A 57,671-nucleotide genomic window follows, 5' to 3' on the forward strand; every position below is an offset into this window, starting at 1 on the left:
GGGCATTATTGTAGCCGGTTGTCTGGCCGAATACAATGGTGTTTTCGATTGGTTAATTTTCTTACTTGCCATTTTGGTAACTTTAAGTTATCAAATTCTATCTAATTTAGCTAACGATTACGGCGATGGTGTAAAAGGAACAGATAACAACGACCGTATTGGTCCGCAACGGGTTATACAAAGTGGTGCAATCACTCCAAAAAGTATGCTTAATGCTATTAGACTGAATGTTTTTATAAGTATCATTTTAACTATACTTTTAATATTCATGGCTTTTGGCTCTGAAAATCTATTGTTGATTCTTTTATTTTTTGTGTTAGGTATTCTGTCTGTAATAGCCGCAATAAAATACACGGTTGGCGATAGTGCTTATGGTTACAAGGGTTTGGGTGATATTTTTGTATTTATATTTTTTGGGCTGGTTAGCGTTATTGGTGGTTACTTTTTATTTGCCAAACAAATAGATCACGTAACGTTTTTACCAGCGATTAGTATTGGTTTGTTAAGCGCAGGAGTTTTAAACCTCAATAATATGCGTGATATCGAGAGTGATATTAAATCTAATAAAATTACTAAAGCGGTTAAATTAGGAGTTAAGCGCTCTAAAAATTATCACTACTTTTTAGTGGTTGGAGCACTTATTAGTTCTTTTGTATTTGGTGTTTTATACTATACCTCGCCATTTAATTTGGTGTTTATTCTAGCTTACGTTCCCATAATTAAGCATATAATCACAGTTAAGAATAATACACGCCCCAGAGATCTAGATTCCGAATTAAAAAAATTAGCACTTTCTACCGTTTTGCTATCTCTTTTATTGGGTGTAGGGCATTTATTTTAATTGGTCTTTAAGCCATTCTTCTTTTAGATCTTGCGAAGATTTCCCCGTACCATTATGTTTCCATCCCGGCGGTTTTAAAAAATACAGTACTCGATGTTTCAGTGACTTTTTGCCGGTAAACATATCTGTAAACAAATGCGACCACTCTAAAAACGCGATTTTTAAAGGATTATAAGTGTTTATATTTGTTACTAAACCGTACACTACTTTTTCGGTGTTTAACTCCGGCTGAAAAGTGCCAAAGAACTTATCCCAAATAATCAATATCCCAGCGTGATTTTTGTCTAAATACAACGGATTGCTACCGTGATGTACTCGATGATGCGATGGGGTGTTAAACACAGCTTCAAACCATTTAGGTGTTTTATCGATAGCTTCGGTATGAATCCAAAACTGATAAATTAAACTCACGGAAATCTGTAAGGCTATTAACCCGGGATGAAATCCTAAGAACGGTAGCCAACACCAAAAGATGAAAGAGTAAAATCCGCCCGACCACGTTTGCCGTAATGCCGTACTTAAATTATAGTATTGCGACGAATGATGCACCACGTGCGAGGCCCAAAACAAGCGACATTTGTGCGAAACTCTATGAAACCAATAATAAGACAAATCATCCAAAAAAAACAGGATAACAAAACTCCACCACGTTATAGGAATGGTAAACAGTCTAAAATTTTCATAGATAAAGAACAACGCGGCAAAAATAATAAGTTTGCTAAAAAAGCCTAGAAATACATTTCCTAATCCCATAGCAATAGACGATGCGGCGTCTTTAGTATGGTATCCCTTTAATCCACGATTAGTAACAACGTAAATTTCCACGCCCATTGCGATTACAAAAAAGGGAATAGCGTATAAAATAGGATCAGGAAAATCTGCCATTTAAAGTTTGTGCTTATCTCACTAAAGTACAAAAAATATTAACTATTTTTGATAGACTTATGAAAGCAAATTATTACAAGCATATTTTAGAATTTAAACAGCCTAGCGGGACATCGCGAGGCGTTTTGAAAACGAAGGAAACGTGGTTCATTATTTTAAAAAAGGACAATCAAACGGGAGTAGGCGAATGTGGTATTTTAAGAGGATTGTCTATAGATGACCGTCCGGATTACGAAACACAATTAAAATACACCTGCGAAAATATTGGAGAGGGATTAGCTTCTCTATGGTCTAAAAACATGGAGTTCCCAAGTATTCAAATAGGTTTAGAAATGGCTTTTAAATCTTTAGAAGCGTCGCATCCTTTTCAATTATTTCCTTCAGAATTTACAAAAGGAAAAGCATCGATTCCTATAAACGGATTGATTTGGATGGGTACAAAAACGTTTATGAGTAAACAAATAAAAGCTAAAATTGACGCTGGATTTTCGTGTATTAAAATGAAAATTGGAGCCATCGATTTTGAAACAGAAATAGAATTATTGAAGTCTATTCGGCAAGAGTTTTTACCTAGCGATATTGAATTACGTGTGGATGCGAACGGTGCATTTACAGCAGAAAATGCGTTAGAGAAATTAAAACGCTTAGCAGAGTTACAATTACATTCTATCGAGCAGCCTATAAAACAACATCAAAAGGATGCTATGGCACATTTGTGTGCACACGCTCCTTTGCCGATTGCTTTAGACGAAGAATTAATTGGCGTGTTTTCAAAAGAAAAAAAGCAAGAGTTATTGCACTATATTAAGCCGCAATACATCATTTTAAAACCTAGTTTTGTCGGCGGTTTTAAAGGTACGGATGAATGGATTGAGTTAGCCAAAAACCAAAATATAGACTGGTGGATTACGAGTGCGTTAGAAAGTAATGTCGGTTTAAACGCTATTGCACAATACACGCATTTAAAACAGAATAATAAGCCTCAAGGTTTAGGGACAGGGAATTTATTTACTAATAATTTCGACTCGCCTCTGGAAGTGAAAAAAGGAGCTTTACATTATAGTACAACTAAGACATGGGATTTTAACTTAGATTAATATGAATTACATTCAACAAGCATATACGGGGAAATTAGGATATTGGAAATATTTTATTATTCCAGGGTTATTTTTAGGAATGATGGCACTTCAGTTTTTAATGATACAAGTGTTAGACTTAGATGTCGATGCTATTATTAGAAAAGAAGTGGCAAGTAAAGGCAAAAACCGATTTCTAATTGAAAGTTTAGTGCCTATGGCAATTGCTTTAGGAGCTTTGTTTTTCTGGGTAAAATACATTCACGGACAGACCATAACGTCGCTTACAACCTCTAGAAAAAAGATTGATTGGAAACGCATCTGGTTTTCCTTTTTCTTATGGGGTATTTTGTCCTCGGCATTAGTTTTAGTCGATTATATCGTATCTCCGGAGCATTATTTATTCAATTTCGAGTTGGTTCCCTTCTTATTCTTGGCGGCTATTGCTATTGTATTAGTACCAATTCAAACCAGTTTTGAAGAGTATTTATTTCGTGGTTATTTAATGCAAGGTATTGGTGTTATGGCAAAAAACCGATGGTTGCCATTGGTGATTACATCGGTAATTTTTGGCGTGATGCATATTGCTAACCCCGAAGTAGGGAAAATAGGCTACTTTATTATGGTGTATTATATTGGGACTGGTTTTTTCTTGGGAATAATAACGTTAATGGACGAAGGTTTGGAGCTCGCTTTGGGTTTTCACGCGGCGAATAACTTGTTTACGGCGTTATTAGTTACAGCCGATTGGACGGCGTTTCAAACACATTCTATTTTAAAAGATGTGTCAGACCCTTTAGAGTCTAGTGTTTTTCAAATTATTCTACCTGTTTTTGTAGTGTTCCCGATACTACTATTCATATTTAGTAAACGCTATAAATGGAATAATTGGCAGGATAAGCTTTTCGGAAAAATTGAAGAAGTACCAACGGAAGCGGTAAATAATGATATAGAGAATGCCCGATTATAAAACGATACATCCTCATTTTAAACTGAATGGAAGCGCATTCACGACTACAACTTTAAAAGAAAAGGCTCACTTTTTTATTGAAGAAGGCGCAGTTTTTGAAAAGGAAATAGGTGAATTTCTCTTGCAATGGTTAGAAGATAGTCCCGTTTTACACGCGAAAACATCGGGTTCTACGGGCGCGCCGAAAGCGATTGAGATACAAAAGCAAGCGATGGTTAATTCGGCTTTAGCAACGGGACTTTATTTCAATTTAAAACCGAAAAGCACAGCATTGTTGTGTTTACCTGCGACCTATATTGCAGGAAAAATGATGTTGGTTCGTGCTATGGTTTTAGGCTTGGAAATAGATGGCGTCTCGCCACAATCGGACGTTGATTTTAATAGAGATACGGTCTACGATTTCGTTGCAATGGTACCAATGCAGCTCTTAAAAACTAAGGATAGATTACAGAATATAAAACAACTTATTGTGGGTGGCGCACCAGTCTCTAACGCTTTATTAGATAAAATACAGCCGTTAAAAACCACTATTTACGAAACGTATGGAATGACAGAAACAGTCTCTCATATTGCCGTGAAACAGCTCAATAATTTATCGACTACAACCGAGGTTTCAACTGTAAACACCGCTCTTTTAAGTTTTGAAATTCTACCAAATATTATAATTTATCAAGACGATCGCGAATGTTTAGTTATTGAAGCTCCTCTATTATTAGATAGTAAAATTGTGACGAATGATATTGTCGAATTACAGTCCACAACCACATTTAAATGGTTGGGACGTTTTGATAATGTAATTAATTCTGGTGGTGTAAAAATGCATCCCGAACAAATTGAAGCGGCTTTAAAACGCCAAATTCATTCTCGGTTTTTTATAGCTTCAGAAGCAGATGATCGCTTAGGTGAAGCGTTAATTCTTGTTATTGAAGGTGATGAAATGATTATAACCCCTTCAGTATTTGCAGTATTGGAAAATTATAAAAAACCGAAAGCTATTTATTTTATAGACGCTTTTGCTGAAACGACGTCAGGAAAAATTCAACGTCAAAAAACGTTAGCCCTTTTAAAAAAGGCATAAAATTTATCAGTATTTTATTAAAAACAGTTTCATTTCTAGTGTATTTCTAAGATCTTTTTAAGGTAAAGCGATTCAATAGCTTTACGAAATCAAGTCGTACTTTTATTAATGATTTTGAGGCGATAGCAAAGCAGCTTTTTCTTCTAAATCCATCCGTGTGTCCGAAAGCGTAAGTCAATTCTTTGTTCTTGATTATAAACGTGAAACGGTATTGTATCTTTTATCAGACATTATTGAATAGTTAATAATTTAGCGTTCACTCATTCAAACACGCGTTTCACTCATTATCGGTTTTATTCTAGCGTCTTTGGTTATAGTTTTACTATAAACTTTAAAACCACAGATTATGAAAACTGGACTCTATACATTATTTATTTTTCTCATTTCGGTGCAATTATACGCACAAAATCAACAAACCGTTTCTGGAATTATTTCGGATGAAGGCGGACTCGCGTTGCCCGGTGTTACTATAGTGGCTAAAGGCACAACTTCTGGAACGCAAACTAATTTTGACGGGGAATATACTATTTCAGTGGAACGCGGTGTTGTTTTAGTGTTTTCGTTTGTTGGTTATAGTACCGAAGAACGAAAAATAAGAAGACAATCAACGTTAAGTTTTGCGATGCAACTTGATAAAGAGTCGTTAGATGAAGTTGTGATCACGGCCTTGGGGACAAAAATAAAAAAAGATAGAATTAGGTACAGCACGCAAGTAGTACGTACGGAGCAATTAACGCGAGCTAACCATCCTAATGTTGTTCAATCCCTATCGGGTAAAGTGTCTGGTGTAAAGATTAATAGTGGTACAAGAAAAATTGTACTTCGTGGAAACAGATCTATTAAAGGAGAGGGTACTAAGGCTTTGGTTGTTATAAATGGTGTGATTTCTACAGATGATACACTGAACTCTTTAAACCCAAATGAAATCAATAAAGTTGATGTAATTAAAGGTTCTGCAGGTAGCGCGTTGTATGGTAGTCAAGGGAAGAATGGGGTTATAGTTGTTACCACTAAAAACAGCCAATTTAAAGCGCCTAATTCACCTAATACCACTTTTCATACAGAAGCCTTAAGCAACGAAGAATACACTAAAATTCACGAAAATAAGTTTAAACGTACAAAACTATCTCCGTTATCTACGTTTTCTATAGATGTTGATAAAGCGTCGTATAGCAATGTAAGACGATTAATTAATAACGGACAAGATATTCCTGCAAATGCGGTAAAAATAGAGGAAATGGTGAACTATTTTAGTTATAACTATCCACAACCTCAAAATGAAGTTCCGTTTTCTATTAATACAGAGCAGATAAAAACACCTTGGAATGCAAACACACGATTAGTAAAAATTGGACTGCAGGGTAAAACGTATGAAAATGAGGCTATCCCGGCGTCAAATCTCACTTTTTTAATTGATGTTTCGGGATCAATGAATTCAGCAAATAAATTGCCGTTATTAAAATCGGCGTTTAGTTTGTTAGTTAATCAGCTAAGAGAAAAAGATAACGTATCTATTGTTGTTTATGCTGGAGCTGCAGGCGTTGTTTTAAAACCGACTTCTGGAAAACATAAAGATAAAATCTTAAAAGCTTTAAACGATTTAGCGGCCGGAGGGAGTACTGCTGGTGGCCAAGGCATAGAATTAGCCTATAAATTAGCTACTGATAACTTTAAGAAAAACGGAAACAATCGTGTTATTTTGGCTACCGATGGCGATTTTAATGTTGGCGCTTCAAGTAATTTGGCGATGGAAGAATTAATCACAGAAAAAAGAAAAACAGGTGTATTTTTATCGGTTTTAGGTTTCGGAATGGGGAACTATAAAGATGATAAGTTAGAATTACTAGCTAATAAAGGCAACGGAAATCACGCGTATATCGATACTATGCAAGAAGCCAAATTAATCTTTGGAAAGGAATTTGGCGGCACGCTATATACGATTGCTAAAGATGTAAAAATTCAAGTGGAATTCAACCCGAGTAAGGTACAAGCCTACCGATTAATAGGATATGAAAACCGATTATTGGAAGATGAAGATTTTGTAAACGACGCTATCGATGCTGGCGAATTGGGAAGCGGTCACTCGGTAACGGCATTGTACGAAGTGATGCCTGTAGGCGTGAAAAGTGAGTACTTAGAAGTATTTAACGATTTAAAATACACGAAAAATGAAACAAATACAGCGTTTTCTGATGAATTGCTAACGGTAAAATTTAGATACAAAAAACCCGACGGAGATAAAAGTATCGAGATGATTCACGTGGCTTCAGATACTACTGAATCACCTTCCGAAGATATGAGTTTTGCGGCTTCGGTAGTTTTATTCGGAATGCAATTAAGAGACTCTCAGTTTTATAATAGCACCACAGCAAAAGATGTTGTTGCTTTAGCAAAAGCAGGAAGAGGAGCAGATAAAGCAGGGTATAGGGCAGAATTTATACGATTAGTAGAAGCTATAAAATAAGAGTAGAGATTAATAGCAACAAAAAAAGGAACGCCAATGCGTTCCTTTTTTTTCTATAACTAATTGCGTCTTAAATGCTACTCAATATTAAACCTGAATAACACCTAAATTAAATTTCTTCTCTATAGGCGCGTGGTTTGCTGCTTCAATACCCATACTTATCCAAGTACGCGTGTCTAAAGGATCGATTACACCGTCGGTCCAAATACGAGATGCCGCATAATATGGCGAAACTTGCTCATCGTAACGTTTTTTAATTTTATTAAAAAGTTCTTCTTCTTTTTCTTTAGTAATGGTTTCGCCTTTCTTTTTTAGCGATGCCGTTTCAATTTGTAACAATACTTTGGCAGCACTTTTACCACTCATTACTGCTAACTCAGCACTTGGCCACGCCGCGATTAATCTTGGATCGTAAGCTTTACCGCACATTGCGTAATTTCCAGCTCCATAACTATTACCAATAATTATCGTAAATTTAGGGACCACACTATTACTAACAGCATTTACCATTTTGGCACCATCTTTAATAATTCCGCCGTGCTCACTTTTACTTCCTACCATAAAACCGGTAACATCTTGTAAAAACACTAAAGGAATTTTCTTTTGGTTGCAGTTAGCTATAAATCGTGTAGATTTGTCTGCGCTATCGTTATAAATAACACCTCCAAATTGCATTTCACCTCTTTTTGTTTTTACCAATTTACGTTGATTGGCAACAATACCAACAGCCCAACCGTCAATTCTAGCGTACGCTGTAATAATGGTTTTTCCGTAATCTGCTTTATATTCTTCAAATTCTGAGTTATCTACTAAGCGTTTAATCACTTCATACATATCGTACTGATCGGCACGCGATTTAGGTAAAATACCATAAATATCTTCAGGATTTTCAGTAGGTTTTTTAGCGTCAATTCTATTAAAACCAGCTTTGTCAAAATCACCGATTTTATCAATAATATTTTTAATTTTATCTAAAGCATCTTTATCATCTTTAGCTTTGTAATCGGTTACCCCAGAAATTTCGCAGTGCGTTGTTGCACCACCAAGTGTTTCATTATCTATAGATTCACCAATGGCCGCTTTTACTAAATAGCTTCCCGCAAGAAAAATACTTCCTGTTTTTTCTACAATTATAGCCTCGTCGCTCATAATTGGTAAATAGGCCCCACCAGCAACACAACTTCCCATAATTGCAGCAATCTGGGTAATTCCCATACTACTCATTATCGCATTATTTCTAAAAATTCGACCAAAATGCTCTTTATCAGGGAAAATTTCATCCTGCAGTGGTAAATAAACTCCCGCAGAATCCACTAGATATATAATAGGAAGTCTATTTTCTATAGCAATTTCTTGTGCTCTTAAATTCTTTTTTCCTGTAATTGGGAACCACGCACCGGCTTTAACCGTGGCATCGTTGGCAACAACAATACATTGTTTTCCTTTTACATAACCCATTTTAACAACTACACCACCAGATGGGCAACCCCCGTGCTCTTCGTACATACCGTCTCCGGCAAAAGCACCAATTTCAATAGATTGTTTCTTCGAATCTAATAAATAATTAATACGTTCTCTAGCCGTTAATTTGTTTTGAGCGTGTAATTTTTCGATGCGTTTCTTTCCGCCACCAAGTTTTACATGTACAAGACGTTTTTTTAAATCTGAAACTAGAAGCTTATTATGATCCTCGTTTTTATTGAAGTTGATATCCATTAGTGTGAAATTGTATATTTTGGCTAAAGTACGAAAGTTGAAACACCTACGAAAGTCCTAAAAGTGGATTTAGTATATTTAAAGAAACAAAGTATTTTGTTTACTTTTGCTATTAAAATTTCGAAATATTATGAAGAAAATTATTGCCTTTGCGGGAAGTACTAGTCAACAATCTATAAATAAGCAATTAGTAGAATACACTTGCTCTTTAATAGAAAAGGAAACGACCGAAGTTTTAGATTTAAACGATTATAAAATGCCTCTATTTGGAGTCGATAAAGAAGTGAAAGAGGGGTTTCCTGAAAATGCTAAGCGCTTATTAGAAAAAATAAAAACAGCCGATGGGTTGGTCATTTCTTTAGCAGAACATAATGGCGCGTATTCAGCAGCTTTTAAAAACGCCTTCGATTGGATGTCTCGTATCGAGTCAAAAACGTTTTTTAATAAACCAATGCTTCTTATGGCAACCTCGCCTGGTAGTCGTGGTGGCTCTTCAGTATTAGCAATGGCCAAAGAACGCTTTCCTTTACATAATGCAACAATAACAGAAACGTTTTCACTGCCATTTTTTAACGATAATTTTTCCGAAGATAAAATCATAAATGAAGCATTAAATACGGAGTTAAAAAAAGCTGTAGCGACCTTTAAGAGTGCACTATAATTGGTTATTACCCCTTGGTTATTAACTATAAATTTTAAAAATTAAGCCCTATAAAATGTGCGTATTATCACTAAAACAACGATATTTGTGGTTGCACTAATTTTAAAAGAAGACTGTAATGGCAATGAATAAAAATACGGTACTAGCTTGGGCTACTACAATAATGATAATAGTAGGACTAGGGCTTATCGCTTTAGGCGCTTTTAGATACGATGATGTGGCAGGATGGGGTTTTGCATCGGTAGGAATTGGTTTCTTTGCTATTGCATGGGTTTTTAATGCCTTGAAGGGAAGAGTATAGAGAATGTAAATTGAAGCGTTTGGAATAAAGCGGAGTAATGAATAATAAATTATAAATAAATATGTCTGACGATAAAAAAGTAATTTTTTCGATGTCTGGTTTAACCAAGACATTTCCTGGTGCGAATACGCCAGTTCTAAAAAATATATATTTAAGTTTTTTCTATGGGGCTAAAATTGGAATCTTAGGTCTTAATGGTTCGGGAAAATCTACATTATTAAAAATTATAGCAGGGGTTGATAATAATTTTCAAGGTGATGTTACGTTTTTGCAAGATTATACAGTAGGTTATTTAGAGCAAGAACCAAAACTAGACGAAGAGAAAACAGTTTTAGAAATTGTAAAAGAAGGAGCGGCAGAAACTGTTGCTATTCTTGACGAATATAATAAAATTAACGACCAGTTTGGCTTAGAAGAAGTGTATAGCGATGCCGATAAAATGGATAAGTTAATGGCTAGACAATCTGTGCTTCAAGATCAAATTGATGCGTCGAACGCTTGGGAATTAGATACCAAATTAGAAATTGCTATGGATGCGTTACGTACGCCAGATGGTGATAAAAAAATTAGTGTGCTTTCTGGTGGAGAGCGTCGTCGTGTCGCATTGTGTCGCTTATTATTACAAGAGCCAGATGTGTTATTGCTAGATGAGCCTACCAATCACTTAGATGCAGAATCTGTACATTGGCTAGAGCACCATTTAGCACAATATAAGGGAACTGTTATCGCTGTAACGCACGATAGATATTTCTTAGATAATGTGGCAGGTTGGATTTTAGAATTGGATAGAGGTGAAGGTATCCCGTGGAAAGGAAACTACTCGTCTTGGTTAGATCAAAAATCGAAACGTATGGCGCAAGAAAGCAAAACAGCTTCTAAACGTCAAAAAACATTAGAACGCGAGTTAGACTGGGTACGTCAGGGTGCAAAAGGAAGACAAACAAAGCAGAAGGCCAGACTTAATAACTACGATAAGTTAATGAGTCAAGACCAAAAACAACTGGACGAAAAGCTTGAGATTTACATTCCTAACGGACCGCGTTTAGGTACAAATGTAATTGAAGCTGTGGGCGTTAGTAAGGCTTACGATGACAAATTGCTATATGAAGATTTAAACTTTAATTTACCACAAGCAGGTATTGTTGGAGTTATCGGACCAAACGGTGCAGGTAAAACAACCATTTTCAGAATGATTATGGGTGAAGAAAAGGCAGATAAAGGAGAGTTTAAAGTGGGGGATACAGCAAAAATAGCTTACGTAGACCAGAAACACTCTAATATTGATCCAGAAAAAACAATTTGGCAAAACTTTAGCGACGAGCAAGAGTTGGTAATGATGGGCGGAAAAGAAGTGAATTCCCGCGCTTATTTAAGTCGTTTTAATTTCTCTGGAGGCGAACAAAATAAAAAAGTAAAATTATTGTCTGGTGGAGAGCGTAACCGTTTACACTTAGCAATGACTTTAAAAGAAGAAGGAAACGTATTGTTATTAGATGAGCCTACTAACGATTTAGATGTGAATACGCTTCGTGCGTTAGAGGAAGGATTAGAAAACTTTGCAGGATGTGCCGTAGTTATTTCTCACGACCGTTGGTTTTTAGACCGTATCTGTACGCATATCTTAGCATTTGAAGGCGATTCGCAAGTGTATTTCTTTGAAGGTGGATTTAGTGAATACGAAGAAAATAAAAAGAAGCGATTGGGTGGCGATTTAATGCCTAAACGTCTTAAGTATAAAAAGTTAGTACGCTAATTTTAAGAGCGCTAAATACTAATTGTATATAAAAAAAGACGGTCTGAAAAGACCGTCTTTTTGCATTTAAAAGCTAAAGTTATTTATTACAAACCTTAGGTATTTAGACTATTACTATTCTTTAGTTTTATACCAATCCCACTGGATTACTTCAATATTATTATTTCTTTGTAATACTAATTCTCTAAATAATTCAACATTGCTTAAACCCTCTGTACCTCTGTAATGGTAAGGGTATACCTCTCTTGGAGCAAAAGCAACAACAGCGTCTGCCGCACTTTTAACCGTCATAGTGTACGGTAAATTCATGCAAATAAATGCTTTGTCAATATTCTTTAACGCTCTCATTTCAGGAATATCTTCCGTATCACCAGAGATATAAATACGCTGTTCACCCAAGGTTAAAATATAACCGTTACCTCGTCCTTTCGGGTGGTATTTAAGCGCTTCTTCTCTTAGATTGTACATTGGTACCGCTTCAACCGAGAAATTTCGTGCTTCTTGTATTTCTCCATTATTTAATACAATGGTCTGTGCTGCCAAGTTTTTGCTCATTTTTTCTTTTACAGCCGCAGGTGCTATAATTTTAGTACCCTGTAAATTAAAAGATTCTAAGGTTTGTAAACTAAAATGATCTTCGTGAATATCAGTTATCAAGATATAACTTGGAGACATATTAAGGTTTTTAGCTTTAAAATCGCCAACAGGATCAACGTAAATAATATCGACACCGTACTCAATGCTCATCGTGGCGTGGTTTATTGGAATAATCTCTAAAGGTGTTTTTCTTGGTGCCTCTACTACTGTTTTTGTAGTGTCTTCCGTTTTAACGTCCGTTTTTTCGTCTGTTTTGCAGCTGCTAAAACTTAATAATGCCGCTAATACTATAATATTGGTGGTTCTCATTTAACTATTTTTTATTTGAGGATAAATATAATTTGTTTATTTCAGACTAAAAATTAGTAGCTTATAAATATATTGCACTTTACAACAAATTAAATCGTTCTGCTATGACACACAAAGTGAAAAATGTTGAAATTATCACATTATCTAATGAATGGGCTCTTTTAAATCGGATAAATTTCGATTTTCAGTTCAAAAATAAAGAATGGCGAACGGTATCTCGCGAAGTCTATAATCGCAGTGATGCCGCGTGTGTTTTATTATATAATTCAGAAAAGCGAACGGTTATTTTAACGGCACAATTTAGAATGCCTGCGTATTTGAATACTAAAAATGAAGGGACGTCGATTGAAGTTTGTGCAGGGCTTATAGATGGAAATGAAAAGCCGCTTGAGTGCGTACTTCGAGAAACGGAGGAAGAAGTGGGCTACCGACTACCAACCGCTATAAAAATAATGGAAGTTTATATGTCACCAGGTGCCATTACCGAAAAAATGCATTTATTTGTTGCCGAATATACACCAGAAATGAAAATAAATTCTGGCGGCGGATTGGAGGGTGAAAATGAAGAGATAGCCGTTTTGGAAATGCCATTCACTGAAGCGTTACAACTTTTAAAAGATAACAGCATTCGAGATGCTAAAACGGTTATTTTACTTCAATATGTGCAATTACAGAACCTTATTTAATTTGGCTTATATTCCATTTTAATATCACATCGCTCATAAACACAGTGGTCTTCAACAGGAATTTCTTTAAAACCATATTTTCTATACAAATGAATAGCATTTTCTAACTTACGGCTAGAATATAACAGTAATCGGAAATCGTTTTTTCGGGTCGCAAAATCGATACAAAATTCTAAAAGCTGCTGACCAATTTTTTGTCCGCGATAATCTGGTGAGACCGCCATTTTTGTGAGTTCGTAAGCGTCTTGATTAGGTAAAGGTATTAGTGCAAAAGTCCCTACAATGGTACCCTCAAGTTTAGCGAAAAAGATAAATCCGCCTTTATTAATTATATACGTTTCAGGATTCGAGAGCACTTTTTCATCGTAAGGCTCTACTTCAAATAATGCGCTAAGCCATTCTATATTTAAGTTATAAAAAGCTGCAGCGTTATCGGGCGTAAAAGGAACTATTGTTAAAGACATTTAGTCATTGGGAATTTAAAGTATAATGTGTTGTCATTGCGAAGCACAAAATGATAGGTGACAAATTTACAACTATTATTTTACTCGTTTTTTGTATTTGCGTTTATAAAATCGGTAATGAAATAGGTGATTAGTTTCCCTACGGTAGTGGCTTGTTTTTTCTTTGGTGCGGCTTCGCAAATGTGTAAATATGTTGCATTTTTATGTTTTCCGAAGAAATGAATCACCTGTCGTGCTTTTTCTACCGAAAAACCGCTGGGCGTTTTTGCACTGCTGGGTATGTTTTTTATAGCATCGCAATCTATTTCAATTCCGAAAGGCTTTTTGCCGATGTGTTCTAACGCCCGTTTCAACTCGTTTTTGAAACTTAAACTTTTTCGCACTTCCAGGTCTTCAAACGTATTATAATTTAAGGCCTTTTTTGAGTTTAAGGAGTCATAGATAGCATTTGATATGTAATTTTCGTGTAACCCGAACATAAAGTATTTATCTAAAAATCCTTCCGCGTAGGCGTAGCTAAAACCATTACCACTATGTCGGCCTTCGAGCGCTCTAAAATCGGTATGTGCATCAAGATTTAGGGCGTTAACAGATTGGTTGAGTGCGAGAGATGCGCCTTTAATATTACCATAGGCATTATTATGTCCGCCACCAATAATAATAGGCGTTTTGCCCGCTTTAACAATGGTATAAATGGCGTCGCTAACCTCTTTATCAATTTGATCAACCAATCGCCTTAACTTTTTTAATTCTTTCGGGTTTTCTCTATCAAAAGCAGGCATCGCCATTATTTCCTCTGAAAAGTCTAAATGACCCAAAACAAGAACTTTATCGGCGTGAGTAAAAGGGTTACTTTGTATATTTAACAAAACTTTAATTGTAGCTTCAAAAGCCTTCGAAGTTCCGGTGTTACCGAGATTGGCATAAACCCCGACATCTTCAGGTATACCTAATATAACATAATTAACGTCTAAATTTTTTATATTATCGTATATTTCGTTAGTTGAAGCTAATACTTTACAATGTTCGCCGAATTTAGTTTCTCCCGAACGTGTTTTTGTAAGCAATTCGAGTGTCGTGTTAGTTAATAAAACAAGTTTATCCATACAAATAATAACTGCGTTTAATGAAATTTAAAATTACAGTTTTATTTATTGAAAACCTTAAAAAGATAGCGTATTAATTCATTAAATTTATCACTAACTAAACTATATTAAATATTTCATTATGACAAATAATACAGCAAATACTGGCTTAAAAGTCGCTTTAGGAATTGCTATTGTACTTTTTATTGGCTTAAGTATCTTTTCATCTTCATTGTACAAAAACAGTAAAGAGACGGAAAAACAATTAACGGAAGAAAAAGCAACTGTACTTAAAGATTTAACCGCAATGTCTGCCCAATATGAGGTAGCAATGGGTGAAAGCAGGGTGGTAAATCAGAACTTAGTCGAAGCTAAAGCTAGAATTGATGGTTTAATCGACTCGCTAAAGGTGTCTGAAACCAATATTAAAAGCCTTTGGCGCTACAAAAGCAAGTATATTGCTTTACAAAAAGAAATGGATATTGTTCTAGCCGAAAATGATGAATTAAAGGTGCGTAATGTATTGTTATCTTCTTCTTTAGACAGTACTAAAGTACGTTTAGAAGAACGTACAATGTTTACCGATTCGTTATTAATGCAAAATACAGAACTAGCAAATGTCGTAGAGAATGCGTCCGTTTTAAACGCTTTAAATTTGAAAGGTTTTGGTGTTATCGAACGTTCATCGGGAAAGTTAATTCCTACTGAGCGTGCAAGACGTAGCGATAAACTAAGAATCTGTTTTACTGTGGCTAAAAATAAATTAGTAAAAGCAGGAGATAAAGAGTTGTATGTACAAGTTATAGATCCTAAAAACAATATTTTAGGTGCGAATGAACAAATTACTTTTGGTGAAGATATTTTGAACTATAGTGTAATTAGTAAATTTAATTATGAAGACGTTAACTTAGATATTTGCGAATTTATAATAAATAAAACAGATAACGATTTCGAGGAAGGACGTTATAGAGTAAACGTTTTTAATGGTGCCGATTTAGTTTCTAGTTCTCAATTTATATTAAAATAATTGTTTTAATTTAAAGAAATAGATAGTACAATACAACCATAAAGCATAAAATAAAAAGACCTGAAACGCGTTAGTTTTAGGTCTTTTTTTTATATGAATCTAGTGTTTAATATGTAAAGTGGGGCAGAAGCTATTCTAGTAATTTTCCATTTATAATAACGTTTTCAATCAAGTTTTCTCCAAACGAATAGGGCAAATAGTTATAACTAGGCACTTGTTTTGTAATAATTAAATTTGCTTTTTTACCTTTTGTAATACTGCCATAAGCGTTAGAAATCCCCATGGCATACGCACCATTAATTGTTGCCGCGTTAATAGCTTCTTCTGGTGTTAATCTCATTTTTATGCATGCGGTGCTAACTACAAAATTCATATTTCCTGACGGCGTTGACCCCGGATTATAATCGGAGGCTAAGGCAAGCGGTAAACCAGCGTCTATGATTTTTCGGCCAGGTGTGTATGGAATACTTAAAAAGTAAGAGCACGATGGCAAGGCCACTGGCATGGTATTACTTCCTTTTAGAGCAGCAATATCATCGTCATTTAACTCTTCTAAATGATCTACACTTAACGCGTTGTGTTTTACAGATAAAGCGATACCACCAAAAGCATTAAATTGATTCACGTGAATTTTAGAGACCAAATTGTATTTTTTTCCAGCTTCCATAATACGCTCGGTATCTTCTAAAGAGAAATAGCCTTTTTCGCAAAAAACATCGACATAATCTGCCAAATTTTCTTCAGCGATCTTTGGCAGCATTTCATCAATAATTAAATCAATATAACCGTCTTTATTCTCTTTATATTCTTTTGGTAAAGCGTGTGCGCCTAAAAAAGTCGCTTTTATTTTAATAGGGAAATCGTTTTTTATACGTTGTACAACACGTAGCATTTTTATTTCGGCCGCGGTTGTTAGTCCGTAACCCGATTTAATTTCCAATGCTCCAGTTCCTAATTTCATAACGCTTTTTACACGCCCTACAGACTGTTCGTAAAGAGCGTCTTCGGTAGTGTTTTGTAATTTTTCGGCAGAATTTACAATGCCGCCACCGCGATTAGCAATGTCCGCGTAACTTAATCCATTAATTCTATCTACAAAATCTTGCTCGCGATTTCCTGCGTAAACAATATGAGTATGAGAATCGCACCAGGTGGGCATAACGATTTTTCCTGACGCATCAATGGTGGTATCGGCTGTAATACCTTTACAATTATCCATTGTGCCAAAATCTATAATCGTATCTTTTTCGATTAACAAATAAGCGTTTTGTAATGTTGGAAGTGTTTTCATTTCTTCACCAGAAACCTTTAAAACATTAGGTTCTCTAACTTGAAGAAGTTCTTGTATGTTAATTATTAATATAGACATAGTGTATAACTGTTTTATAGCGTTTGTGAAAAATCGGTACCATAGATAGTGAGTGCCGCATATAACATTAGAATAATTCCTAAAATCGTAATAATCCAGTTCAGTTTCTTGATGAAAAGTCTAGAAACAAAATAAACAAAAAGGGTAGAAATACCGATTATTGCTGGTGTCCACTTAATAATCGTCGACATAATACTATGGTCGCTAAAATTTGCTGAAAACGAAATACTACACGTAATTATTTCGAAGATAATAATAGCAATAATGTTATATTTTGAATTGTTTAATGCGTTTTTCATACCTCAAATATAAGACAAATAGAAGAGTTTCTAGGGGTTTGAAGGTGGGTTTTTGGTGATCATTACAACAGTACAATAAAAATGGAATACAGATTTTTGAGTCAGAAGTCAAGAGTTAAAAAACAAGGTTATAGTTTCAATTTCTTATTAAAGAGAATAGAATATGTAAACAAGATATGTCGCTTTGTAACCTTCGTCTGCCTCTTAAAATAAACGAAACTTACTGAAACTAAAAAAGCCAAAATGCAGTGATGCATTTTGGCTTTTAATATAATAGTCTAGTCGATTATTTAAGTGACCCCACCATTTCTTCTGGTTTTACCCATTCGTCATATTCTTCAGCAGTAACGTAACCTAAGTTTACAGCTTCCGTTTTTAAGGTTGTACCATTTTTGTGTGCTGTGTTAGCTATTTCAGCTGCTTTATAATATCCTATTTTAGTATTTAAAGCGGTAACAAGCATTAAAGAGTTATTTAATAACTGCTTAATGACATCGTAGTTTGGCTCAATTCCGCTAGCACAATGCGCGTTAAAACTCGAACACGCATCACCTATTAATTGAGCAGATTGTAAAAGGTTTGCAGCCATCATAGGTTTAAAGACGTTAAGTTCGTAATGTCCTTGCATACCACCAACAGTTACAGCAACGTCGTTACCCATAACTTGTGCACAAACCATTGTTAAAGCCTCACATTGTGTAGGATTTACTTTTCCTGGCATAATAGAGCTACCTGGCTCGTTTGCTGGAATATTAATCTCACCAATACCACTTCTTGGGCCCGAAGCCATCATTCTAATATCGTTAGCAATTTTATTTAATGATACGGCTAATTGTTTTAATGCGCCGTGCGTTTCTACAATAGCATCGTGAGCCGCTAAAGCTTCAAATTTATTTGGCGCTGTAATAAAAGGTTTCCCTGTAAATTCCGAGATATATTTCGCTACCAAAACATCGTATCCTTTTGGCGTGTTTAATCCCGTACCAACAGCGGTTCCGCCTAAAGCAATTTCGCTTAAATGTGGTAATGTGTTTTCTAAAGCTTTTAAGCCGTAGTCTAATTGCGCCACATAACCAGAAAATTCCTGACCAAGTGTTAAAGGTGTCGCATCCATCAAGTGTGTTCTACCAATTTTTACAACCTCTTTAAAAGAAATTGCTTTTTCGTTGATGGTGTTTCTTAATTTAATAACCCCAGGAATCGTGTTTTCTACTACTTTTTTATAGGCAGCAATATGCATTCCTGTTGGAAAGGTATCGTTAGACGATTGCGATTTGTTAACATCGTCGTTTGGCTGAATCGTTTTTTCTCCTTCACCAACCACATGTCCTGCCAATTGGTGAGCTCTATTTGCAATCACCTCATTCACGTTCATATTACTTTGCGTACCAGAACCCGTTTGCCAAATGACTAATGGAAACTGGTCGTCGTGTTTACCTTCTAAAATCTCATCACACACAGTAGCAATTAAGTCTCTTTTTTCGCTAGATAAAACGCCAAGTTCACAGTTTGTATAAGCGGCCGCTTTTTTTAAGTAAGCAAATCCGTGAACAATCTCTAAGGGCATTGAGGCTGCTGGACCAATTTTAAAGTTGTTTTTAGAGCGTTCCGTTTGTGCGCCCCAAAGTTTATCTGCAGGCACTTTTACATCGCCCATTGTGTCTTTTTCTATTCTAAATTCCATAATTTGTGGTTTATTTTAGTCCCACAAATTTACAATTTTAAGTGCATTTATTATTTACAAACATAAGATATTTAGCACTATTCAGTTTTTTTTCTTCGGAATTTATCCCGTTTCAAAAAAGGTAACGATTTTATATATTGAAAGTTAAATGTAAAACTAGAGAGGGCTTTCTTCATCTGAAAAAATCTAGTGTATTTAAACAATTAATTAATGAGACCCTATAATCTGAAGCATAGAGTAGTGGTCTAATTAAATTTAAAAAGTATCATTTTAAGACCACTAAAAGGCGCTATAACCGGACGGCTCTTTTTTTTTAAACTAGAATTTTTAGCGCCTTTCACAAAATCTGTTAATAATTATTGACTTTGTATTGTTTAAAAAAGCAGTTTATCTTATCTTTGCTTTACATATAAAACAAGACACAATCAATTATGTTCGAATTTGACCAATATTTAGGCTTTTTAGCATTCGTAACTATTTTAACCATAGGGTTTTGGTTAATGATATTTTTAACAGCTTTTATTATTCCTTACTGGATTGGTGGAAGTATTATGGAGCGCTTAAAAGAAATTAGAGATGAAAAGAAAGCTAAGCGCGATGCTTAATTTTTAAATTATATATATTTATAAAGGGAAACTATTCAGTTTCCCTTTTTTTATGTTCTAGCGTGAGAGGCATACTTTTTCAGGACTGAGGTTTGCCTTAAACGGTTGTTAAACGTGCCATAAAAATAAGAATTAGAGCCTTAAAGTTTCTCTAGCTATACAGTTCTATCTTAAATTTAATCACTTTGTTGCAAATCAAATTGGTGTATAGATTGCCAACAAGCCGGATTGCAATTAAAAACCCACAAAACAAAAAACCTGAACAGTAATTCTACTGTTCAGGTTTTAATATGTGTTGGTAATCCTTATAAGAATTTATAGTAATTCTTTAGTATTTAATTGTATTAAGGCGATTAGCCTTCAAACTCTTCCCCACCACCATTTGAATTTCTTTGGCGCTCCTGTCTGTTTTTTTGCTGATTAAATCTGTAAGTAAACGATAAGTTAAAACTACGTTCTCTCCATTGAAATTCGCTCTCTGCATAAAACGTAGGCGTTGTTGTTGTTTGAACACGTTTTCTACTATTAAACAAATCACTCACATTAAAGGAAATAGAAGCTCTTTCGTTGAACACATCTTTACTAAAGGCTAAATTTGTAGAGAATGATCCTTCTCTAGTATTTTGCGCATCTTCACTAGGGCCTCTATAGAATAATTGTGTTTGAGATTCTACGCCACCTGGCAATGTGTATTTATTGTTAATTCTTGCAAACCAACTCGTACTTTTATTACTTAAATCTAAACCGTTTGGTGTGATACCTTCAGTTTCATTCTGGAAAAAGTTAAAGTTTCCGTTAATGTTCCATTTTTTCGATGCACGATAGCCTAGCGTAAATTCAAACCCAAGACGATCTTCCGTTGATAAGTTTATAGGACCACGGTTAATAACAGGTACTTGCTCACCTTCTATTAACACGGTGTTTCCTGAATCGTAACTTATAAAGTTAAAGACATCTGTGGCGTGTGCGTAATAGGCAGAGGTATCGAAAGTAAATTTGCCAAAACGTTTTATGTAACCTAAATCAACTTGGCCGGAGTAACTCGGGTCTAAGTCCGGGTTTCCTTGAAACACGTTCGTAATACTAGAGCGCGATGGGAACGGGTTTAAGAAAAATGACCAAGGTCTTCTTAAACGTCTGCTATAGGCTAAGGTTACACTTTCTTTCTCGGTTAATTGATAACTTAAATTTACAGTTGGGAATAAGCCGGTGTAGTCTTTCTTACTAAAATCTCCACTGGTTGGTTGGTCTAAAGTAATTTGAGTATTTTCTAAACGCAGACCTAAAAGGTAAGAAAATTTTCCTATTTTACTACCAAATTGAGTGTAAACAGCAGTTAAGTATTCTCTGTATTTAAAGACGTTTGTTAAGTCGGAACTACTCTCAAACGTATTGGTGTCGGTGTCTAAAAAAGCAACCGAGTAATCTGTAGTGGTGTTATTAAAGTTTCCACGGTATCCTAATTCGAATTGCGATTTTTCGCCAATAGGTAACACGTAATCCGTTTGTAATAAAATACGTTGTTGATCTTCTAAATTACCTACTTTTTCAGAAATTAATCCGTTAGTGTTAACTAAAGAGTTTTCATTCTCCTGAGTATCTTCATATTGAAAATCGAAAGTTAATTTATGGCCGCTATCATTAAATCGTTTATCGAAATTTAAAGCATATTGAATTGTTTTATCATCTTCTAATTCTGGATCTAAACGTAAACTAGTGGATGTTAAGTTTCTATTCTCATCAAAACGTTGTACCGTATTAGCGGTATTACTTTCATTATCATTATTTCTGTAAAAAACAGAGGTTGTTAATGACGCAGAATCATCGACATACCATTCCACTCCAAAATTCGTATTGAATCCTTTTCTTATTCTATCGTATTCGCTACTTTCATCTAAATAGGTGTCTGGATTATCGGCAATAAGTATTCCGTTGGCATCATAATCTTTATTAAAATAACGGTTAGACGTTGTCGATTGTCCCGGCACTTCTCGGTAGCTATATCCTGTCGTGTTAAAAATATTTATATTTCCAGTTCTATAGTTTATATTTCCAGAGAGTCCGGCAGCTGGTGCATAACCTGCGTTGGCAGTAATGGCACCATTTAGACCTTGTAATTTACTACGTTTTAGAATAATATTTAAAATACCACCAGTACCTTCAGCATCGTATCGTGCAGATGGGGACGTAATTACTTCTACGCGTTCTATAGATTCTGCTGGTAATTGACGTAAGGCTTCAGAGGAATTTAATCCTACTAAACCAGAGGGTTTACCATTAATAAGAATGCGTACGTTATCGTTACCACGTAAAGCGACATTACCTTCAACGTCTACAGAAACCGAAGGGATATTGTCTAATACGTCACTTACAGTACCACCGCGAACGGTTAAATCTTTTCCTACGTTATAGATTTTTTTATCCAGTTTTATTTCAACGGTTGTTTTTTCAGCAATAATTTCAACCTCGCCTAACGCCTGGGCATCTTCGGATAAATATGTTATACCAAAATTAATATCTTTAGTAATGATTTTATCGGCAACCGCTTGTGTTTTAAAGCCTATATACTCAAACGAAACGGTATAGGTTCCTGTTTCAACAGAAAAATTAAATTCTCCATTTTCGTTGGTTATACCTCCTGTTGCTAATTTGCCCGGAATATTACTTTTTAACACTACAGTAGCATATTCTAAAGGTGTTTTCGTGTCTTTGTCTTGAATTTTTCCTGAGACAATAACTTCGCTGTTACTTTTATTTTGCGCCCAACTTGTTGTTGAAAAGAGGGCAATAAAAATAAATGATAAAAATACTTTTTGCATTATTTTGTTTTAATTTCGATAGGTTTAGTGAGTAAGACAGCAAAATTAAAGATTGGTTTAATCGTGTTTGGTTAAAGATTTGTTAAAAGAAAAAAGCTGCAAATGTATAAATTTTGCAGCTTTTTTTAAATTAAATTATTTTTAGTATAGCACTGGGTGGTCGTCCAATAACAGCTTTTTTGCAATTAATAACTATGGGCCGCTCTATAAGTTTAGGGTGTGCGACCATTGCCGCTATAATTTCGCTATCGGTTAGCGTTTTATCTTTGTAGGAGTCTTTCCAAACCGCTTCGTTTTTTCTTACGAGTTCTAAAGTTGAAATATTTAGTAATTTAATTACGGCGTTTAATTCACTTTCGTTAGGAACGGTGTCTAAATATTTTATAATTTCAAATTCCTTTCCAGAATTTTCTAAGATTTCTAAGCCTTGTCTAGATTTGCTACATCTAGGGTTGTGGTATATTTTTATCATAATCGGTGTATAATTATAGTGTTGCTAATTATAAGATGTTACTCTCGGTTTCTTGTTGCCCCATCTTCATTAAATACGCTTTCAAAAATGCCGAAATATCGCCGTCCATAACTGCATCTACGTTTCCGGTTTCGTGAGCCGTTCTTACATCTTTTACTAATTTATAAGGATGCATCACGTAGTTTCTAATTTGGCTTCCCCATTCAATTTTCATTTTGCCGGCCTCAATATCGTCACGTTGTGCCAGTTGCTTTTGAAGTTCGATTTCGTAAAGTTGAGATTTTAGCATTTGCATAGCTCGCGATCGGTTATCGTGTTGCGAGCGCGTTTCACTGCAAGAAATCTGAATGCCCGATGGTTTATGCGTTAATTGCACCTTAGTTTCCACTTTATTTACGTTTTGACCTCCAGCACCACTAGAACGAGCTGTTGTAATGTCTATGTCTGCAGGGTTTATGTCTATTTCAATAGTATCATCGACTAAAGGATACACATACACCGATGCAAAACTTGTGTGGCGTTTTGCGTTACTATCAAAAGGAGAAATACGTACCAAACGGTGTACACCATTTTCACCTTTTAACCAACCAAAAGCATAATCGCCTTCAATTTCTAAAGTCACTGTTTTTATACCGGCAACATCGCCTTCTTGAAAATTTAGTTCTTTAACTTTAAATCCGTTTTTTTCGGCGTACATTAAATACATGCGCATTAGCATTTGCGCCCAATCGCAGCTTTCGGTACCGCCAGCACCAGCTGTAATTTGTAGCACTGCACTTAAACTATCGCCTTCTTCAGACAACATGTTTTTAAATTCTAAATCTTCAATAACAGTTTGGGCGTGTTCGAATTTAGCTTCAACCTCTTTTAAAGTGGCTTCCTCTTCTTTATAAAAATCGTAAAGCACCTCTAAATCTTCAACTAAAGTTTTAGACTTAGCATACTCTTGAACCCATTGTTTTTTATTCCGAAGAGACTTCATAATGATTTCGGCAGCTTTAGAATCATTCCAAAAATTAGGATCGAACGTTTGCTCTTCTTCATTATTAATTTCTATACGTTTGGCATCTATGTCAAAGATATTGCCTTAGCGCTGTAAGGCGGGATGAAAGATCTTTAATTTGATCGGATGTTATCATTTATTTTCTGTTTTAAACAAAATTAGAATTATAAGTCATAACCTAAAAGAATTACCGAGTTATTTTATAATTTTATACTCTAAATTTTTAATGATGATAATAGATTTAAGAAGTGATACGGTAACCAAGCCTACGAAAGAAATGTTGGAGGCTATGATGCAAGCAAAAGTAGGGGACGATGTCTATGCCGAAGATGAAACCGTAAATGCGTTAGAGTCTAAAGTAGCAAAACTATTTGGAAAACAGAAAGCAGTGTTTTTTCCTAGTGGAACGATGGCTAACCAAACGGCTATTAAGTTGCACACCAACCCTGGAGATCAAGTAATTTGCGATAAATATGCACATATATATAATTATGAAGGTGGTGGTGCATCGTTTAATAGCGGAGTGTCTTGTAATTTGTTAGATGGACATCGTGGAATGTTTACGGCGCAACAAGTAGAAGAGGCAATTAATCCGCCCGACTTTTACCACAGCCCGTTAACACGATTAGTGGCTTTAGAAAATACGACTAATAAAGGAGGCGGCGCGTGCTGGGATTTTAAGGAGATATTAAAAATTAGAGCGGTTTGCGATACGCATCACTTAGGTTTGCACTTGGACGGCGCTAGATTATGGAATGCTCTAGCCGAGACAAAAGAAACGCCTCAAGATTATGGGCGCATTTTCGATACCATTTCGGTGTGTTTAAGCAAAGGATTGGGGTGCCCCGTAGGATCTATTTTAGTAGGTGATGCGGATATAATGAAAAATGCGATAAGAATTAGAAAGGTTTTTGGTGGCGGTATGCGACAAATAGGTTATTTGGCAGCGGCTGGTCTGTATGCGTTAGATAATAATAGAGAACGGTTAGTGGAAGACCATAAAAAAGCAAAGGAATTAGCAGGTGTTTTAAAGGATCTGCCTCAAGTAAGCAATGTAGAAAAAGTAGATACTAATATTGTTATTTTTAGTTTAAAAAATGAAGAAGAGGAGCGAAAATTTAAAAGTACATTAAACACCAAAAATGTCCAAATTAGTGCTATGGGTAAAGGTAAATTGCGTCTGGTTACACATTTAGATTATACAAATGAGCAGCACGATTATCTTTTGAGAGTATTGAGAACGATGTAAGCACCGCTTATTAATAGCAGTAAATAGCATAAAGAAAAGGAAGCCGACAGCTTCCTTTTCTTTATATAATCTATATTTTAATTATTTAAACATTCCGTCCATACCAGGAATATTTGGCATTCCGTCTTTAGCAACTGCAGCAAGTTCGGCTTCGTTAATGGCACTTGCTTTTTCTATTGCTTTGTTTAAGGTTAATACTAAATAATCTTCCAATTGCTCTTTATCTTTAAGTAATGTATCGTCTACTGCAATAGATTTTATCGTTCGGTTTGCGGTAAGTGTTACTTTTAAAAGGCCGTCGCTACTTTGTTCATCTATTAATACAGAATTTAAGCGTGTTTTTGTTTCTTCAACTTTTTGTTGGGTCTCTTTTAATTTACCCATCATTCCCATAATATCACCAAACATAATTTTAGATTTTAAAGTTATTAGACTACAAATTTATAAAATAGATTTGTATTAAAATAGAAACTAGAGATATATCAAAAATGAGCAGCAATTCTTGTTTAGAAGTTTTATTTTTGCATCCATTGAATTAAAAATTATGAGCACTAATATAGCACCATTGCAACCACCAATAGCGAATAAAATTCCTAAGATTTTAGAAAGACATAACGATGTTAGAATTGATAACTATTTTTGGTTAAACGATCGTGAAGACCGGTCGGTTATAGATTATCTAGAAGCCGAAAACACATACACCAAAGGAGTTTTAAAGCATACTGAGAAATTTCAAGCTGATTTGTTCGAGGAAATGAAAGGGCGCATAAAAGAAGACGATACCTCGGTACCTTATAAGTATAATGGATACTGGTACATTACGCGTTACGAAAAAGGAAAAGATTACCCTGTTTACTTACGTAAAAAGGACAGGTTAGATGCCGACGATGAAATCCTTTTCGACTGTAACGAAATGGCCAAAGGCTTTGCTTACTTTAAATTAGGAGGGATTTCTATAAGTCCAGATAATACAATGGCAAGTTTTTGTATTGATACGGTAAGTAGAAGGCAATATACTTTACAGATTAAAAATTTAGTAACCCGTGAAGTGTTCTCTGATAAAATTGAAAACACCACCGGAAGCGCGACGTGGGCAAATGATAATAAGACTTTGTTTTACAGTAAAAAAGATGAAGTGACTTTGCGATCGGATACTATTTACAAGCATAAATTATATACTGATGCTTCAAACGACACTCTCGTTTTTACAGAAGAAGACGATACGTTTAACACCTACGTTTATAAGTCGAAATCTAAAAAATATTTAATTATTGGTTCGTCTAGCACGCTAACTTCAGAATATAGAATTTTAAATGCCGATACCCCAGACGAGACCTTTACAGTGTTTCAAGAAAGAGAACGCGAATTAGAATATTCTATCGCACATTATAAGGATAGTTTTTATGTGCTAACTAATAAGGACAACGCGACCAATTTCAAATTACAAAAAACTTTAGAAACTAATACTTCAAAAGAGCATTGGGTAGATGTTTTACCGCATCGTAAAGACGTTTTATTAGAAGATCTTGAGATTTTTAAAGATTATCTTGTGGTAAATGAACGTGAAAATGGATTAAACCAAATCCGTATTATAAGTTGGAATGGAGAAGAGGACTATTATTTACCTTTTGAAAATGAAACCTACACCGCAAGCATTGGAAATAATCCCGATTTTGATAATACCTTTTTAAGATATAGTTATAATTCGCTTACAGATCCTAACTCTGTTATCGATTATAATTTTTTAACGCGTCAGAAAATTGTTCAAAAAGAGCAAGAAGTTCTAGGCGATACTTTCGATAAAAATAATTACGAATCTAAGCGTGTTTGGGCAACGGCGAGAGACGGTGTGAAAATACCAATGTCTATTGTGTATAAAAAAGGAATCGTTTTAGACGGTAGCAACCCACTGTTGCAATATGCCTATGGTTCGTATGGTGCGACGATAGATCCTTATTTTTCTACCATTCGTTTAAGTTTATTAGATCGCGGATTTATATATGTGATTACTCATATTAGAGGGGGCGAATATTTAGGTAGAAATTGGTACGAAGACGGTAAATTGCTGACTAAGAAAAACACTTTTACCGATTTTATAGATTGTTCTGAGTTTTTAATTGATGAAAAATATACGTCTCCCCAACATTTATACGCAATGGGTGGAAGTGCTGGCGGATTGTTAATGGGAGCGATCGTTAATATTAAACCAGAATTATACAATGGCGTTATCGCTGCGGTGCCTTTCGTAGATGTAGTTACCACGATGTTAGATGACGAAATCCCTTTAACAACCGGAGAATATGACGAATGGGGGAACCCAAATGAAGAGGCATATTACGAGTATATAAAATCGTATTCACCGTACGATAATGTGGAAGCTATAGCGTACCCAAATATGTTAGTGACTACAGGTTTACACGATTCTCAGGTACAATATTGGGAACCAGCAAAATGGGTAGCGAAATTAAGAGAGTTAAAAACGGATACTAATAAATTATTATTTTCTATTGATATGGATGCCGGTCACGGTGGTGCATCAGGGCGTTTTGAAAGTTTAAAAGAGGTCGCTTTAGAATATGCCTTTTTATTAGATCTTGAAGGAATTAAGCATTAAAAAAAAAATGCTTAATTTAGCGGGGTTTAAGTTGCATTTATCTAACTGAAAGTAACCTGTAAAAAATATTTATGGACGATAATAAAAATGTTTATGATAGTGTGTTGGACCTAGTAGGGAACACACCTTTAATTAAACTAAAAAAAATAACTTCTAATTGTAAAGGTAGCTTTTTAGCGAAAGTGGAGGCGTTTAATCCAGGACACTCGTCTAAGGATAGAATTGCTTTATATATTATCGAGCAAGCAGAAAAAGAGGGTATTTTAAAACCTGGAGATACAATTATAGAGACAACATCTGGAAATACAGGATTTAGTATTGCTATGATGAGTGCTATAAAAGGATACGACTGTATTTTGGCAGTAAGTTCTAAGTCTTCTCCAGACAAAATAGATATGCTTAAAGCAATGGGAGCTAAGGTTTATATTTGTCCCGCAAATGTAGCAGCCGACGACCCAAGATCGTATTACAAAGTGGCACAACGCTTACACGAAGAAAATAAAGGGTCTGTCTATATTAACCAATATTTTAATTCTTTAAATGGTGAAGCTCATTACCAAAGTACCGGGCCAGAAATCTGGGGACAAACAAATGGTAAAATAACGCACCTAATAGCGTGTAGCGGAACAGGAGGAACGATCTCTGGAACGGCTAAGTATTTAAAGGAGCAAAATCCTAACGTAAAAGTTATTGGAGTCGATGCTTACGGTTCTGTATTAAAAAAATACCACGAAACACGCGAATTTGACGAAAAAGAAATTTACCCTTACCGTATTGAAGGTTTAGGTAAAAATTTAATTCCTACAGCTACAGACTTCGATCTTATCGATGAGTTTGTAAAAGTAACAGATGAAGCGAGTGCGCATACTGCACGAGAAATAGCTACCACAGAAGGGTTATTTGTAGGCTACACCTCTGGAGCGGCGATGCAAGCAGTAAAACAACTTAACGAGGCCGGCGAATTTAAAGATAGCGATGTTGTTGTTGTTATTTTTCCAGATCACGGGTCGCGCTATATGAGTAAAGTATACAGCGATAAATGGATGAACGAACAAGGGTTTTTCGATAGTCAAAACGAAGAAGCTGCGCAAACAATACAATACGTTAAATAACTGAAACATAATACAAAATGAAAAGCTGACTATATAAAGAAAATTAGTCGGGTTATTGTGTTGTTAATAATAGAATGTAAAAAGATTATGCAAAAAAGGTAGAAATGCCTAATTTCGCATCACCTAAACTAAGATAATACATTAAATGAAAGATTTATTCGCAAAAATATACAAAGACAAAGGGCCATTAGGGAAATGGGCTGCACAAGCTGAAGGATATTTTGTTTTTCCAAAATTAGAAGGACAGATTTCTAACAGAATGAAATTTCAAGGAAAGGATGTAATAACGTGGAGTATTAACGATTACTTGGGTTTAGCAAATCATCCTGAAGTAAGGAAGGTGGATGCTGAAGCAGCGGCAGATTATGGTTCGGCTTACCCAATGGGAGCTAGAATGATGTCGGGGCATACAGATCTTCATGAGAAATTACAGAATGAATTATCCCAATTTGTAAATAAAGAAGCGGCTTATTTATTAAACTTTGGTTATCAAGGAATGGTGTCTACTATAGATGCACTTGTTGCTAAAGATGATATTATTGTTTACGATGTAGATGCGCATGCGTGTATTATAGATGGTGTGCGTTTGCATATGGGTAAACGTTTTACTTATAAACATAATGATATTGAAAGTTTAGAAAAAAACTTAGAACGTGCTACCAAAATGGCAGAACAAACAGGCGGCGGTATCTTAGTGATTACCGAAGGTGTTTTTGGAATGCGTGGAGAGCAAGGACGTTTAAAAGAAATAGTAGCATTAAAAAAGAGATTTAATTTCAGACTTTTTGTTGATGATGCTCACGGATTTGGAACGTTAGGTAAAACTGGAGCCGGAGCAGGAGAAGAGCAAGGTGTTCAAGATGAAATTGATGTATACTTTGCAACGTTTGCTAAGTCAATGGCTAGTACAGGTGCATTTATTGCTGCCGATCAAGAAATAATTGATTATTTAAAATACAATTTACGTTCTCAAATGTTCGCTAAATCGCTGCAAATGCAACTTGTAGTGGGTGCTTTGAAGCGTTTAGATATGCTAAGAACAATGCCCGAATTAAAACAAAATCTATGGACAATTGTAGATGCATTACAATCGGGTTTAAAAGAAAGAGGGTTCGATATAGGTACAACCAAAAGTTGTGTAACACCAGTATACTTAGAGGGTAGTATTCCGGAAGCAATGGCGCTAGTAAGAGATTTAAGAGAAAACCATGGCGTTTTCTGCTCGATCGTTGTCTACCCCGTAATTCCAAAAGGAATGATTTTATTAAGAATGATACCAACAGCAACGCATACTCTTATAGATGTTGAAGAGACTTTAGATGCTTTCGAAGCGATTAGAGAGCGCTTAGTAAATGGTACTTATAGACGTATGTCTGCCGATCTAATTAAAGCGATGGGAGAATAGACACTATATAAAGTAAAAAAAATCCGATTCATTTTTGAATCGGATTTTTTTTGTTTTTATTTCAAGTAAATCTATCCGTTTTAAATCCCACTGTAGCGTCTTATAATTCTTTTCTAAACGTTTTACGTCTTATAATTACTTTGGCATCAAAGTGTTTCCATATCTTATATATAGCGTCATTATCATCAAGTTCTGGCGTTCTATAGCACGTCTCAATACCTTTTTCGGTAAATGTATTATAGTACTCATTAAAAATAACGGCGTGTACTCCTTTATTTTGATACTCTGGTTTTACCCCTATTAAATAGAATAACACTTCCTTACTTTCTTTTTTAGCTTTCAATAATTTTAAAAAACCAAAAGGGAATAATTTTCCGTTTATCTGTTGAAGTGTTTTTGCAAATCGAGGTAAAACAATAGCAAATGCTACCATTTCATCATTTTCATCAACAACAAATTTAATATATTCGGGGTTTACAAAACTGATAAATTTTTTCTTAAAGAATTCTTTTTGAATATCTGTAATCTCTACAAAAGACGATAGTTGCGAATAAGAGGAATTAAATAAATCGAACATTTTATCGACATATGGCATAACCTCTTCAGTCGTAGTGAGTTTTAAAGCACGCAGTTTATAACGCTTTTTAATAAGTTCTTGTGCTTTATAGAAGTAATCGGGATGTACGTTTTTAAAAGGAAATTTATTCTCGGAGTACGATTTTTCGACCTTAAAACCTAAAGCTTCATAATGGTTAACATAATAAGAATGATTGTACCATGTAATCATACTAGCAACTTGATCAAAACCTTCTGTAACAACACCTACTTTGTCTAAATTAGAAAAACCTACAGGGCCTTCCATGTATTCCAAATCGTGATGATTTCCCAAGGCTTTCACTTCATTAATTAACGCTTTAGAAACCTCCAAGTCGTCTATAAAATCGAACCAACCAAAGCGCATTTTTTTCTGGTTTTGGTTATTTATTTCAAGCCAGTTTGTAATTGCCGCAATACGACCGACTACTTTATCATTTTTATAAGCTAAAAAGAAAGTGGCATCAGCATCCTTAAAAATAGGATTTTTGTTTTTATCAAATGTTTCAAGTTCTTGAGATATAATAGGAGGAACCCAATATTTTGAATCTTTATAAATAGAAAAAGGAAATTTCACAAATGCTTTTAAGCCTTGTTTTGAGTCGATTTTTTTTACTGTAATCATATAAGTTTAGTAGCGATTAGTTATCATCGAAATCGATAACCTGAGTTTCTTTTTCTCTCTTTTCAGAAGAGCGATTAGCTTTTTTATTGTCTTTTTGTCTTTTCTTATTGGCTTTACGTTCTGCTTCATCTTCTGCAGACGTTCCATTATCCAGTTTATCCTTATGAAAATCGAATCGGTAGGAGGCTCCAAAGTTAACACCAAAAACGGAAGGTGTGTCTTTCGTATTGAAAGTTACCGCGGTATCTAACTGAAAATTTCTTCCCCACAAATAAGCACCTCCAAAACGGAATAGGTTATCGGCATAAAAATCACTCTGGATTCCTTGTGTTTCACCAAATAAAACCCATTGATCTGTAATCGATTTTGTTACGGTGGCAATATATTGGAAATCGGAATAGTCTGTTCCAATTCTGTCCTTAGAGAAGTTTAAAACTAATACCCAACCACTGGAAAAATTATTTTGAGTCGACACCATTATTTTAGGGCTAATGCCTTCTACGCCAGGCGCAGTATATGGGTTGTCTTTAGAATCGAAATTAGCACCTGCATAAACGGCAACTGCTGGAATTAAAGAATTCCATTTAAATTTTCTGTTGGCGTGATAGCTAAAAATATTCGGTTTTTCTTCTTTCGCATTTTTATACGGGTCGTAAACCAGGTATTTAGCCCCGATTACCAAGTTCTTGAAATTAGATCGCTTTGTGTCTAGTGCAATAATGGAGCGACTGTCTTTAAACGTATCATTTTGGTAGGTTCCTTCAATATTAAGTTCTAGTTGAGGTAATAAAAAACCGTATCTCGCAGCAAAATCGATACCAAAACCAGACACTTCATATTTTAATGGTGTGTGCGATTCCTTAATCATATATGGGCCAATTTCTAACTGAGCGACGTTAGTACCGACAGAAAATGCCGATCGAGATACGCCAGGCCGGTTAGAATTAATAACTTCTGTATATTGAGCATTTAAAGTATAGCTTGCAATAGAGAGAAGTGCAAGCGCATAAAACTTCTTTATTGACATAGGTATTGGGTTTTGCTCCAAATATAGAGATTTTATATTTTTTTTAAGGAATTAATTCTGAAATTACTCTCATAGTATTGTATTTTTGTGTTTAATAAAATTACACCAACAAGTATCTATAATATGGGAATTTTAAAAACTATACTTTTTATTCTTTTATTTTATTACGGTTATAAAATAGTATCTCGATTATTTGCACCGATGATAATGCGCTATTTTTCTAAAAAAGTGCAAGAAAAATTCGGTGCTCAGTTTAAGGATTTTGCTAATCAGCAGAAGCAACAAAAACAGCAAACTAAAGAAAAAGAAGGTGAAATCACAATAGACAAAATGCCGCAAAATTCAACGTCTAATAAAAATGTTGGCGAATATGTTGATTATGAGGAAGTAGATTAACGCTTAGGCTTTATCTTCAGTTGTTTTTACCTTTTAAAACTATTTTCAATTTCAAATTTGAATAATCTCGAAAAATATGAGTATTTTTCAAGCTCATAGTTTTAACACATTTTATGCACGTTTCTTTTAAAAAAATCCTGCCACATTTATTAGTGTTTGTAGGGTTTATTATTTTATCATTAGCCTATTTTAGTCCCGTATTGCAAGGTAAACAAATATTACAGAGTGATATTGTGCATTATGAGGGGATGGCTAAGCAACACAAAGCATTTAAAGCCGAAACCGGACAAGAAACGTATTGGACCAATAGTGGTTTTGCTGGAATGCCAACTTACCAACTGGGAGCTAAATATCCGCACAACTACATTAAACAATTAGATTTGGCACTTCGGTTTTTACCGCGACCTGCCGATTATCTTTTTCTCTATTTTATAGGGTTTTATATTCTGTTACTCAGTTTAAAAGTCAATTATAAACTGGCAGCTTTAGGCGCTTTGGCCTTTGGTTTTTCTACCTATTTAATTATTATTATAGGCGTCGGGCATAACTCTAAAGCGCACGCCATTGCGTATTTTCCGCTGGTTTTAAGTGGGATTATTCTTACGTTTAGACGAAAATATATTGTTGGTTTTATAATTACAGCACTTGCGTTAGGCTTAGAATTAGTGACAAATCATTATCAAATGACCTATTATTTGATGCTGTTGGTTGTTGTTTTAGGAGTCGCTTATTTAGTAGATGCGTATCGCAAAAAAGTGTTACCGCATTATTTTAAATCGGTAGGGATTTTAACGGTGGCGCTTGTTGTTGCTATTGGTTTGAATGCTACAGGGCTTTTAGCGACGCAAGAATATGTAAAAGAAAGCACACGTGGTCCTAGTGCGTTAACTATTAACGCGGACGGCTCTAAAAAAGAAGCAGCGTCTTCAGGATTAACTACTGAATATATTACCGAATATAGCTATGGTAAATTAGAAACATTCAACTTATTTATTCCTCGCTTTATGGGAGGAGGAATGGGGGAGGATATCGGTAAAGATTCAAATCTTTATGACGCATACTTAGGGTTAGGAGCGAGTCCGTTACAAGCTAAAGAAGCGGTGAAACACGCACCAATGTATTGGGGAGATCAACCTATTGTTGAAGCGCCAGCATATGTTGGAGCTGTTATTGTTTTCTTGTTTGTATTCGCTTTATTTCTAGTAAAAGGCCGTTTAAAATGGTGGCTAGTAGGTGGTACAGTATTATCTCTGTTATTATCTTACGGAAAGAATTTTGGTGTATTAACCGATTTATTTATCGATTATATGCCTTTATATAACAAGTTTAGAGCCGTAAGTTCTGTTCAAGTTATTTTAGAATTATGTGTTCCAATTTTAGGAATTTTCGGTTTGGTGAAGCTGTTCAACGCTTTTAATAGTGATGAAGAAAAACTGAAAGCTTTAAAATATTCTGTAGGAATTACTGCGGGATTAGCCGTGGTGTTTTTAGTTTTTAAATCAGTATTTTTTGATTTTATAGGCTTGAGAGATCAAATGTTTCGTAAAAATTATGGTTTAGATTTTGCTAGTGCTTTAGTGGAAGATAGAAAAATACTCTTCACAAACGATACTCTAAGAACCTTAATATTAGTATTGCTTTCAGCAGGAACGATTTTCTTCTTCTTAAAGAAAAAATTAAACGAAACTAAAGTTATTATTGTTTTTGCAGTCTTAATTGTATTTGATTTAGTGGGCGTAGATAGGCGCTATGTTAATAACGATAATTTTGTGTCTGCAAATAAAGTAGAACAGCCATATCAGCCTAATACCTCCGATTTACAAATACTTAAAGACACATCTCACTATAGAGTGTTCGATTTGGCGTCTGGCGGGGCTAGAGCATCGTTTTTCCATAATTCCTTAACTGGTTATCACGCTGCAAAATTAAAGCGTTACAACGAGGTTTTTGACTTTTATATTTCTCAGAATAATATTAACGTACTAAATATGCTTAATGCAAAGTATATCATTGTACCAGACGAACAGCAAGGTACCGCTGTCTTTACTAATGAAGATGCCAATGGGAATGCTTGGTTTGTTAGCCAGGTAAAATCTGTTGCATCTCCAGACGAAGAAATACTAGCGTTAAATAAATTAGATAATAAAGCAATAGCAATTACAACTAATGAAGCTATAGAAAGTGCTTTTACTGTAGATTCTTTAGCGTCTATAACTGTTTTAGACTATAGGCCAAACTATATTAAATACGACTCTAAGAACCTAAATGAAGGGTTTGCGGTGTTTTCAGAAATGTATTATAAAGAAGGTTGGAACGCTTATGTAGATGGAGAATTAAAACCTATTCATAAAGTAAATTATACGCTACGCGGACTGCAAACACCAAAAGGAAGAAGTGTTATAGAATTTAAATTTGAACCGCAAGTGGTAGAAACCGGAAGTAGTATTGCGTTAGCATCGTCTGTTCTTTTAGCGATATTAATACTGGGTGGTTTGTTTTATGAGTTTAAAAACAGAAAGAAATTAAGTGAATAAAAAGGTACTTATAATCACCTATTATTGGCCACCTGCAGGAGGGCCTGGTGTTCAGCGTTGGTTGAAATTCGTAAAATACTTACCCGAATTTCAAATTGAACCTATCGTTTATTGCCCATCTAACCCCAATTATCCCATTGTAGATGAAAGTTTATTATCTGAAGTATCAGATGAAGTAACAGTGCTTAAGCAGCCTATAAAAGAGCCTTATAAGTTCGCAGGATTTCTGTCTAATAAATCAAAAACCATAAGTAAAGGTATTATTCCTGAGAATAAAAAATTAGGGATTATAGAGAAGCTAATGCTTTATGTTCGCGGCAATTTTTTTATTCCCGATGCCAGAAAAGGGTGGATAAAGCCTTCTGTGGCGTATCTGTCTACTTATATTTCAGATTATAAGATAGACACTATTATAACTAGCGGACCGCCACATAGCCTACACTTAATTGGTTTGCAGCTTAAAGAAAATCTTGGCGTACAGTGGATTGCCGATTTTCGCGATCCGTGGACGTCGATCGGGTATCATAAAAAATTAAGACTCACTCAAGCTTCTCAGAAAAAACATAAAAATTTAGAAAAGCAGGTGCTTACTACTGCCGATAAAATAATTGTGACGAGTAATAACACAAAAAAAGAATTTCAGCAACTAACCAAACAACCAATAACCGTCATAACTAATGGTTATGATGTCGAGAAACCCCAAGCTATCGTTAGGGACTCTAAGTTTAGCTTGGCGCATATTGGATCTTTTTTATCAGAAAGAAATCCAGAAATATTATGGAAAGTACTTCACGATTTACGAAATGAGGATAAAGACTTTAAATCGGATTTTCAGTTGAAACTGGTTGGCGCTGTAAGTGATTCTGTAGTACAATCTATTAGTAAGTATAGTTTAAATGATTGTTTAAATAATGTGGGTTATGTTTCTCATAATGAAGCCATAGTGCATCAAAAACAAACACAGTTATTGTTATTAGTTGAAATTGATTCCGACGAAACAAAAGCGATTATTCCGGGTAAGTTATTTGAGTATATGGTTTCCGAGCGACCGATAATTGCTATTGGCCCCATTGATAGCGACGTGGAGGATATTTTAAAAGAAACCAATACTGGGAGCTATTTTAATTACGGCGATTACGAGGCTTTAAAATCTACAATTAAAACACATTACAAGGCCTTTAAAAGGGGTGACTTAAAAACCCAGGCGATTGGTTTACAAAAATACAGTCGAAGAAATGTAACCAAATCTTTAGCTGAACTTTTATAATGGGAATAGTCGTTAATCAATCTATTAAAAACACGGTAATTACCTATGTAGGATTTGGAATAGGCGCCATTAACGTATTGTTTTTATTTACCAAATTTATAGATCCTGTCTATTTTGGTGTGATAACTTTTATTTTATCTACCGCCAATATAATGATGCCACTAATGGCGTTTGGCGTACATAATACCATTGTAAAATTCTATTCCTCTTTTAAAACACGGCAATCCCAAAACGGTTTTTTAACCTTAATGCTGTTGTTGCCTTTTATTGTTATTATTCCGGCCATTGGTATCAGTTTTATTGCTTTCGATATTGTAAGCGATTGGATTTCTAAAGAAAATCCTATTGTGGGCGATTATACGTGGTATATTATTATCACAGCGATTGCTTTTGCTTATTTCGAGGTGTTTTACGCGTGGAGCAAAGTACAGTTGCAAAGTGTGTTTGGTAATTTTATGAAAGAAGTGTTTCATAGGGGGTGCACTACTGTTTTATTGCTTTTGTTGTATTTTGGTTACTTAGATACTCAGGAATTAATTCAGGCGATTGTAGCGGTATATGTGGTGAGAATGATAATAATGAAATTGTATGCTTATAGTTTACGATTTCCGTCTATAAAGCACATTCAACTTAAGGGGATATCTCGAATATTAAAATACACGTCTTTAATTATTATTGCGGGTTCGGTCGCTAATATCATTTTAGAGATTGATAAGTTTATGATTGGTAAATATGTCGCTATAGAAAATGTGGCTTTTTATGGCGTAGCCATTTATATTGCAGCAGTTATTGGAGTGCCCTTGCGCTCTATGCACCAAATAACGTATCCGCTAACGGCAAAATTGCTAAATGATGGTAATAAGGTCGAACTTAAAAGACTCTACCAAAAAAGTGCGTTAAGTCTGCTTATAATTAGTGGATTTATTTTTCTAATCATTATTTCAAATATCAATCAGTTATATGTTTTAATGGCAGACGGCTATACAAACGGGCTCCTTATCGTTCTTGTTATTGGGTTAGCGAAATTATCTGATAATGCGTTAGGTAATAATAATGCGATTCTGTTTAATAGTGATTATTACCGAGTCGTGTTGTTTTTGGGCGTTTTATTAGCAATTTCAACTGTGCTGTTAAATACTCTTTTTATTCCGAAGTTTGGTATTAATGGAGCGGCTTATGCGAGTTGTATTACCATATTTTTATATAATACAATCAAGGTTATTTTTGTGTATTTAAAATTTAATATGCAACCATTTACAAAAAACACCTACAAGACTTTAGCTTTAATTACTGTTTGCGGCTTCTGTTTTTACTTTTGGGAATTCCCATTTCATCCTGTAATTAATATCGCCTTAAAATCATTGTTATTAAGTGTGTTTTATGGTTTTGTTGTCTACCGATTTAATTTATCTATAGACATTACAAATTTGATTAATAAGCTATTGAAACGTTAGAAATAGTTTTAAATAAAAACACCTATTGAAACCTTAAGAGGAGCAATAGGTGAAGTTTATATTACAAAAGAGCTTATATTCTTCCTGATTTACTTTTAGAACGGTTAGAAGATGAAGAACGTTCCCTTGATTTAGGGTTTCTCGGTTGCGCTTTTTTACGGGCCGAAGGACTTCTCATTTCTCCTTTAGAACGCGAACTTCTCTCTTGAGTTCGCGCCGATTTTGTTTCGGCTCTTTTAGGTGTCGATACACGATCGTTTCTCTTCGTGCGATTAGGTGTGTTTGCCTTTGTATTTCTCGTGTTGTTTTTATCAGACCGAGCTTCAGTGGTGCGTCTTGGTGTTGTGCTTCTTGTTGCATTACTTTTATTTTGCGAACGCGAAGATGTTGCACGCGAAGTTTTTCGGTTTCTAGAGCTATTATTAGCAATACGTTGTCTACCATCGGTACGAGACGCGTAATTTCTATTTCTTTTAATAGAAAGGCCTCTTCTGTTGGCAACCGCCGTGCGTCTTCTACTATTGTTAACGTAAGGCGAATTGTAATGGTAACGCACCGCTTTATAGTGTTTTCGGTACGGTTTGTTATACACTACGCAATACTGGCGTGTAGGAATTCTATAATACGAATGCCAAGGTCTACGCACATAATGTCTGTTGTGCACATTTATGTAGCCTCTAAAATGAGAAAACGTATTGTGGCCATTATAATACACGTGTAAACCACCTAGACGCGAGACGAAACCGTGATGATTGTAAGTAACGAAAACGTTGCCAATTTGATTTATTCTTCCGTAGTAATCGTAAAAAATCGGAACATTTTCAATTTGAACAATCGCACCATAGTCATCATATTGCACATAAGCACCGTAATCGTAACCCGAATTGAAACTAATATGAACATTTGGCGAACCCATTGAAACATTTATATTGGCGCCGTAACTAGGAAGGTGGAAATCAAATTGGCCATCTGGGAACACTGAAAACTCAATACCTTGCTCTACAAAGATGAAAGACTTATCGTACCCATAAAATCGCGAATAATTTGAGGACTCTAAATGAGGCTCACTTTCTGCTCTAACAGCAACACTTATTAATAGTAAAGCTGAAAATAAATAGATCATTTTTTTCATAACAATAGGTTTTAGATTGAATAGTGACTAAAATACAAGCACCGTGCCAAAAAATAAATCGCAGTTGCTAACGCGCTAATTGTTATCGAAACAAAACGGCACTGTATTTTGCCGCGTCATTAATATCGAGTAATTTAGTGGCTTAAAAAATAGAAGAAAAATATGTCTTTTAAAAAGCTAAATCCAGAAATTAAAGAAGCTTTAATTACCAATGAAATTGAAACGCCAACGTCTTTTCAGAAACGACTTTTACCGAAAATAAAATCTGGAATAGATATTTATGGCACAGGGAAAAAGGGAGCGGGTAAAACGACTGCTATGATTATTGGGACGATGCAAATATTGGGAAGTAGATCTTTTGAAGATGCGCCTAGAGCTTTAATACTCGTTAAGGACAAACAGGCAGCAATAGACCTAAAAGATGCTTTTTTAGAGTTTACAAGACGTACAGATTTACGAATTTACACCGCCTATGAAGAGCACGATATAGACACCGAAAAAGAAGATATTTATATTGGTCAGGATATTGTAATTGTAACGCCAAAGCGTTTAAATAAATTATTTTTTCTAAATGCAATTAATGTAACGCAATTGAAGTTGTTTGTTATTGAAGATGCCGAATTTGTGATAAAAGCTAAATATTATAACGATGTTATTCGAGTGCCTGAAAGTATTGAAAAATGTCAATTTTTAATTCTTGCTGAAGAATTATATCCAAAATTAAAGCGTTTAGACGATTTATTTATGGCTAATGCAATTACTATAAAGGCATAAATAATAATAGAAGAGGAGGTAATAGCCTACTTATTAACCCAGATATCTTCCTTTTATAACTAACAAAAAAGCGCTTAAATAAAATTAATTTTATTTAAGCGCTTTTTTTCTTCGGTACTCAGATTGCACTCCTCGTAACCTTGTATTTATAATTATTCAACGATAAACGTACCCTGCATTAAAGCATAGTGTGCTGGGAAAGTACACATAAAGGTGTAGGTTCCTGGAGCTGGAGCTTCAAATTCAATGGTATCACTTTCGCCACCACCAAGCATTTTAGTATGCGTAATAATCATATCTGTCATATCCGCTGGAATATAGTCGTTGTCTGCGGCCATAGCACCTGCTTGTCCTACAGTAGCCATGTCAGCATCTTGTGTTAATAAAACCCAGTTATGACCCATTACCATCTTTTTCATTTTACCCACGTGTTTTAACGTCAATTTTACTGTTTGTCCAGCTTTAACACGAATCTCGCTTTTATTATATTTCATCTGGTCATTACCTTCAATGGTTACGACAGCTACATTTGAATCCATAATAATTTCTTCAGGCGCAACTTTCTCTTCCATTGGGGTGTCCATTTTCATCTCTGTTTTTTCATTTTTCTTGTTGTCACCACAACTAAATGCAGCCGCAGCCAAGAATACTAAAAGTAATTTTTTCATTTTATATTGAATTTAGATTAATAATAAGTTCTGTAAAATTAACTGCTATTTTTATGATTTCAAAATATAAATCTATTCATTTTTAAAAATCAGGAAAGTTGTGTATGTATACCTTGATTTAGTAATTACAGTAGTGTCTATAATCCTAGATACCGTTTAATTTACAACTATTAATGTGCCTAATAGCATAAATGTCTTCAAAAAAAGGAAATATTTAAAAAGGTATTGCTGTATTCTATTAATATACATCGAATAAAATTTATCTTAAAAAAAACAAGATACGACCAAAGTGGCTCTGGCTTCTTTCTTTAAAATGCGGCATTTATTATCATAACCTTTAATCTTGTATAGATTGCGAACCTCTTATTTAGATGGCGCCTTACCGGCGCTAATTGTAATTAAAACAGATACGACGTTGAAGACCCGAAAAATAACAGTACTCGTGATATAATACTATCTGCTTTTACCTTCTTACGGCTGCTTTTAACTTAGAAGATCTGTATCTAAAGTAACGTATTCTAAATTGTAAGCCTTGAAATGAGCGGGGTTATTTTAATATCTTCTTTTGCCGTTGCGGTTAAGCACTTTAAACTCTTCATAACATTCGCTAATGGCGTCTAAAATTTGAAGATCGTTGGCTGTATTTATAAAATCTTTAGAATAATTACATTGGGTTATAATTTCGTCTAAGTCAATTTTGTTCACTTGTAGTAAAACCATCAGCATTTCACGATCAAAACGAGAGGCGAGTAGCGCTCTTATTTCGTCGTCTTTCTTCATCTGCCTTAGCTTTTTAAGTTCTTGTCCTTTGCTACTGAAGGTGTTATATAAAAAATCCAAAGGATTAAAAATAGAACCTAAAACTCTATCAATAGCACTTCTAGATTTGTTTCCTGCCTCATATCCTGTAGATAGCCCCGAAATACTGTAACGGTAATTGGTGTTTAATTCTACTTGTTTTATATCGACTTCTAAATATCCCGTAAGCTTTAATTCGTTTACCACCACTTCTTCTAAAGCGAGAGCAAGTTCTGTTAAGGTGATTTTTGAACTCCCAAATTTAATCCAGTCGTTCGTTACTTTTACTTTAATAGATTTGTAACCAATATAAGATAAGTGAAGGGTGTCGTTGGTTTTCGCTCTAAGTTTAAACTCCCCTTTGGTATTAGTGGTAGTACCAATAACTTGATTAATATTTACGATATTCACGTCTTCTAAAGTTTGGTTAGTCGTTGCGTCGACTATAACACCTAGAACTTCTGTGGCTTTCTCTTGAGAGAAACTAACGAGAGAAGAAAAAAGAAGAATACAAGCAAATAAGAATTTCATATATGTTATTGGTATAAGCTATAAAAGTACTAAACATATAATTGTTTAGTACTTTTAAAGTTATTTTTTGCTTAAAATTAACAAAAACGTTTAACGTCTAGAACGTCTTGGTCTAGAATCTCCAGAGGTTTCAGTTCTTGAGTCGCTACGTCTTGGTTTCGATGACGATGTATCACTTTTTTTACGTCTATCACTTCTATTAGGAGAACTTCCAGAATTTCCAAATGAACGTGGTTTTCCACCGTCTTTTTTATCATCGCGACGTCTTCCGCCACCTGTAAATTTACCACCACGACCTCTTCCGCCTCGGCTTGGTTTATCTTCGGTGATTTCTACGTTTACAAAACGCCCGTTATATTTAAAATCTGTAAAGAACGCTAACACTTTGTCTTGCAATTCTTTTTCAGTATTAAAGAAAGAGAATGTTTCTTTAGTATCTACTTTAAAGACATCATCGCGTCCAAGATCTAATTGTTCTTTTAAGAAATCTTTTAATTTCATCCAGTCAAAACCATCTTTTTCACCAACGTTAATAAAGAAACGAGCTGCATCTGTGCTGTAAGCGCGAGATTCTCCTTCAGAGTCTCTACTAGATCCGGCTTTTACGTTTAAGTCTTTTGTTTTGTTGTAGTAATTGAAGAAACGAGAGAATTCTACAGAGAAAAATTTCTGAATTAATTCGTCTTTCGTTGTTTCTTCGAACATCGTGTTAATGCTCTCTAAATACTTAGCTATTTCTGGGTTAACTTCTGTAGTATGTATTTTGTTTGCTAACGACATTAATTGTACTTCGCAAATATCTATACCACTAGGAATTTCTTTAAGTTCGAATTTCTTATTAATGATACGTTCGATACTTTTTATTTTTCGAACTTCACTTTTAGAAACAATAACCATAGAAATACCAGTTTTACCAGCACGACCTGTACGACCAGAACGGTGGGTGTACGTTTCGATTTCATCTGGTAATTGGTAGTTAATTACGTGTGTAATATCGTCTACATCAATACCACGAGCAGCAACATCTGTTGCCACAAGCATTTGTATTTGTTGCGTTCTAAACTGCTTCATTACAATATCACGTTGATTCTGACTTAAATCTCCGTGTAATGCACCAGCACTGTATCCATCTTCAATTAATTGTTCGGCAACTTTTTGAGTGTCTCTTTTTGTACGACAAAATATTACTGAAAAGATATCAGGATTTGCATCAGCTAAGCGTTTTAAAGCTTGGTAACGGTCGCGAGAATTTACTAAAAAGTACTCGTGAGAAACGGTGCTTGTGCTTTCGTTTTTATGGCCCACAGTAATTTCCTGTGGTTCTTTCATAAATTTCTTAGCAATTTTAGAAACCTCTTTTGGCATTGTTGCCGAGAATAACCACGTATTTTTTTCTTCTGGAGTATGCGATAAAATATCTGCAATGTCTTCTTTAAAGCCCATATTTAACATCTCGTCGGCCTCATCTAAAACTGCAAATTGAATTTTAGAAATATCTACCAGACGTCTGTTAATCATATCTTTCATTCGGCCCGGAGTCGCCACAATAATTTGTGCGCCACGTTTCACCTCTCTTGCTTGGTCTGTAATGCTAGCGCCACCATATATGGCAGCCACATTTAAACCTTTACAATATTTACCATATTGTTTCATTTCGTTTGCAATTTGCAAACACAGCTCACGAGTGGGCGATAAAATTAATCCTTGCGTTGTACGAGAAGAAGAATCGATTTTTTGAAGCATAGGGAAACCAAATGCAGCTGTTTTTCCTGTACCCGTTTGTGCTAATGCAACTAAATCGGTGTCAGACTCTAATAAAATTGGAATTGATTTGTCTTGGACTTCACTAGGTTTTTCAAAACCTAAATCTGTAATAGCTTTTAAAAGGTCTTCGTTAAGACCTAAATCTTGGAATGTGTTCATTCTTTATTATAAGTATTCAATGGCGTAATGTGGGTGTTACATGTAGAAGCGCATCGAATATACTTAAAACCTTACTTCTAGTAACACATCCTCACTCTGAGGAATATAAAATCCGCATCTCGGATTTTTTCAAGGTGCAAATGTAGTGTTTTATTTTAAAGTATACTTTTTTTTATTGTTTTTTATTAAAAAGACCTGATAATTAACAAGTTACATTTTTAAATAGTCCTCATATTCGGCAAAGAAGGCTTCAAAAGCACCCATGTTTTCGTTAAAGAAAAGCATTACGTGTTGCCAAGAGTTCTTATTATGTATCGATACCTTTTGGTCTAGTGTCACAGAAATTCTAGAAATCTCTTTCCCGTTGTCTAAATAATAGTCTTCGTCGTAAATCGCTTCCGGTAGATATTCTGAAGTTAAAATGGCTTTTACTGCCGTTAGTTTCTCCCAATAGGTAATACGGTTTTCTAAATCGTCTTCCAAGTCTAAAAAGACGGCAGCGGTTTTATTATCAAAATGAAATTTAAAGCTAAAGCCTTTAATTTTTGTATCGTATAACACCCATTTTCGCGGAAAAGACTTGCCGTAGCTAATCCAAAATTCTTCACGCATTTTTCTAGACTCCTCTTTACTAAACATACTTTTATATTAAATAAGCTAAAACAATAGCAACAATAATGGTTAATAATTTGGTGACATTAAACTTGTGGTTTTCATTACTTTCAAATAAAATGGTAGTTGAAATATGTAAAAAGATACCAATAACCACCGCCGATATTTCTGTAAAATAATGTTGAATGAAATTAAAATTAGCGGCTAGAAACACGCCTAAAGGCGTCATTAAAGCAAACAGAATAAGAAACGCTACAGCCTTAGGGGTTTTCATTTTAGACGCTCTAAAGAACGTTGCTAAAATAATGGCAACAGGCAATTTATGGATAATAATACCGTAAATTAAATTATGGTGCCCGTTTACAGGAATACCTTCTAAAACACTGTGAATGCTTAAACTTATAAAAAGTAGCCAAGGGAAATTTACCGCTTCTTTATCTAAATGAATATGGCCGTGCTCGGCACCTTTAGAGAAAAATTCTAAAATAATTTGCAACAATATCCCAGACATTATATAAACACCCACCGAATGGGAGTCTTCGTGGTATACCTCTGGTAAAAAATGAAATACGGTAATCGATAATAAAAAAGCACCACTAAAAGCGAGTAAAAGCTTTAAGTTTTTACTCTGTTTAGGCTTTAAAATAAGTACAATTAAAAAGCCTAAAACAACAGATAATATGGGTAAAACGATATTAATAAGCATTCGTTTATTTGAAAATTAAAATTAAACGTTCCGACGTTTTTTTATGAAATTTATTAAGCTGGTAATCACCAAATACGTCTAGTAAATATACGCCAGCTTGTTCAAAAAGAGCTTCAAAATCAGCTAAAGTAAACGCACGAACGCGCTCTTGAAACTTATAATCCTCACCTTCAGCGGTAAACGAAATATCTTTAATAATAAATCCGTTTTCAACGCGGCGTTGCTGTAAAAAGTCAATACCATTAACCGTTTTAATATCTTCAGGCACCAAATTATCAATGACGAATTCAGTATTCATAAAATCGATTACTCCAAAACCGCTAGCATTTAAATCCGCTTGAATCGCCTTAATAGTGTTTAAATTATCGATTTCTTGATCAAAATAACCAAAACTAGTAAATAAATTAAAAACGCCATCAAACCGCTTGTTATAAGGTTTACACATATCGTGCACCTTAAAATGTAAGGTGTCATTCTCGAATTGTTTGGCGTAATCAATACTGTTTTCAGACAAATCTACGCCCGTAACATTATAGCCAATACTGTTTAAATACACTGCATGTCGACCTTTTCCGCAGGCTAAATCTAAAATCTCTCCATGTTCCGGAATATTTAAATAATTGGTAAGATTGTACATAAAAGCCTCAGCTTCTTTATAATCTCTGCCCTTATATAAAGTATGGTAAAACGGCGAATCGAACCAAGACGCGTACCAATTTTGTGTGTTTTTAGTCATATAATTGTTTTGGGGTTTGCGTGTCGCTTAGGCGAAAACGCACCAGGCTTTCGCAAGTCGCTTCCCGATAGTTATCGGGAGAGCTCCAACAATTGCTCAATCCTTAACCCTATTTTTAATAAAACATTAAGTTTGGCACAAAAATAGAGTATTTTTGCAATCTATTACACGAATTCAATGGAAGAAAATTTTAAAATGGTTGCCAAAACCTTATTTGGTTTTGAAGATATATTAGCAAACGAATTAATTCAACTTGGTGCGCAAGAAGTTAAAACGGGCGTGCGAAACGTAAGTTTTGTTGGTGACAAAGGGTTTATGTACAAAGCCAATTTAGCGCTGCGTACGGCTACAAAAATCTTAAAACCTATAAATAGTTTTAAAATTAAAACCGAACAAGACTTATACAACCAAATTTATAAAATGGATTGGAGTAAGTATTTAAAACCATCAGGCACTTTAGCTGTAGATGCGACGGTAAATTCTACCGTTTTCACCCATTCTTTATATATCTCTCAAAAAACAAAAGATGCGATTGTCGATAAATTTAGAGATGAAACCGGAGAGCGCCCAAATGTAGATTTAAAATTTCCCGATTTAAAAATCAATATTCATATTGATCGCGAAGTTTGTAATGTATCGCTAGATTCGTCTGGAGAATCCTTACACAAACGTGGTTATAAAACGGCAACTAACATTGCCCCCATAAACGAAGTGCTAGCCGCTGGACTAATTATCTTGTCCGGCTGGGATGGCCAATCCGATTTTATGGACCCTATGTGTGGTAGTGGAACGATGTTGGCAGAAGCCGCTATGATTGCGTGTAACATTCCTCCAAATTTAATGCGTAAAGAATTTGCTTTCGAACGCTGGCAAGACTGGAATGTTGAGTTATTTGAAAAAATTGAAGCCTCTCTACTTAATAAAACAAGAGATTTTCATCATAAAATATTTGGTTTCGATAAGTCGCCAAGTGCTGTAACTAAAGCCAAAGAGAATATTAAGAATGCACATTTAGAAGAATTTATTTCTATAAAACACGAAGATTTCTTTAAAACGCAAAAAGGGGGTGAAGAAAAATTACATATGGTGTTTAATCCTCCATACGGTGAGCGTTTAGATATTGATATGGAAAGTTTTTATAAAAACATAGGAGATACCCTAAAACAAAATTACGCCAATACAGATGCTTGGTTTATTACTTCTAATTTAGAGGCTTTAAAACACGTAGGGTTAAGACCTTCTCGTAAAATTCACTTAATGAATGCGCGTTTAGATTCGCGTTTAGTAAAATACGAAATTTACGCAGGAAGTAAAAAAGGAAAGTATATGAAATAGATTTATGCTTTCTATGTATAACGCCCTAAAATTAAATTGTAAACCCTTGTGTCGTCAAGCTCTTTTGCTGGCGTACCCGTTGGTTATGTTTATGGTTTTAGGTGCTTTTTAATACCTTTTATAGAAGATTACCTTAAAGAGGTTGGGGCGTTATTTTTATTCACAGCAATAAGCATTGGTTTTTCTACCTTAATAAAAAGATAAATATTAAAAAAATGGGCATTAGCTTTAATGCTTTTACTTTTGACTTTTTTCTCTGGTATAAAACTGATTTTCTATGCCGCTTTTGAGGTTAAAATTACTGCGTCGTCTTTGTTTGTGTTATTTGAAACTAATAAAAATGAAGCTTTAGAATTTTTATCGAGTTATATAAACGGTACTCTTATTTCTATTTCTATTTTTATTTTGCTTTTTGTACCTGTTTTAGTTTTTTGTATTATTCTCTTTTTAAAAAACAAAACGGTTGCGTTGTTTAAAATAGAGTACCAGTCAATCCTATTTAAAGGACTTGTTGTGTTCTCAATATTGGCAAGTGTCTATTTCTTAAAGCGTTCGTTTAAAGAGCATAGTTTGATTTTTACCATTTCGAAATCCTTAGAAGAATACAACCAGGCTAAAATAAATGTGCTCACAGATTTGGCACAACCGCTAAATTCGAATATTACGATACTTCAACAGGATTTGGTACCTAAAATAGGTGTTGTCATTATTGGAGAAGCTACATCGCGTTGGCATATGCAATTGTATGGGTATAATCGAAAAATAAACCCCTTACTTTCAGAAATTAAAGAGGAGTTATTCGTTTTTGAAGATGCGATATCTCCGCACGTAATGACCATTCGTTCATTCGAAAAAGACTTGACGTTACATAGTTTTGAAACACCACAACACAACGCCAATTTTTCGGTGGTACAATTAGCAAATTCTGCAGGTTTTAATACACATTGGATTTCTAACCAAGAACCCGTAGGGTTTACCGAAAGCATACCAACTATTATCGGAAGCGCCGCAAAACAAACTAGTTTTTTGGCCACTAATAGCTATAATTATTCCATCTAAGACGAAGATGTTCTACCAGAATTAGCGAAAGCTCTGAAAAGGAATGGAGAGAGACAGTTGGTTTTTCTGCATTTAATAGGAACCCATCGGCTTATATAAAAAGCGATACCCAGAAGCGTTTAACTACTTCTCTGGGGTTAATGAGCGCACTAAGTTTAAAACAGAATACTCTAAGTTAAAAGTAAATGAATACGATAATGCGGTGCGTTACAACGATTTTGTAGTGCGTAGAATTATTGAAATGGTAAAAGGTGAAAATAGATCGAGCTTTGTTGTTTATTTTTCAGATCACGGGGACGAAGTCTTCGATACTATAGATTTTGTGGGGCATCACGGTAGCAAAGTAACGCGGCCAATGCACGATGTGCCGTTTATTGCGTGGTTTTCGGAAAGGTATAAAAAAGAGAATCCGGCATTGATTGCAGCAGCTTTCAAAAATGTAAAACAACCCTACGCATTAGAAGATTTCACCCATAGCTTTTCAGATTTGATAAAAGTAAAGTTTAAAGGAGTAGATAGTACAAAAAGTATATTTAACAAGGAATTTAAGGTTAAAACTCGCCAGTTACGACACGGGCGATTTTACGATGATTTGTAAACATAATCGAATACTATAATTACCTTAATTTTTAATAATAAAGAGCGGCGAATTATAAAGGATAAAAATTAATTTAAAGAGCCTAGTAAAAATTTACAGAATTATGAGAAAATACGGGAAATTAGTTGTTTTTACTATTTTTATTCTGTTCGTTTCTGCCTATTTATATAGGTTTACTCCAAGAAGAATCGAGTTCTTAGGCCACTATGACAGAGTATTTGCGCATAGAGTTAACAGTTTAGAAAAGCAAAAAGAAGCTCTAAGATATTTCAATGGGATAGAATTTGATTTAGGCTATACCAGCGAAACAGATGTTTTAGATATCAGTCATTCGCCAATAGAGTCCATTGGGTTAACTTTTGAAACTTACTTTAATCAAATAGAGACCAACGAATTTCCTTTTCTATGGTTAGATATAAAAAAATTAGATAGTACCAATTCTGAAGCTATTTTTTTTAAGTTGAACACTCTATTTGAGGCTAGAAATTATCCTAAAAATAAAATATTAATAGAAACACGGTCACCTAACGGCTTACCAAAATTCTCATTTGCTGGTTATAACACGAGCTATTATCTAAAACCAAAATTACATAAGCGATCTCCAGAAGAATTGGAAAGGGAAATTAAAGATATTCAATCTGTATTAATTGAACAGCCAAAAATTGGAATCTCGGCAAGTTATGAGGACTATAAGATAATGAGAACTAATTTTCCTGAAAAAACGAAGTATCTTTGGGTATTGACAAGTGCGTACAAACCACAATTTAGAAAGTTACATACCATTTTAAACGACACCACAGTTGCCGTAGTTCTTTCAAATTTCAAAGCTTTTAAAGGCAATCTTTAAAAAAAATACACACCTAACACTTAGACTTTTTAAGTCTTTGGAATTAGCGAAATAAATATTTTTTTTTATTTTGAACTGTTTATTAAGGGGTAGATTATGGGGATAGGGAAAAAAAAGTAATGCTGAAAATTTATAACCTTAGTAAACGTTACTTATTCTTCTTAAAAATAGGAATTAAATAGGAAACCGTATATCCGTAACCGACGCCAATATTACTACCATCATACGTTTTTCCGAAGCCGGGAATATAATTATTTCCAAAATTGGCTGGTTCATCTTCAGAAATAGAAAATTTTAATTGGGCTTGAATACCTAAAAAAAGATTGGACAGTACTTCCGCTTTAAACCCCATTATTAATTCAGCCCAAATAGAAGATAATCCACTAAATTTCTCGGTGTCAGTAGAGGTGAATTGAGGGGTCCAAAACTGGTCTGTGCTGTACACCGTATAGCTATTTCGTTGTTGAGAAAATGTACTTGCACCAATCCTAAAGCCACTGTAGATCATATTTTCCATTCCCACCCAATTGTTATACAAATTATAATCAAAACCAACTTTAAAATAACTTCCGTTGGCCGTAGAGCTTAAAAAATCATTACGCGTCGTTTTTTCTTCAGTACCCAATTCTCCAGCAACATACCAGTTTTTTGTAAGTCGGTAGTCACCATTAATTTCGAAACCTTTATACTCATCATCTAAAAATGAACGGACTAACTTACTAACATCGGCACCTAATCTTAAACCATATTTTTGTTTAATAACAAGCGTGTCAGTCGGTTTTTTCGTAGCGTCATTTGGCTCTTGTGCATTTGCAGTAACACAAAACAGCAATAAAAATAAAGTACTAGTGAAAGATGTTAAAGTGCGGGTTATCTTCATTTTCTATGGTTTGATTGTCGTTAACAGGTTGTATGACTTGTACCCAGTTGTCGCCATCATCTTCAACCGTTATGGTAATGTTTTTAAAAATAGATTTATAGCCACAAGCACGAGAAACATACACGTTTTCAGTGGCATATTCAATGGTAATAATATCTGGATTCCCAGTGATAAAATCATCCGATGTATCGTCTGGGGTATCATTATCGGAAATGGCATAGTCCTTATAAAATCTAAATTTAGTAACGGTATCGTTTGTTTTAAGAGGAAGAATAACTTGGTCTATTGTTTTTATATTATAATCGTCTAATACACGCATATCATCTACCGTTTCTGCCCTAAACTTAGTTACATTTTTAGGATTTTCTAAAGTTATCGTTGATAAGTCTAAAAAATCGATAATTAAACGCGGAGTGGTTGGGGTTTCTCCAGAACAAATATCGTCGCGTTCACAACTTAATGTAATCGTGAGAGCAAGTAGAAGTAAGGCTATTATTTTTTTCAAAAGGGTCGTATTTATCTTCTGTTATTTAATTGTACTGTGTTTTAACGTTTTTCTAAAAGCACTATGTTTTCTACGTGATGCGTTTGCGGGAACATATCTACAGCTTGCACTTTTGTTACTTTATATTGGGCATCCATCAACTCCAAATCTCTAGCTTGAGTAGCGCTATTACAACTTACATATACCACTTTTTTAGGCGCAATATTAAGTATTTGCTGTACAACATCTTTATGCATTCCGTCTCTTGGCGGATCGGTAATAATAACATCTGGTTGTCCGTGTGAGTTTATAAAATTGGCATTAAATACATTTTTCATATCACCCACATAAAACTCAACGTTAGTTATACCGTTAAATTGTGCATTCTCTTTTGCGGCAGTAATAGCATCTGGTACCGCTTCTACACCAATTACTTTTTTTGCGTGTTTAGCAATAAACTGTGCAATCGTTCCAGTTCCTGTATATAAATCGTACACTAATTCGTCGCCTTGTAAATCGGCAAATTCGCGGGTTAGCTTATACAATTCGTAAGCCTGGTCGGAGTTCGTTTGGTAAAATGATTTGGCATTAATTTTAAATTTAAGACCTTCCATTTCTTCAAATATATGATCTTGTCCTTTATAGCAAATCACTTCTTGATCGTAAATAGTGTCGTTTGCTTTCCCATTAATAACGTACTGTAAAGAGGTGATTTCTGGAAAAGTTTCTCCGATATAATCTAATATTAATTCGCGCTTTTCTTTATCTTCTTTAAAAAGTTGAAACAATACCATAATATCACCGGTAGACGCCGTACGAATCATCATAGTTCGCAATAATCCTGTTTGATTTCTGGGGTTAAAAAATTCTAACTCATTATCTAAAGCAAACTGTTTAACACTGTTTCTAATAGCGTTGGAAGGATCGGCTTGTAAATGGCATTTTCTAATATCTAAAATTTTATCCCACATCCCTGGAATATGAAACCCTAAAGCATTTCTATCGCCTAAATCTTCATCCGATTGTATTTCTTCAAGTGTAAGCCATCTTGAATCGCTAAAAGAAAACTCCATTTTATTTCTGTAAAAGTACTGTTTCGCAGATCCTAAAATAGGAGTAATTTCGGGTAATTCTATATGTCCAATACGAATTAAGTTATTGGTAACTTCATTTTGTTTGTAATTTAATTGGTGCTCATAGCCCATATCCTGCCATTTACAACCCCCACAAGTACCAAAATGCTCACATTCTGGGGGGGTACGTTTGTCGCTTAATTTATGAAAAACAGTCGCCTTACCTTCAAAAAAAGATTTTCTCTTTTTAAATGTTTGTACATCTGCAATATCGCCTGGTACAGCATTAGAGATAAAAATAACTTTTCCATCTGGCGCTTTTGCTACCGTTTTACCTTTTGCAGCAGCATCTAAAACCTCTACGTTTGTAAAAATCTGTTTTTTAGTTTTTTTTCTTGACATAGGCACAAAAATACTTTCTTTTTATATTATTTAATCACTACAATTCAAAAAATACAAGATAATTTATGTTTTTGTTTAAAGTAGAGTTGTTTTTACTAAGTCTAGATTATATCTAAATCACTAATAAACAGTGAATTATACTGTTTATTAGTGAGGTGTGAAGCGTTAAATTTATGATAAGTGTGTTAAGTTTTATTTGATTTGGCGTCCAGATTTAGTAATTTGCAATTTATATGGATGATTTCTCTCCAAAACAAATTCTTATTATGGATTTATGAAGTAGGAATGGCTATTTTTTAAATTTAAATTTCCATTATAATGGCTGTTTTAGAACAATTAACGTCGCAAAAAGCGATGGACTTAGAAAACAAATACGGAGCCCACAACTATCACCCTTTACCAGTTGTATTAAGTAAAGGAGAAGGTGTATTCGTTTGGGATGTTGAAGGTAAAAAGTACTACGATTTTTTGTCTGCTTACTCGGCAGTAAACCAAGGTCACTGTCATCCAAAAATTGTAGATGCAATGACCAAGCAAGCGCAAACATTAAGTTTAACGTCTAGAGCGTTTTATAATGATATGCTTGGTAAATTTGAAAAGTACGCCTCAGAAACGTTTAACTTCGATAAATTATTACCAATGAATACAGGGGCTGAAGCGGTAGAAACTGCTTTAAAAATCTGTAGAAAATGGGCCTACGAAGTAAAAGGTCTTGGAGAAAATGAAGCTGAAATAATCGTGTGTGAAAATAACTTTCACGGACGAACAACAACAATTATATCGTTTTCTAACGATTCTGTAGCTCGTAAAAATTTCGGACCGTACACTAAAGGGTTCATTAAAATTGAATACGATAACCTTGTTGCTTTAGAAGAAGTATTAGAAAGTAACCCTAATGTTGCCGGATTTTTAGTAGAACCTATTCAAGGTGAAGCTGGTGTTTATGTGCCTTCTGAAGGTTATTTAGCAAAAGCGAAAGCACTATGCGAGAAACATAATGTGTTATTTATTGCAGACGAAGTACAAACAGGAATTGGAAGAACGGGACGCTTATTAGCAACTTGTGGAAACTGTAGCTGTGAAGATAAGCACTGTTCTGGAACGCCAGAAGTGAAACCTGATATTTTAATTTTAGGAAAAGCGTTATCTGGAGGGGCCTACCCTGTATCTGCAGTACTTGCTAATAATAACGTAATGGATGTTATTAGACCAGGAAATCACGGGAGTACTTTTGGCGGAAACCCTATTGCTGCAGCGGTTGGAATTGCGGCCTTAGAAGTTATTAAAGATGAAAAACTAGCCGATAGAGCCGATACTTTGGGTGAGTTATTTAGAGCTGAAATGCAAAAATTCATTGAAACGTCTAACATTGTTAACGGTGTAAGAGGGAAAGGCTTATTAAATGCTATTTTAATTAACGATTCTGAAGATAGTGATACTGCTTGGAATATCTGTATGGCTCTGCGCGACAACGGATTATTAGCAAAACCTACACACGGTAATATTATTCGTTTTGCACCACCTTTAGTAATGACAGAAGAGCAATTATTAGATTGTGTTTCTATTATTACCAAAACATTAAAGACCTTCGAGAAATAATTTTCGAATTATTATATAAGTAAAAGCGACCAATTATAAAATTGGTCGCTTTTTTTATCTACAATCAGCTTTAGTTTTATATTACGATTGTTGTGCCCTTTGAGCTTCTTCCATAGCCTGTTTAAACTCTTCCATTGCTTCATCAAAACCTCCAGTACTAAACATATAGATTGTATAAACAAGAAATAGTACGTTGATTGCAACAGCTACGAGTGCAATAATTTTTGCGGTATTCATTGTGTTTATGTTTCCTTCATATTCCTCAGGATGTAACTGTGCGTCTTTAATTTTTTTATTAGCAATATAATAGGCTGGAGCTGCTAGTAAGACACCTAAACCGCCAAAACAGCAGCATAGAATACTAAAAATAGAAAGGACGTAGACTAAAGTTGGTTTTAATTCTTTTTTCATTATTTGAATATGTTAGTTGGTTTTTTTAATGATAAAACTAATAATAATAATTAAAACTGACGCTATAGCCAAAGCATTAATTATTTTATTAGCATATTTAAATTTGTATATAAAGGTACTCGCAATTAATAATCCTAAAGGTATTAAAGTAAAAATTGCCGGATACATTTTAAAAGCATCTATAAACTGACCGTGAAAAAGTAGTGATATTCCACGTTGTAAACCGCAACCTAAACACTCAAAACCAAATAGTTTTTTATTAAGGCAGGGCAACATATAGTCTTCGGGAAGTGTCATAAAAAGCATTTCATTAAAAGTAATTAAATAATAAGAATAAAAAAAAGCCGATACTTAAAAAGAAGTGTCGGCTTTAGAGGTCTTAAAAAATAATTACTTGTTTGTAATCACTATTTTCTTGTTCAAGGTTTCATTGGTCTTTAAGGTGGTTATAGCAATATAAACACCATCGCTTAAGTTGTTTGTGTCAAATTCGTATCGCGATTGGTTTTTCATTGTATTCGTATGTATTAATTGCTTTCCAGAAATATCAATTAATTTAAACGATTTAATATCTAAGTTTTCCGGGTTGTTTATCACTAATTGAGCAGTGTTATTGTTCTGCAATACCGAGTAACTTGAGTCTTCAAACGACGATACCGATAATGTACCGTCACTTTCTTTAAAGGTTATTTCATAATTAGATAAGTATAATCCTGCAGAAAGATTGATATTAAAATTCTGCTCTCTTAAATTATAATAAATTTCGTTATTAATATCGTGAATATAAATATCCTGATCGTCAGCAAAATTCTGAATATCAAAAATTCTAATTCTTACACTTTTCGCTTCAGAGAGTTCAAAATATAAAGGAATCTTCAAATCTTCATCGAAACTAAAGGCCTGTCCTAAAATTTTAGAAGCGTCATTGTCATTTTTAAAATACACTTCTGCCGTTTCATCTGAGGCATTTTTAAGTTCTAAACCGTAATCGAAACCCGGGGTTGCTTCCGCTGTAAAAGTTTGAGAGATTTGTCTAGTGTACGTATCATCAAAATCAACATTTAAGCGGAAACGCTTAACGTGTGCGGGTAATATTTGAACACCATTGGCATCGTATACTATATAACTTTGTGCTTCGGGACCGTTATCGACAGTAGTATTTAATTGGGTAATTGTATGGTTTGTTTTAAAGAACTCACTAGCGTCGCCAGACTCTCTGTAATACACTCTATGCTCATTTTTAAACGTAGTTACCGAAGGCGCAGGGATTCCAGATTTACCTTCTACCATAAAGCCTTGTCCTATGGGTATAAATTCTTTAACTTCTTTAGAAGATGTGTTTGCAGGGCCATCATCATTTACAGAGCCATCAGCATTATAGGTTTTAAAAACTGCGGGAGTAAAATTCATAACTGTACCATTACTGTTAATAGTATATTGCGCATAACCACCAACATAGCTTGTGGTATTATGAGACATCACCGTTTGGTCTTGTTCCCAAAAATACAGAGTACCATTTAAAACAGCGACATTATCTGGGTCATGAATAAATTTGAGAGCATCTAAAGCCGAAGGGTAGGGGTTGCCTACTAAAGTATTCTGTTCTGCTAGAATGTCGGTTGCTATCGTCCCAGAATTTGGTTTCCCTCTAAAATCATAAGATACTCCGGTGCTTCCATCAGATCCTTTCATTGTAAAACCGTAACCTGCGTCAATTTCTCCAGTGCTTAAAAGGTGGTCCCACTCAGAGTAAGCGACCCCAGGATTAAAAGCATATAGCCAGTAAGAAGCGATTCGTAAAGGAGAAGAGTACCCATCATAACCATTTATAAAAATGGCGTCATTAGGGTTAATAATATCACCAGATTCAAAAATAACATCGTCTGCTCTAAACGTTCTATTTAAATCATCTACAGCGTCCACATTTCCTACTGGAGAAGCCCAATAGTTAAACGCATAATTATGCACTGTACCTTCTTGTTCGACGCTTAAACGACCTCTTCCTGAGTTGTTTATATTTTCTGTACCTTGAATTAATTGTGCTTCATCTCGCAAATAAATAGCAGGAGACGTTTCATCAGAATTGACTCCTAAAGTTATTTTATCTTGAACAAAAACAACTCTATCGCTAACATAAATATAGGCATCTTCTCTAACGGATAGTTGCGCGTAACTTATACTCGTAAAAAACAGTAAAACACATAATGTCGTTAAAAACTTCATAGGTAGTCGGTATTAATTATTTAGGGCGTAATGTGCTAATATACAGAAAAACACAAACTTTAACTTCTTATTTTTTATTATAAGTCCGCTTTTATTAAAGTAACTTACAAATATTGAAAATAGAAAACAATATATTAGCGCTAATAAATTAATATATGAAAAAGAATACAATTAGTTATTTATTAATCTTGGTAGGTAGTGCAATAGCTATTTATGCAGATGCTGAAGAGCAACAAAACTTAATTCTTTTAGTGGTAGGAATTATTATTCTTATAGTTGGTATTTATAGAATTTCGAGTACGATTGAGAGTAAAACAGATAAGGAGGATACTGTTAATTATAAGGAAGATAAGAATGAAATTTAAAAAAGGAGATAAAATTTTTGTCTTAGACGAAGATCTTTCAGGAATAATTATAAAAATTAAAGGCAATGCGATCA

At 34.6% G+C, this 57,671-nt stretch carries 54 protein-coding genes (2 of these 54 running past the window's edge); 27 read left to right on the top strand and 27 right to left on the bottom strand.

Features of this window, described 5'->3' with window-relative positions:
* Positions 1 to 841, top strand: partial view of a 1,4-dihydroxy-2-naphthoate octaprenyltransferase gene (menA, locus tag ES677_RS05585; protein WP_148370188.1) — the 3' portion only. The gene continues 62 nt to the left of window position 1, outside the view; the window shows 841 of its 903 coding nt (coding positions 63-903); the start codon falls outside the window, past its left edge; its stop codon occupies positions 839 to 841.
* Here menA and ES677_RS05590 read toward each other — a convergent pair.
* Positions 833 to 1,726: a sterol desaturase family protein gene (locus ES677_RS05590; RefSeq protein WP_148380695.1), complete on the bottom strand. Its 894-nt coding sequence runs from the start codon at positions 1,724 to 1,726 to the stop codon at positions 833 to 835. The two genes, menA and ES677_RS05590, sit on opposite strands and share 9 nt — an antisense overlap.
* Positions 1,727 to 1,785: 59 nt before the next feature.
* Here ES677_RS05590 and ES677_RS05595 point away from each other — a divergent pair, with 59 nt between their 5' ends.
* The 4 genes from ES677_RS05595 to ES677_RS05610 all read left to right on the top strand — a co-directional run bounded on the left by ES677_RS05595 (position 1,786) and on the right by ES677_RS05610 (position 7,314).
* The gene (locus ES677_RS05595; protein WP_148380696.1) at positions 1,786 to 2,823 is read left to right on the top strand and encodes an o-succinylbenzoate synthase; all 1,038 of its coding nucleotides are present in this window, start codon (positions 1,786 to 1,788) and stop codon (positions 2,821 to 2,823) included.
* 1 nt (position 2,824) lies between these two features.
* Positions 2,825 to 3,772 carry a CPBP family intramembrane glutamic endopeptidase gene (locus tag ES677_RS05600; RefSeq protein ID WP_148380697.1) on the top strand — a complete coding sequence of 316 codons (948 nt, stop codon included), beginning with the start codon at positions 2,825 to 2,827 and terminating at the stop codon, positions 3,770 to 3,772.
* Positions 3,759 to 4,850, top strand: coding sequence for an AMP-binding protein (locus ES677_RS05605; protein WP_148380698.1), 1,092 nt, complete (start codon positions 3,759 to 3,761; stop codon positions 4,848 to 4,850). The genes ES677_RS05600 and ES677_RS05605 overlap by 14 nt, the downstream gene beginning before the upstream one ends.
* A 346-nt stretch (positions 4,851 to 5,196) precedes the next feature.
* The gene (locus ES677_RS05610; protein ID WP_148380699.1) at positions 5,197 to 7,314 is read left to right on the top strand and encodes a VWA domain-containing protein; all 2,118 of its coding nucleotides are present in this window, start codon (positions 5,197 to 5,199) and stop codon (positions 7,312 to 7,314) included.
* A gap of 87 nt (positions 7,315 to 7,401) precedes the next feature.
* Here ES677_RS05610 and ES677_RS05615 read toward each other — a convergent pair whose 3' ends face one another.
* Positions 7,402 to 9,030 carry an acyl-CoA carboxylase subunit beta gene (locus ES677_RS05615; protein ID WP_148370194.1) on the bottom strand — a complete coding sequence of 543 codons (1,629 nt, stop codon included), beginning with the start codon at positions 9,028 to 9,030 and terminating at the stop codon, positions 7,402 to 7,404.
* A 130-nt stretch (positions 9,031 to 9,160) separates the two neighbouring features.
* Here ES677_RS05615 and ES677_RS05620 point away from each other — a divergent pair, with 130 nt between their 5' ends.
* The 3 genes from ES677_RS05620 to ettA all read left to right on the top strand — a co-directional run bounded on the left by ES677_RS05620 (position 9,161) and on the right by ettA (position 11,745).
* Entirely contained in the window at positions 9,161 to 9,691 is a 531-nt protein-coding gene (locus ES677_RS05620; protein WP_148380700.1) for an NADPH-dependent FMN reductase, read from the top strand.
* A 118-nt stretch (positions 9,692 to 9,809) separates the two neighbouring features.
* Positions 9,810 to 9,992, top strand: a complete 183-nt coding sequence (locus ES677_RS05625; RefSeq protein ID WP_148370196.1) for a CAL67264 family membrane protein — start codon at positions 9,810 to 9,812, stop codon at positions 9,990 to 9,992.
* Positions 9,993 to 10,053: 61 nt separating this feature from the next.
* Positions 10,054 to 11,745: an energy-dependent translational throttle protein EttA gene (ettA, locus tag ES677_RS05630; protein WP_148370197.1), complete on the top strand. Its 1,692-nt coding sequence runs from the start codon at positions 10,054 to 10,056 to the stop codon at positions 11,743 to 11,745.
* A gap of 114 nt (positions 11,746 to 11,859) precedes the next feature.
* Here ettA and ES677_RS05635 read toward each other — a convergent pair whose 3' ends face one another.
* The gene (locus tag ES677_RS05635; protein WP_148370198.1) at positions 11,860 to 12,651 is read right to left on the bottom strand and encodes an MBL fold metallo-hydrolase; all 792 of its coding nucleotides are present in this window, start codon (positions 12,649 to 12,651) and stop codon (positions 11,860 to 11,862) included.
* A 104-nt stretch (positions 12,652 to 12,755) separates the two neighbouring features.
* Here ES677_RS05635 and ES677_RS05640 point away from each other — a divergent pair, with 104 nt between their 5' ends.
* A complete protein-coding gene (locus tag ES677_RS05640) occupies positions 12,756 to 13,337 on the top strand; it encodes an NUDIX domain-containing protein (RefSeq protein ID WP_148370199.1) in 582 nt (193 codons plus the stop codon).
* On the opposite strand, the gene ES677_RS05645 is transcribed toward ES677_RS05640, so the two are convergent.
* Positions 13,334 to 13,801 (bottom strand): GNAT family N-acetyltransferase, encoded by a 468-nt coding sequence (locus tag ES677_RS05645; RefSeq protein ID WP_148370200.1) that lies wholly within the window; start codon positions 13,799 to 13,801, stop codon positions 13,334 to 13,336. The two genes, ES677_RS05640 and ES677_RS05645, sit on opposite strands and share 4 nt — an antisense overlap.
* A gap of 80 nt (positions 13,802 to 13,881) precedes the next feature.
* The gene (locus ES677_RS05650; protein ID WP_211357862.1) at positions 13,882 to 14,907 is read right to left on the bottom strand and encodes a formimidoylglutamase; all 1,026 of its coding nucleotides are present in this window, start codon (positions 14,905 to 14,907) and stop codon (positions 13,882 to 13,884) included.
* Positions 14,908 to 15,028: 121 nt separating this feature from the next.
* On the opposite strand from ES677_RS05650, the gene ES677_RS05655 reads away from it, so the two are divergent.
* Complete coding sequence (locus tag ES677_RS05655; RefSeq protein WP_148380701.1) at positions 15,029 to 15,913, top strand: chromosome partitioning protein ParA; 885 nt, start codon at positions 15,029 to 15,031, stop codon at positions 15,911 to 15,913.
* Positions 15,914 to 16,043: 130 nt separating this feature from the next.
* On the opposite strand, the gene hutI is transcribed toward ES677_RS05655, so the two are convergent.
* The 3 genes from hutI to fumC all read right to left on the bottom strand — a co-directional run bounded on the left by hutI (position 16,044) and on the right by fumC (position 19,265).
* Positions 16,044 to 17,282, bottom strand: coding sequence for an imidazolonepropionase (hutI, locus tag ES677_RS05660; protein ID WP_148370203.1), 1,239 nt, complete (start codon positions 17,280 to 17,282; stop codon positions 16,044 to 16,046).
* 14 nt (positions 17,283 to 17,296) lie between these two features.
* A complete protein-coding gene (locus tag ES677_RS05665; RefSeq protein ID WP_148370204.1) occupies positions 17,297 to 17,581 on the bottom strand; it encodes a hypothetical protein in 285 nt (94 codons plus the stop codon).
* Between the two features lie 286 nt (positions 17,582 to 17,867).
* Positions 17,868 to 19,265: a class II fumarate hydratase gene (gene fumC / locus ES677_RS05670; RefSeq protein WP_148380702.1), complete on the bottom strand. Its 1,398-nt coding sequence runs from the start codon at positions 19,263 to 19,265 to the stop codon at positions 17,868 to 17,870.
* Positions 19,266 to 19,696: 431 nt separating this feature from the next.
* On the opposite strand from fumC, the gene ES677_RS15265 reads away from it, so the two are divergent.
* Positions 19,697 to 19,870: a hypothetical protein gene (locus tag ES677_RS15265; protein WP_170234447.1), complete on the top strand. Its 174-nt coding sequence runs from the start codon at positions 19,697 to 19,699 to the stop codon at positions 19,868 to 19,870.
* Positions 19,871 to 20,223: 353 nt separating this feature from the next.
* On the opposite strand, the gene ES677_RS05675 is transcribed toward ES677_RS15265, so the two are convergent.
* The 3 genes from ES677_RS05675 to prfB form a co-directional block, all read right to left on the bottom strand.
* Positions 20,224 to 22,689, bottom strand: a complete 2,466-nt coding sequence (locus ES677_RS05675; protein WP_148370206.1) for an outer membrane beta-barrel family protein — start codon at positions 22,687 to 22,689, stop codon at positions 20,224 to 20,226.
* A 130-nt stretch (positions 22,690 to 22,819) separates the two neighbouring features.
* Positions 22,820 to 23,161: an arsenate reductase (glutaredoxin) gene (arsC, locus tag ES677_RS05680; protein ID WP_148380703.1), complete on the bottom strand. Its 342-nt coding sequence runs from the start codon at positions 23,159 to 23,161 to the stop codon at positions 22,820 to 22,822.
* A 28-nt stretch (positions 23,162 to 23,189) separates the two neighbouring features.
* Positions 23,190 to 24,300 (bottom strand): peptide chain release factor 2 gene (prfB, locus tag ES677_RS05685; protein ID WP_148370208.1). Its coding sequence is split into 2 segments (ribosomal slippage): positions 23,190 to 24,236 and positions 24,238 to 24,300, totalling 1,110 coding nucleotides; the frame shifts between segments, so codons are not numbered across the junction.
* Positions 24,301 to 24,393: 93 nt separating this feature from the next.
* Here prfB and ES677_RS05690 point away from each other — a divergent pair.
* Positions 24,394 to 25,413: a threonine aldolase family protein gene (locus ES677_RS05690; RefSeq protein WP_148380731.1), complete on the top strand. Its 1,020-nt coding sequence runs from the start codon at positions 24,394 to 24,396 to the stop codon at positions 25,411 to 25,413.
* 81 nt (positions 25,414 to 25,494) lie between these two features.
* Here ES677_RS05690 and ES677_RS05695 read toward each other — a convergent pair whose 3' ends face one another.
* Positions 25,495 to 25,821 carry a YbaB/EbfC family nucleoid-associated protein gene (locus ES677_RS05695; RefSeq protein WP_148370209.1) on the bottom strand — a complete coding sequence of 109 codons (327 nt, stop codon included), beginning with the start codon at positions 25,819 to 25,821 and terminating at the stop codon, positions 25,495 to 25,497.
* Positions 25,822 to 25,957: 136 nt separating this feature from the next.
* On the opposite strand from ES677_RS05695, the gene ES677_RS05700 reads away from it, so the two are divergent.
* The 3 genes from ES677_RS05700 (at position 25,958) to ES677_RS05710 (ending at position 30,544) form a co-directional block, all read left to right on the top strand.
* Positions 25,958 to 28,027 carry a S9 family peptidase gene (locus tag ES677_RS05700; RefSeq protein ID WP_148380704.1) on the top strand — a complete coding sequence of 690 codons (2,070 nt, stop codon included), beginning with the start codon at positions 25,958 to 25,960 and terminating at the stop codon, positions 28,025 to 28,027.
* A 71-nt stretch (positions 28,028 to 28,098) separates the two neighbouring features.
* On the top strand, positions 28,099 to 29,139 hold the full coding sequence (locus ES677_RS05705; protein ID WP_148380705.1) for a PLP-dependent cysteine synthase family protein: 1,041 nt from the start codon (positions 28,099 to 28,101) through the stop codon (positions 29,137 to 29,139).
* Positions 29,140 to 29,284: 145 nt separating this feature from the next.
* Positions 29,285 to 30,544 carry an aminotransferase class I/II-fold pyridoxal phosphate-dependent enzyme gene (locus ES677_RS05710; protein WP_148370212.1) on the top strand — a complete coding sequence of 420 codons (1,260 nt, stop codon included), beginning with the start codon at positions 29,285 to 29,287 and terminating at the stop codon, positions 30,542 to 30,544.
* 100 nt (positions 30,545 to 30,644) lie between these two features.
* On the opposite strand, the gene ES677_RS05715 is transcribed toward ES677_RS05710, so the two are convergent.
* Both ES677_RS05715 and ES677_RS05720 read right to left on the bottom strand, forming a co-directional pair.
* Positions 30,645 to 31,763, bottom strand: coding sequence for a GTP cyclohydrolase (locus tag ES677_RS05715; protein WP_148370213.1), 1,119 nt, complete (start codon positions 31,761 to 31,763; stop codon positions 30,645 to 30,647).
* A gap of 16 nt (positions 31,764 to 31,779) precedes the next feature.
* Positions 31,780 to 32,790 carry a transporter gene (locus ES677_RS05720; protein WP_148380706.1) on the bottom strand — a complete coding sequence of 337 codons (1,011 nt, stop codon included), beginning with the start codon at positions 32,788 to 32,790 and terminating at the stop codon, positions 31,780 to 31,782.
* A gap of 123 nt (positions 32,791 to 32,913) precedes the next feature.
* Here ES677_RS05720 and ES677_RS05725 point away from each other — a divergent pair, with 123 nt between their 5' ends.
* From ES677_RS05725 to ES677_RS05740, 4 genes are all read left to right on the top strand, one after another.
* Positions 32,914 to 33,186, top strand: a complete 273-nt coding sequence (locus tag ES677_RS05725; protein ID WP_148370215.1) for a DUF4834 family protein — start codon at positions 32,914 to 32,916, stop codon at positions 33,184 to 33,186.
* 113 nt (positions 33,187 to 33,299) lie between these two features.
* On the top strand, positions 33,300 to 35,720 hold the full coding sequence (locus ES677_RS05730) for a YfhO family protein (protein ID WP_148380707.1): 2,421 nt from the start codon (positions 33,300 to 33,302) through the stop codon (positions 35,718 to 35,720).
* A complete protein-coding gene (locus ES677_RS05735) occupies positions 35,713 to 36,987 on the top strand; it encodes a glycosyltransferase family 4 protein (protein WP_148380708.1) in 1,275 nt (424 codons plus the stop codon). Before ES677_RS05730 ends, ES677_RS05735 begins: the two co-directional genes overlap by 8 nt.
* Positions 36,987 to 38,441: an MATE family efflux transporter gene (locus ES677_RS05740; RefSeq protein ID WP_148380709.1), complete on the top strand. Its 1,455-nt coding sequence runs from the start codon at positions 36,987 to 36,989 to the stop codon at positions 38,439 to 38,441. The genes ES677_RS05735 and ES677_RS05740 overlap by 1 nt, the downstream gene beginning before the upstream one ends.
* Before the next feature lie 73 nt (positions 38,442 to 38,514).
* On the opposite strand, the gene ES677_RS05745 is transcribed toward ES677_RS05740, so the two are convergent.
* Positions 38,515 to 39,573, bottom strand: coding sequence for a hypothetical protein (locus ES677_RS05745; protein WP_148370219.1), 1,059 nt, complete (start codon positions 39,571 to 39,573; stop codon positions 38,515 to 38,517).
* A 162-nt stretch (positions 39,574 to 39,735) separates the two neighbouring features.
* Here ES677_RS05745 and ES677_RS05750 point away from each other — a divergent pair, with 162 nt between their 5' ends.
* The gene (locus ES677_RS05750; RefSeq protein WP_148380710.1) at positions 39,736 to 40,347 is read left to right on the top strand and encodes a DEAD/DEAH box helicase; all 612 of its coding nucleotides are present in this window, start codon (positions 39,736 to 39,738) and stop codon (positions 40,345 to 40,347) included.
* A 152-nt stretch (positions 40,348 to 40,499) separates the two neighbouring features.
* Here the strand turns inward: ES677_RS05750 and azu are convergent, their stop codons facing one another.
* From azu to ES677_RS05780, 6 genes are all read right to left on the bottom strand, one after another.
* A complete protein-coding gene (azu, locus tag ES677_RS05755; RefSeq protein ID WP_317130604.1) occupies positions 40,500 to 40,931 on the bottom strand; it encodes an azurin in 432 nt (143 codons plus the stop codon).
* A gap of 636 nt (positions 40,932 to 41,567) precedes the next feature.
* A complete protein-coding gene (locus tag ES677_RS05760) occupies positions 41,568 to 42,344 on the bottom strand; it encodes a carboxypeptidase-like regulatory domain-containing protein (protein ID WP_148380711.1) in 777 nt (258 codons plus the stop codon).
* A gap of 90 nt (positions 42,345 to 42,434) precedes the next feature.
* Positions 42,435 to 44,267: a DEAD/DEAH box helicase gene (locus ES677_RS05765; RefSeq protein ID WP_148370223.1), complete on the bottom strand. Its 1,833-nt coding sequence runs from the start codon at positions 44,265 to 44,267 to the stop codon at positions 42,435 to 42,437.
* A gap of 210 nt (positions 44,268 to 44,477) precedes the next feature.
* Complete coding sequence (locus tag ES677_RS05770) at positions 44,478 to 44,906, bottom strand: DUF4268 domain-containing protein (RefSeq protein WP_148370224.1); 429 nt, start codon at positions 44,904 to 44,906, stop codon at positions 44,478 to 44,480.
* A gap of 4 nt (positions 44,907 to 44,910) precedes the next feature.
* Positions 44,911 to 45,585: a ZIP family metal transporter gene (locus ES677_RS05775; protein WP_148370225.1), complete on the bottom strand. Its 675-nt coding sequence runs from the start codon at positions 45,583 to 45,585 to the stop codon at positions 44,911 to 44,913.
* Between the two features lie 4 nt (positions 45,586 to 45,589).
* Positions 45,590 to 46,321 carry a class I SAM-dependent methyltransferase gene (locus tag ES677_RS05780; protein ID WP_148380712.1) on the bottom strand — a complete coding sequence of 244 codons (732 nt, stop codon included), beginning with the start codon at positions 46,319 to 46,321 and terminating at the stop codon, positions 45,590 to 45,592.
* 177 nt (positions 46,322 to 46,498) lie between these two features.
* Between ES677_RS05780 and ES677_RS05785 the strand changes: the two genes are divergently transcribed.
* From ES677_RS05785 to ES677_RS05800, 4 genes are all read left to right on the top strand, one after another.
* Positions 46,499 to 47,656, top strand: coding sequence for a THUMP domain-containing class I SAM-dependent RNA methyltransferase (locus ES677_RS05785; RefSeq protein WP_148370227.1), 1,158 nt, complete (start codon positions 46,499 to 46,501; stop codon positions 47,654 to 47,656).
* 231 nt (positions 47,657 to 47,887) lie between these two features.
* Positions 47,888 to 48,715 carry a sulfatase-like hydrolase/transferase gene (locus ES677_RS05790; protein ID WP_148380713.1) on the top strand — a complete coding sequence of 276 codons (828 nt, stop codon included), beginning with the start codon at positions 47,888 to 47,890 and terminating at the stop codon, positions 48,713 to 48,715.
* 85 nt (positions 48,716 to 48,800) lie between these two features.
* Entirely contained in the window at positions 48,801 to 49,313 is a 513-nt protein-coding gene (locus ES677_RS05795; RefSeq protein WP_148380714.1) for a sulfatase-like hydrolase/transferase, read from the top strand.
* Positions 49,314 to 49,416: 103 nt separating this feature from the next.
* Positions 49,417 to 50,160: a PI-PLC domain-containing protein gene (locus ES677_RS05800; RefSeq protein ID WP_148380715.1), complete on the top strand. Its 744-nt coding sequence runs from the start codon at positions 49,417 to 49,419 to the stop codon at positions 50,158 to 50,160.
* Positions 50,161 to 50,308: 148 nt separating this feature from the next.
* Here ES677_RS05800 and ES677_RS05805 read toward each other — a convergent pair whose 3' ends face one another.
* From ES677_RS05805 to rlmD, 3 genes are read right to left on the bottom strand one after another with little or no spacing between them, the layout of a single operon-like run.
* The gene (locus tag ES677_RS05805) at positions 50,309 to 51,040 is read right to left on the bottom strand and encodes a DUF6048 family protein (RefSeq protein ID WP_148380716.1); all 732 of its coding nucleotides are present in this window, start codon (positions 51,038 to 51,040) and stop codon (positions 50,309 to 50,311) included.
* Positions 51,006 to 51,545 carry a DUF6452 family protein gene (locus ES677_RS05810; RefSeq protein ID WP_148380717.1) on the bottom strand — a complete coding sequence of 180 codons (540 nt, stop codon included), beginning with the start codon at positions 51,543 to 51,545 and terminating at the stop codon, positions 51,006 to 51,008. Before ES677_RS05810 ends, ES677_RS05805 begins: the two co-directional genes overlap by 35 nt.
* 41 nt (positions 51,546 to 51,586) lie before the next feature.
* Positions 51,587 to 52,999 (bottom strand): 23S rRNA (uracil(1939)-C(5))-methyltransferase RlmD, encoded by a 1,413-nt coding sequence (gene rlmD, locus ES677_RS05815; RefSeq protein WP_148380718.1) that lies wholly within the window; start codon positions 52,997 to 52,999, stop codon positions 51,587 to 51,589.
* Between the two features lie 318 nt (positions 53,000 to 53,317).
* Between rlmD and rocD the strand changes: the two genes are divergently transcribed.
* Positions 53,318 to 54,598, top strand: coding sequence for an ornithine--oxo-acid transaminase (gene rocD / locus ES677_RS05820; protein ID WP_148380719.1), 1,281 nt, complete (start codon positions 53,318 to 53,320; stop codon positions 54,596 to 54,598).
* An 81-nt stretch (positions 54,599 to 54,679) separates the two neighbouring features.
* Here rocD and ES677_RS05825 read toward each other — a convergent pair whose 3' ends face one another.
* The 3 genes from ES677_RS05825 to ES677_RS05835 form a co-directional block, all read right to left on the bottom strand.
* Positions 54,680 to 55,009 (bottom strand): CCC motif membrane protein, encoded by a 330-nt coding sequence (locus tag ES677_RS05825; RefSeq protein ID WP_148370235.1) that lies wholly within the window; start codon positions 55,007 to 55,009, stop codon positions 54,680 to 54,682.
* Positions 55,010 to 55,021: 12 nt separating this feature from the next.
* Complete coding sequence (locus tag ES677_RS05830) at positions 55,022 to 55,306, bottom strand: DUF2752 domain-containing protein (RefSeq protein WP_148370236.1); 285 nt, start codon at positions 55,304 to 55,306, stop codon at positions 55,022 to 55,024.
* Positions 55,307 to 55,399: 93 nt separating this feature from the next.
* Positions 55,400 to 57,232 carry a T9SS type A sorting domain-containing protein gene (locus tag ES677_RS05835; RefSeq protein WP_148380720.1) on the bottom strand — a complete coding sequence of 611 codons (1,833 nt, stop codon included), beginning with the start codon at positions 57,230 to 57,232 and terminating at the stop codon, positions 55,400 to 55,402.
* Between the two features lie 155 nt (positions 57,233 to 57,387).
* On the opposite strand from ES677_RS05835, the gene ES677_RS05840 reads away from it, so the two are divergent.
* Both ES677_RS05840 and ES677_RS05845 read left to right on the top strand, forming a co-directional pair.
* Entirely contained in the window at positions 57,388 to 57,597 is a 210-nt protein-coding gene (locus tag ES677_RS05840) for a hypothetical protein (RefSeq protein WP_148370238.1), read from the top strand.
* On the top strand, positions 57,587 to 57,671 hold the start of the coding sequence (locus ES677_RS05845) for a DNA mismatch repair protein MutS (RefSeq protein ID WP_148370239.1). 479 nt of this gene lie beyond the right edge of the window; 85 of the gene's 564 nt are visible here — the first part of the coding sequence; the start codon lies at positions 57,587 to 57,589; its stop codon lies beyond the right edge, outside the window. Before ES677_RS05840 ends, ES677_RS05845 begins: the two co-directional genes overlap by 11 nt.

It is taken from the genome of Bizionia gelidisalsuginis, from assembly GCF_008086185.1.
Classification (GTDB): Bacteria; Bacteroidota; Bacteroidia; order Flavobacteriales; family Flavobacteriaceae; genus Bizionia; species Bizionia saleffrena.

Excerpts from the sequence above, each read along its gene's own strand:
- ES677_RS05590 (WP_148380695.1), bottom strand. The coding sequence starts at position 1,726 with ATGGCAGATTTTCCTGATCCTATTTTATACGCTATTCCCTTTTTTGTA.
- ES677_RS05595 (WP_148380696.1), top strand. The coding sequence starts at position 1,786 with ATGAAAGCAAATTATTACAAGCATATTTTAGAATTTAAACAGCCTAGC.
- ES677_RS05600 (WP_148380697.1), top strand. The coding sequence starts at position 2,825 with ATGAATTACATTCAACAAGCATATACGGGGAAATTAGGATATTGGAAA.
- ES677_RS05605 (WP_148380698.1), top strand. The coding sequence starts at position 3,759 with ATGCCCGATTATAAAACGATACATCCTCATTTTAAACTGAATGGAAGC.
- ES677_RS05610 (WP_148380699.1), top strand. The coding sequence starts at position 5,197 with ATGAAAACTGGACTCTATACATTATTTATTTTTCTCATTTCGGTGCAA.
- ES677_RS05615 (WP_148370194.1), bottom strand. The coding sequence starts at position 9,030 with ATGGATATCAACTTCAATAAAAACGAGGATCATAATAAGCTTCTAGTT.
- ES677_RS05620 (WP_148380700.1), top strand. The coding sequence starts at position 9,161 with ATGAAGAAAATTATTGCCTTTGCGGGAAGTACTAGTCAACAATCTATA.
- ES677_RS05625 (WP_148370196.1), top strand. The coding sequence starts at position 9,810 with ATGGCAATGAATAAAAATACGGTACTAGCTTGGGCTACTACAATAATG.
- ettA (WP_148370197.1), top strand. The coding sequence starts at position 10,054 with ATGTCTGACGATAAAAAAGTAATTTTTTCGATGTCTGGTTTAACCAAG.
- ES677_RS05635 (WP_148370198.1), bottom strand. The coding sequence starts at position 12,651 with ATGAGAACCACCAATATTATAGTATTAGCGGCATTATTAAGTTTTAGC.
- ES677_RS05640 (WP_148370199.1), top strand. The coding sequence starts at position 12,756 with ATGACACACAAAGTGAAAAATGTTGAAATTATCACATTATCTAATGAA.
- ES677_RS05645 (WP_148370200.1), bottom strand. The coding sequence starts at position 13,801 with ATGTCTTTAACAATAGTTCCTTTTACGCCCGATAACGCTGCAGCTTTT.
- ES677_RS05650 (WP_211357862.1), bottom strand. The coding sequence starts at position 14,907 with ATGGATAAACTTGTTTTATTAACTAACACGACACTCGAATTGCTTACA.
- ES677_RS05655 (WP_148380701.1), top strand. The coding sequence starts at position 15,029 with ATGACAAATAATACAGCAAATACTGGCTTAAAAGTCGCTTTAGGAATT.
- hutI (WP_148370203.1), bottom strand. The coding sequence starts at position 17,282 with ATGTCTATATTAATAATTAACATACAAGAACTTCTTCAAGTTAGAGAA.
- ES677_RS05665 (WP_148370204.1), bottom strand. The coding sequence starts at position 17,581 with ATGAAAAACGCATTAAACAATTCAAAATATAACATTATTGCTATTATT.
- fumC (WP_148380702.1), bottom strand. The coding sequence starts at position 19,265 with ATGGAATTTAGAATAGAAAAAGACACAATGGGCGATGTAAAAGTGCCT.
- ES677_RS15265 (WP_170234447.1), top strand. The coding sequence starts at position 19,697 with ATGTTCGAATTTGACCAATATTTAGGCTTTTTAGCATTCGTAACTATT.
- ES677_RS05675 (WP_148370206.1), bottom strand. The coding sequence starts at position 22,689 with ATGCAAAAAGTATTTTTATCATTTATTTTTATTGCCCTCTTTTCAACA.
- arsC (WP_148380703.1), bottom strand. The coding sequence starts at position 23,161 with ATGATAAAAATATACCACAACCCTAGATGTAGCAAATCTAGACAAGGC.
- ES677_RS05690 (WP_148380731.1), top strand. The coding sequence starts at position 24,394 with ATGATAATAGATTTAAGAAGTGATACGGTAACCAAGCCTACGAAAGAA.
- ES677_RS05695 (WP_148370209.1), bottom strand. The coding sequence starts at position 25,821 with ATGTTTGGTGATATTATGGGAATGATGGGTAAATTAAAAGAGACCCAA.
- ES677_RS05700 (WP_148380704.1), top strand. The coding sequence starts at position 25,958 with ATGAGCACTAATATAGCACCATTGCAACCACCAATAGCGAATAAAATT.
- ES677_RS05705 (WP_148380705.1), top strand. The coding sequence starts at position 28,099 with ATGGACGATAATAAAAATGTTTATGATAGTGTGTTGGACCTAGTAGGG.
- ES677_RS05710 (WP_148370212.1), top strand. The coding sequence starts at position 29,285 with ATGAAAGATTTATTCGCAAAAATATACAAAGACAAAGGGCCATTAGGG.
- ES677_RS05715 (WP_148370213.1), bottom strand. The coding sequence starts at position 31,763 with ATGATTACAGTAAAAAAAATCGACTCAAAACAAGGCTTAAAAGCATTT.
- ES677_RS05720 (WP_148380706.1), bottom strand. The coding sequence starts at position 32,790 with ATGTCAATAAAGAAGTTTTATGCGCTTGCACTTCTCTCTATTGCAAGC.
- ES677_RS05725 (WP_148370215.1), top strand. The coding sequence starts at position 32,914 with ATGGGAATTTTAAAAACTATACTTTTTATTCTTTTATTTTATTACGGT.
- ES677_RS05730 (WP_148380707.1), top strand. The coding sequence starts at position 33,300 with ATGCACGTTTCTTTTAAAAAAATCCTGCCACATTTATTAGTGTTTGTA.
- ES677_RS05740 (WP_148380709.1), top strand. The coding sequence starts at position 36,987 with ATGGGAATAGTCGTTAATCAATCTATTAAAAACACGGTAATTACCTAT.
- ES677_RS05745 (WP_148370219.1), bottom strand. The coding sequence starts at position 39,573 with ATGAAAAAAATGATCTATTTATTTTCAGCTTTACTATTAATAAGTGTT.
- ES677_RS05750 (WP_148380710.1), top strand. The coding sequence starts at position 39,736 with ATGTCTTTTAAAAAGCTAAATCCAGAAATTAAAGAAGCTTTAATTACC.
- azu (WP_317130604.1), bottom strand. The coding sequence starts at position 40,931 with ATGGACACCCCAATGGAAGAGAAAGTTGCGCCTGAAGAAATTATTATG.
- ES677_RS05760 (WP_148380711.1), bottom strand. The coding sequence starts at position 42,344 with ATGAAATTCTTATTTGCTTGTATTCTTCTTTTTTCTTCTCTCGTTAGT.
- ES677_RS05765 (WP_148370223.1), bottom strand. The coding sequence starts at position 44,267 with ATGAACACATTCCAAGATTTAGGTCTTAACGAAGACCTTTTAAAAGCT.
- ES677_RS05770 (WP_148370224.1), bottom strand. The coding sequence starts at position 44,906 with ATGTTTAGTAAAGAGGAGTCTAGAAAAATGCGTGAAGAATTTTGGATT.
- ES677_RS05775 (WP_148370225.1), bottom strand. The coding sequence starts at position 45,585 with ATGCTTATTAATATCGTTTTACCCATATTATCTGTTGTTTTAGGCTTT.
- ES677_RS05780 (WP_148380712.1), bottom strand. The coding sequence starts at position 46,321 with ATGACTAAAAACACACAAAATTGGTACGCGTCTTGGTTCGATTCGCCG.
- ES677_RS05785 (WP_148370227.1), top strand. The coding sequence starts at position 46,499 with ATGGAAGAAAATTTTAAAATGGTTGCCAAAACCTTATTTGGTTTTGAA.
- ES677_RS05790 (WP_148380713.1), top strand. The coding sequence starts at position 47,888 with ATGCTTTTACTTTTGACTTTTTTCTCTGGTATAAAACTGATTTTCTAT.
- ES677_RS05800 (WP_148380715.1), top strand. The coding sequence starts at position 49,417 with ATGAGAAAATACGGGAAATTAGTTGTTTTTACTATTTTTATTCTGTTC.
- ES677_RS05805 (WP_148380716.1), bottom strand. The coding sequence starts at position 51,040 with ATGAAGATAACCCGCACTTTAACATCTTTCACTAGTACTTTATTTTTA.
- rlmD (WP_148380718.1), bottom strand. The coding sequence starts at position 52,999 with ATGTCAAGAAAAAAAACTAAAAAACAGATTTTTACAAACGTAGAGGTT.
- rocD (WP_148380719.1), top strand. The coding sequence starts at position 53,318 with ATGGCTGTTTTAGAACAATTAACGTCGCAAAAAGCGATGGACTTAGAA.
- ES677_RS05825 (WP_148370235.1), bottom strand. The coding sequence starts at position 55,009 with ATGAAAAAAGAATTAAAACCAACTTTAGTCTACGTCCTTTCTATTTTT.
- ES677_RS05830 (WP_148370236.1), bottom strand. The coding sequence starts at position 55,306 with ATGACACTTCCCGAAGACTATATGTTGCCCTGCCTTAATAAAAAACTA.
- ES677_RS05835 (WP_148380720.1), bottom strand. The coding sequence starts at position 57,232 with ATGAAGTTTTTAACGACATTATGTGTTTTACTGTTTTTTACGAGTATA.
- ES677_RS05840 (WP_148370238.1), top strand. The coding sequence starts at position 57,388 with ATGAAAAAGAATACAATTAGTTATTTATTAATCTTGGTAGGTAGTGCA.